The organism is Amycolatopsis sp. WAC 04169 (genome assembly GCF_003947535.1).
Classification (GTDB): Bacteria; Actinomycetota; Actinomycetes; order Mycobacteriales; family Pseudonocardiaceae; genus Amycolatopsis; species Amycolatopsis keratiniphila.
The window spans coordinates 57,672-114,364 of the sequence record NZ_QHJI01000011.1 but is presented as its reverse complement, the minus strand read 5'-3'; the positions used below and the strand labels follow the sequence as shown (position 1 = coordinate 114,364).

55 protein-coding genes (2 of these 55 cut by a window edge) are annotated in these 56,693 nt (G+C 68.5%); 24 read left to right on the top strand and 31 right to left on the bottom strand.

The features are described 5' to 3' along the window. From DMC61_RS30020 to DMC61_RS30000, 6 genes are all read left to right on the top strand, one after another. Nucleotides 1-1,029, top strand: partial view of a CdaR family transcriptional regulator gene (locus DMC61_RS30020; protein WP_125693318.1) — the 3' portion only. 507 nt of this gene lie to the left of the window's left edge; the window shows 1,029 of its 1,536 coding nt (coding positions 508-1,536); its start codon lies beyond the left edge, outside the window; its stop codon occupies nt 1,027-1,029. A gap of 107 nt (nt 1,030-1,136) precedes the next feature. Next, nucleotides 1,137-2,399, top strand: a complete 1,263-nt coding sequence (locus DMC61_RS30015) for an FAD-binding oxidoreductase (protein ID WP_125693317.1) — start codon at nt 1,137-1,139, stop codon at nt 2,397-2,399. Continuing rightward, entirely contained in the window at nt 2,399-2,569 is a 171-nt protein-coding gene (locus DMC61_RS41495; RefSeq protein ID WP_170064556.1) for a hypothetical protein, read from the top strand. Before DMC61_RS30015 ends, DMC61_RS41495 begins: the two co-directional genes overlap by 1 nt. A gap of 90 nt (nt 2,570-2,659) precedes the next feature. Next, on the top strand, nt 2,660-3,106 hold the full coding sequence (locus DMC61_RS30010) for a GreA/GreB family elongation factor (protein WP_016334353.1): 447 nt from the start codon (nt 2,660-2,662) through the stop codon (nt 3,104-3,106). 16 nt (nt 3,107-3,122) lie between these two features. After that, nucleotides 3,123-3,560, top strand: a complete 438-nt coding sequence (locus DMC61_RS30005) for a DUF6389 family protein (protein WP_125693315.1) — start codon at nt 3,123-3,125, stop codon at nt 3,558-3,560. Between the two features lie 12 nt (nt 3,561-3,572). After that, nucleotides 3,573-4,478, top strand: coding sequence for an ornithine cyclodeaminase family protein (locus DMC61_RS30000; protein WP_125693313.1), 906 nt, complete (start codon nt 3,573-3,575; stop codon nt 4,476-4,478). Nucleotides 4,479-4,491: 13 nt separating this feature from the next. Here the strand turns inward: DMC61_RS30000 and DMC61_RS29995 are convergent, their stop codons facing one another. The 7 genes from DMC61_RS29995 to DMC61_RS29965 form a co-directional block, all read right to left on the bottom strand. Next, the gene (locus tag DMC61_RS29995; RefSeq protein WP_233595010.1) at nt 4,492-4,866 is read right to left on the bottom strand and encodes a hypothetical protein; all 375 of its coding nucleotides are present in this window, start codon (nt 4,864-4,866) and stop codon (nt 4,492-4,494) included. A 10-nt stretch (nt 4,867-4,876) separates the two neighbouring features. Further along, entirely contained in the window at nt 4,877-5,491 is a 615-nt protein-coding gene (locus DMC61_RS29990; RefSeq protein WP_125693309.1) for a CHAT domain-containing protein, read from the bottom strand. Between the two features lie 51 nt (nt 5,492-5,542). After that, nucleotides 5,543-7,198 (bottom strand): hypothetical protein, encoded by a 1,656-nt coding sequence (locus DMC61_RS41245; protein WP_158634147.1) that lies wholly within the window; start codon nt 7,196-7,198, stop codon nt 5,543-5,545. Between the two features lie 196 nt (nt 7,199-7,394). Next, nucleotides 7,395-9,011: a carboxylesterase/lipase family protein gene (locus DMC61_RS29980; protein WP_125693307.1), complete on the bottom strand. Its 1,617-nt coding sequence runs from the start codon at nt 9,009-9,011 to the stop codon at nt 7,395-7,397. Nucleotides 9,012-9,733: 722 nt separating this feature from the next. Further along, nucleotides 9,734-11,908, bottom strand: coding sequence for a xanthine dehydrogenase family protein molybdopterin-binding subunit (locus tag DMC61_RS29975; protein WP_125693305.1), 2,175 nt, complete (start codon nt 11,906-11,908; stop codon nt 9,734-9,736). Beyond that, on the bottom strand, nt 11,905-12,867 hold the full coding sequence (locus DMC61_RS29970; protein WP_125693303.1) for a xanthine dehydrogenase family protein subunit M: 963 nt from the start codon (nt 12,865-12,867) through the stop codon (nt 11,905-11,907). Before DMC61_RS29970 ends, DMC61_RS29975 begins: the two co-directional genes overlap by 4 nt. Continuing rightward, complete coding sequence (locus tag DMC61_RS29965) at nt 12,854-13,306, bottom strand: (2Fe-2S)-binding protein (RefSeq protein WP_125693301.1); 453 nt, start codon at nt 13,304-13,306, stop codon at nt 12,854-12,856. The genes DMC61_RS29970 and DMC61_RS29965 overlap by 14 nt, the downstream gene beginning before the upstream one ends. A gap of 222 nt (nt 13,307-13,528) precedes the next feature. On the opposite strand from DMC61_RS29965, the gene DMC61_RS29960 reads away from it, so the two are divergent. Beyond that, nucleotides 13,529-14,104, top strand: coding sequence for a TetR/AcrR family transcriptional regulator (locus tag DMC61_RS29960; RefSeq protein ID WP_125693299.1), 576 nt, complete (start codon nt 13,529-13,531; stop codon nt 14,102-14,104). A gap of 19 nt (nt 14,105-14,123) precedes the next feature. On the opposite strand, the gene DMC61_RS29955 is transcribed toward DMC61_RS29960, so the two are convergent. Both DMC61_RS29955 and DMC61_RS29950 read right to left on the bottom strand, forming a co-directional pair. Beyond that, a complete protein-coding gene (locus tag DMC61_RS29955; protein ID WP_125693297.1) occupies nt 14,124-14,705 on the bottom strand; it encodes a TetR/AcrR family transcriptional regulator in 582 nt (193 codons plus the stop codon). A gap of 47 nt (nt 14,706-14,752) precedes the next feature. Then, nucleotides 14,753-15,715: a quinone oxidoreductase gene (locus DMC61_RS29950; RefSeq protein ID WP_125693295.1), complete on the bottom strand. Its 963-nt coding sequence runs from the start codon at nt 15,713-15,715 to the stop codon at nt 14,753-14,755. Nucleotides 15,716-15,842: 127 nt separating this feature from the next. Between DMC61_RS29950 and DMC61_RS29945 the strand changes: the two genes are divergently transcribed. Beyond that, complete coding sequence (locus DMC61_RS29945; RefSeq protein ID WP_125693293.1) at nt 15,843-16,295, top strand: nuclear transport factor 2 family protein; 453 nt, start codon at nt 15,843-15,845, stop codon at nt 16,293-16,295. Next, nucleotides 16,292-17,488, top strand: coding sequence for an epoxide hydrolase family protein (locus tag DMC61_RS29940; protein WP_125693291.1), 1,197 nt, complete (start codon nt 16,292-16,294; stop codon nt 17,486-17,488). The genes DMC61_RS29945 and DMC61_RS29940 overlap by 4 nt, the downstream gene beginning before the upstream one ends. Nucleotides 17,489-17,498: 10 nt before the next feature. Here DMC61_RS29940 and DMC61_RS29935 read toward each other — a convergent pair whose 3' ends face one another. Beyond that, the gene (locus DMC61_RS29935) at nt 17,499-19,238 is read right to left on the bottom strand and encodes a pyruvate dehydrogenase (protein WP_125693289.1); all 1,740 of its coding nucleotides are present in this window, start codon (nt 19,236-19,238) and stop codon (nt 17,499-17,501) included. 70 nt (nt 19,239-19,308) lie between these two features. Further along, nucleotides 19,309-19,899: an isochorismatase family protein gene (locus DMC61_RS29930; RefSeq protein WP_125693287.1), complete on the bottom strand. Its 591-nt coding sequence runs from the start codon at nt 19,897-19,899 to the stop codon at nt 19,309-19,311. 120 nt (nt 19,900-20,019) lie between these two features. Between DMC61_RS29930 and DMC61_RS29925 the strand changes: the two genes are divergently transcribed. Continuing rightward, entirely contained in the window at nt 20,020-20,976 is a 957-nt protein-coding gene (locus tag DMC61_RS29925; RefSeq protein WP_125693285.1) for a helix-turn-helix domain-containing protein, read from the top strand. 410 nt (nt 20,977-21,386) lie between these two features. On the opposite strand, the gene DMC61_RS29920 is transcribed toward DMC61_RS29925, so the two are convergent. Beyond that, nucleotides 21,387-21,731: a helix-turn-helix transcriptional regulator gene (locus tag DMC61_RS29920; protein ID WP_125693283.1), complete on the bottom strand. Its 345-nt coding sequence runs from the start codon at nt 21,729-21,731 to the stop codon at nt 21,387-21,389. A gap of 265 nt (nt 21,732-21,996) precedes the next feature. On the opposite strand from DMC61_RS29920, the gene DMC61_RS29915 reads away from it, so the two are divergent. Beyond that, entirely contained in the window at nt 21,997-22,617 is a 621-nt protein-coding gene (locus tag DMC61_RS29915) for a hypothetical protein (protein ID WP_125693281.1), read from the top strand. A 17-nt stretch (nt 22,618-22,634) separates the two neighbouring features. On the opposite strand, the gene DMC61_RS41490 is transcribed toward DMC61_RS29915, so the two are convergent. The 6 genes from DMC61_RS41490 to DMC61_RS29890 form a co-directional block, all read right to left on the bottom strand. Beyond that, entirely contained in the window at nt 22,635-22,784 is a 150-nt protein-coding gene (locus DMC61_RS41490) for a hypothetical protein (protein WP_170064555.1), read from the bottom strand. Nucleotides 22,785-23,026: 242 nt separating this feature from the next. Continuing rightward, nucleotides 23,027-24,397 carry a diaminobutyrate--2-oxoglutarate transaminase family protein gene (locus DMC61_RS29910; protein WP_125693279.1) on the bottom strand — a complete coding sequence of 457 codons (1,371 nt, stop codon included), beginning with the start codon at nt 24,395-24,397 and terminating at the stop codon, nt 23,027-23,029. Beyond that, a complete protein-coding gene (locus tag DMC61_RS29905; RefSeq protein WP_125693277.1) occupies nt 24,394-28,458 on the bottom strand; it encodes a Pls/PosA family non-ribosomal peptide synthetase in 4,065 nt (1,354 codons plus the stop codon). The genes DMC61_RS29910 and DMC61_RS29905 overlap by 4 nt, the downstream gene beginning before the upstream one ends. Then, nucleotides 28,455-29,723 (bottom strand): aspartate kinase, encoded by a 1,269-nt coding sequence (locus tag DMC61_RS29900; RefSeq protein WP_125693275.1) that lies wholly within the window; start codon nt 29,721-29,723, stop codon nt 28,455-28,457. The genes DMC61_RS29905 and DMC61_RS29900 overlap by 4 nt, the downstream gene beginning before the upstream one ends. A 560-nt stretch (nt 29,724-30,283) precedes the next feature. Next, nucleotides 30,284-30,967, bottom strand: coding sequence for an ABC transporter ATP-binding protein (locus DMC61_RS29895; protein WP_125693273.1), 684 nt, complete (start codon nt 30,965-30,967; stop codon nt 30,284-30,286). Then, a complete protein-coding gene (locus DMC61_RS29890; RefSeq protein WP_125693272.1) occupies nt 30,964-32,046 on the bottom strand; it encodes an ABC transporter permease in 1,083 nt (360 codons plus the stop codon). The genes DMC61_RS29895 and DMC61_RS29890 overlap by 4 nt, the downstream gene beginning before the upstream one ends. A gap of 171 nt (nt 32,047-32,217) precedes the next feature. Here DMC61_RS29890 and DMC61_RS29885 point away from each other — a divergent pair, with 171 nt between their 5' ends. Further along, the gene (locus DMC61_RS29885; protein WP_125693270.1) at nt 32,218-33,393 is read left to right on the top strand and encodes a sensor histidine kinase; all 1,176 of its coding nucleotides are present in this window, start codon (nt 32,218-32,220) and stop codon (nt 33,391-33,393) included. Then, a complete protein-coding gene (locus tag DMC61_RS29880) occupies nt 33,390-34,025 on the top strand; it encodes a response regulator transcription factor (protein WP_016334378.1) in 636 nt (211 codons plus the stop codon). Before DMC61_RS29885 ends, DMC61_RS29880 begins: the two co-directional genes overlap by 4 nt. Before the next feature lie 612 nt (nt 34,026-34,637). On the opposite strand, the gene aztD is transcribed toward DMC61_RS29880, so the two are convergent. The 4 genes from aztD to aztB are packed head-to-tail and all read right to left on the bottom strand — an operon-like array spanning nt 34,638 to nt 38,762. Then, the gene (aztD, locus tag DMC61_RS29875) at nt 34,638-35,810 is read right to left on the bottom strand and encodes a zinc metallochaperone AztD (protein WP_125693268.1); all 1,173 of its coding nucleotides are present in this window, start codon (nt 35,808-35,810) and stop codon (nt 34,638-34,640) included. 26 nt (nt 35,811-35,836) lie between these two features. Beyond that, nucleotides 35,837-36,736 (bottom strand): zinc ABC transporter substrate-binding protein AztC, encoded by a 900-nt coding sequence (aztC, locus tag DMC61_RS29870; RefSeq protein ID WP_125693266.1) that lies wholly within the window; start codon nt 36,734-36,736, stop codon nt 35,837-35,839. After that, nucleotides 36,733-37,914 (bottom strand): hypothetical protein, encoded by a 1,182-nt coding sequence (locus DMC61_RS29865; RefSeq protein WP_125693264.1) that lies wholly within the window; start codon nt 37,912-37,914, stop codon nt 36,733-36,735. The genes aztC and DMC61_RS29865 overlap by 4 nt, the downstream gene beginning before the upstream one ends. After that, a complete protein-coding gene (gene aztB, locus DMC61_RS29860; protein ID WP_125693262.1) occupies nt 37,911-38,762 on the bottom strand; it encodes a zinc ABC transporter permease AztB in 852 nt (283 codons plus the stop codon). Before aztB ends, DMC61_RS29865 begins: the two co-directional genes overlap by 4 nt. Before the next feature lie 48 nt (nt 38,763-38,810). On the opposite strand from aztB, the gene aztA reads away from it, so the two are divergent. Continuing rightward, the gene (gene aztA, locus DMC61_RS29855; protein ID WP_125693260.1) at nt 38,811-39,545 is read left to right on the top strand and encodes a zinc ABC transporter ATP-binding protein AztA; all 735 of its coding nucleotides are present in this window, start codon (nt 38,811-38,813) and stop codon (nt 39,543-39,545) included. Between the two features lie 9 nt (nt 39,546-39,554). Further along, nucleotides 39,555-40,028 (top strand): SMI1/KNR4 family protein, encoded by a 474-nt coding sequence (locus DMC61_RS29850; RefSeq protein WP_125693258.1) that lies wholly within the window; start codon nt 39,555-39,557, stop codon nt 40,026-40,028. A 3-nt stretch (nt 40,029-40,031) separates the two neighbouring features. Here the strand turns inward: DMC61_RS29850 and DMC61_RS29845 are convergent, their stop codons facing one another. Then, a complete protein-coding gene (locus tag DMC61_RS29845; protein WP_125693257.1) occupies nt 40,032-40,595 on the bottom strand; it encodes a TetR/AcrR family transcriptional regulator in 564 nt (187 codons plus the stop codon). An 89-nt stretch (nt 40,596-40,684) separates the two neighbouring features. Between DMC61_RS29845 and DMC61_RS29840 the strand changes: the two genes are divergently transcribed. Beyond that, nucleotides 40,685-41,119, top strand: coding sequence for a nuclear transport factor 2 family protein (locus DMC61_RS29840; protein ID WP_125693255.1), 435 nt, complete (start codon nt 40,685-40,687; stop codon nt 41,117-41,119). 23 nt (nt 41,120-41,142) lie between these two features. Here the strand turns inward: DMC61_RS29840 and DMC61_RS29835 are convergent, their stop codons facing one another. Further along, the gene (locus DMC61_RS29835; protein ID WP_125693253.1) at nt 41,143-41,826 is read right to left on the bottom strand and encodes a class I SAM-dependent methyltransferase; all 684 of its coding nucleotides are present in this window, start codon (nt 41,824-41,826) and stop codon (nt 41,143-41,145) included. 32 nt (nt 41,827-41,858) lie between these two features. On the opposite strand from DMC61_RS29835, the gene DMC61_RS29830 reads away from it, so the two are divergent. The 3 genes from DMC61_RS29830 (at nt 41,859) to DMC61_RS29820 (ending at nt 45,402) form a co-directional block, all read left to right on the top strand. Continuing rightward, the gene (locus tag DMC61_RS29830; RefSeq protein WP_125693251.1) at nt 41,859-42,899 is read left to right on the top strand and encodes a DUF2891 domain-containing protein; all 1,041 of its coding nucleotides are present in this window, start codon (nt 41,859-41,861) and stop codon (nt 42,897-42,899) included. 523 nt (nt 42,900-43,422) lie between these two features. Next, nucleotides 43,423-43,824: a hypothetical protein gene (locus DMC61_RS29825; RefSeq protein ID WP_233595008.1), complete on the top strand. Its 402-nt coding sequence runs from the start codon at nt 43,423-43,425 to the stop codon at nt 43,822-43,824. A 123-nt stretch (nt 43,825-43,947) separates the two neighbouring features. After that, a complete protein-coding gene (locus DMC61_RS29820) occupies nt 43,948-45,402 on the top strand; it encodes a trypsin-like serine protease (protein WP_233595007.1) in 1,455 nt (484 codons plus the stop codon). Between the two features lie 50 nt (nt 45,403-45,452). On the opposite strand, the gene DMC61_RS29815 is transcribed toward DMC61_RS29820, so the two are convergent. Beyond that, on the bottom strand, nt 45,453-45,977 hold the full coding sequence (locus DMC61_RS29815) for a hypothetical protein (protein WP_125693249.1): 525 nt from the start codon (nt 45,975-45,977) through the stop codon (nt 45,453-45,455). Between the two features lie 244 nt (nt 45,978-46,221). Between DMC61_RS29815 and DMC61_RS29810 the strand changes: the two genes are divergently transcribed. Next, nucleotides 46,222-46,473 (top strand): hypothetical protein, encoded by a 252-nt coding sequence (locus DMC61_RS29810; protein ID WP_072027095.1) that lies wholly within the window; start codon nt 46,222-46,224, stop codon nt 46,471-46,473. On the opposite strand, the gene DMC61_RS29805 is transcribed toward DMC61_RS29810, so the two are convergent. Beyond that, nucleotides 46,445-47,905, bottom strand: a complete 1,461-nt coding sequence (locus DMC61_RS29805; protein WP_125693247.1) for an aldehyde dehydrogenase — start codon at nt 47,903-47,905, stop codon at nt 46,445-46,447. The genes DMC61_RS29810 and DMC61_RS29805 overlap by 29 nt on opposite strands. A gap of 77 nt (nt 47,906-47,982) precedes the next feature. On the opposite strand from DMC61_RS29805, the gene DMC61_RS29800 reads away from it, so the two are divergent. The 3 genes from DMC61_RS29800 (at nt 47,983) to ligA (ending at nt 51,728) form a co-directional block, all read left to right on the top strand. Beyond that, nucleotides 47,983-48,519 (top strand): TetR/AcrR family transcriptional regulator, encoded by a 537-nt coding sequence (locus DMC61_RS29800; RefSeq protein ID WP_125693245.1) that lies wholly within the window; start codon nt 47,983-47,985, stop codon nt 48,517-48,519. Nucleotides 48,520-48,584: 65 nt separating this feature from the next. Further along, nucleotides 48,585-49,682 (top strand): calcium:proton antiporter, encoded by a 1,098-nt coding sequence (locus DMC61_RS29795; RefSeq protein ID WP_125693243.1) that lies wholly within the window; start codon nt 48,585-48,587, stop codon nt 49,680-49,682. A gap of 54 nt (nt 49,683-49,736) precedes the next feature. After that, nucleotides 49,737-51,728, top strand: coding sequence for an NAD-dependent DNA ligase LigA (ligA, locus tag DMC61_RS29790; RefSeq protein WP_125693241.1), 1,992 nt, complete (start codon nt 49,737-49,739; stop codon nt 51,726-51,728). Here the strand turns inward: ligA and DMC61_RS29785 are convergent. Then, nucleotides 51,725-52,165, bottom strand: coding sequence for a hypothetical protein (locus DMC61_RS29785; RefSeq protein WP_125693239.1), 441 nt, complete (start codon nt 52,163-52,165; stop codon nt 51,725-51,727). The genes ligA and DMC61_RS29785 overlap by 4 nt on opposite strands. 113 nt (nt 52,166-52,278) lie before the next feature. Between DMC61_RS29785 and DMC61_RS29780 the strand changes: the two genes are divergently transcribed. After that, nucleotides 52,279-52,836 carry an SLATT domain-containing protein gene (locus DMC61_RS29780; RefSeq protein ID WP_158634146.1) on the top strand — a complete coding sequence of 186 codons (558 nt, stop codon included), beginning with the start codon at nt 52,279-52,281 and terminating at the stop codon, nt 52,834-52,836. Nucleotides 52,837-52,840: 4 nt separating this feature from the next. Here DMC61_RS29780 and DMC61_RS29775 read toward each other — a convergent pair whose 3' ends face one another. The 4 genes in view from DMC61_RS29775 to DMC61_RS29760 are tightly spaced (at most 53 nt apart) and all read right to left on the bottom strand, a layout consistent with a single transcriptional unit that may run on beyond the window. Then, nucleotides 52,841-53,971 carry a family 2 encapsulin nanocompartment cargo protein terpene cyclase gene (locus DMC61_RS29775; protein WP_016334399.1) on the bottom strand — a complete coding sequence of 377 codons (1,131 nt, stop codon included), beginning with the start codon at nt 53,969-53,971 and terminating at the stop codon, nt 52,841-52,843. Between the two features lie 17 nt (nt 53,972-53,988). Beyond that, nucleotides 53,989-54,852 (bottom strand): geranyl diphosphate 2-C-methyltransferase, encoded by an 864-nt coding sequence (locus DMC61_RS29770; RefSeq protein WP_125693235.1) that lies wholly within the window; start codon nt 54,850-54,852, stop codon nt 53,989-53,991. Between the two features lie 53 nt (nt 54,853-54,905). After that, complete coding sequence (locus DMC61_RS29765) at nt 54,906-56,294, bottom strand: family 2B encapsulin nanocompartment shell protein (RefSeq protein WP_125693233.1); 1,389 nt, start codon at nt 56,292-56,294, stop codon at nt 54,906-54,908. Further along, nucleotides 56,291-56,693, bottom strand: the end of a protein-coding gene (locus DMC61_RS29760; protein ID WP_125693231.1) for a family 2B encapsulin nanocompartment shell protein. The gene runs 1,019 nt beyond the window's last position; the window shows 403 of its 1,422 coding nt (coding positions 1,020-1,422); the start codon falls outside the window, past its right edge — the gene reads right to left on this strand; it ends in the stop codon at nt 56,291-56,293. The genes DMC61_RS29765 and DMC61_RS29760 overlap by 4 nt, the downstream gene beginning before the upstream one ends.

The window sequence follows — 56,693 nt, the reverse complement described above, 5'->3', positions numbered from 1 at the left end:
ATCCTCGGCAGGCTCGTCCCGGAGCCGGTCCGCGAGCTGTTCGAACGGCGGGGCGTGTTCCGGCACCTCGCCGAATCCGACGAGCCGCTGTTCGTCGAGGCCGATCCCGAACACGGGCTCACCGGGCGCATGGTCGTCGCGGTCCGCGCGGGCCGCGAGCTGCTGGGCTCGATCTGGGTGGAATGCGACCGGCCGCTGTCCGACGCCCGGCGCGCGGTCCTGCGGGACAGCTCGCGCACGGTCGGCCTGCATCTGCTGCGCTCACGGGCGAGCGCGGATCTGGAGCGGCAGGTCGAATCCGATCTGGTGATCCGGCTGGTCGAAGGAACACCGGACGCGGCGGCCGTGCTCAGCAGGCTGGGGCTTCCGCCAGGGCGGTTCCGGGTGATCGCGCTGCAGGCCCATATCGGCGACGAGCGCCACGCCGCACTGCTGCTCGCGTTCGAGCGGGCGACCACCGGTTTCGGCTGGTCACGTCCGGGTCGCAGCACGCTGTTCAGCAACACCGTCTACACCGTCCTGCCCGGGGACGACGTCGAGGCGGCCAGGACGTGGGTCGCTTCGATCCGCGAGGCACTGCCCCGGCAGGTGACGATGCTGGCCGGCATCGGGGCCGGTGCGGGGTCGGCGGAGCTGCCCGCCAGCAGGCTGGAAGCCGATGAGTGTCTCGCGCTGCACGGCGTGCGTCCCGGCACGAAGTCCGCGATCGCCTACGACGAGGCCTGGGACGACATCCTGGTGCAACGGCTGCGGGCGGCCGCCGCGTCCGGCCGGGCGCCCGCCCGCGGCCCGATCACCGAGTTGCGGCGGCACGACAGCGCGAACGCCACCAGCTACGTCGCGACGCTGCGCGCCTGGCTCGAAGCGCAGGGGGATCTCGCGGAGGCGGCCGAGCGGTTGGACGTACACCCCAACACGATCCGCTACCGGCTCCGGAAGATGGCCGAAGTGACCGAACTGCGCCTCGACCAGCCCGCGAAACGGCTGGCGATGATCATCGAACTGGCCGTGTCCGAACCCGCCCCTTGACCGTTCCGGCCAAAACGATCCGCCCAGGTTGTCGGATCCGGACAATCGACACCGCCCGGATTCGAGCCATCCTGACCGCGACAGCACCACTCGTAGCGGAGGAATTCATGGGCGATCTCGACCGGATCGACGGCGGCCCGCGTTCGGCGATCGTGATCGGGGCCGGCGTGGTCGGCCTGTCGACCGCGTGGTTCCTGCAGGAACGCGGCGTCAGTGTCACGGTGGTCGACCGCGCGGGCATCGCGGCGGGCGCGTCGTGGGGCAACGCGGGCTGGCTCTCGCCCGGGCTCTCGATCCCGCTCAACGAACCCGGCGTACTGCGCTACGGGCTGCGGACGCTGCTGGACCGCCAGGCCCCGCTGCACGTTCCGCCGTCACCCGATCCGCGGCTGTGGTCGTTCCTCGCCCGGTTCGCCGCGAACTGCACCGGCCGCTCCTGGACCCGCGCGGTCGAGGCGAACGCACCACTCAACGACGAATGCCTGGAAGCCTTCGACGTCCTCACCGCGAACGGGGTGGACGCGCCGACCATCGAAGCGCCGATCACGGCGGCGTTCGAGACCGCCGACCAGGCCGCCGGGCTGATCGGCGAGCTGCGGCGGATCGAGGAAGCGGGCCAGGGCATCTCCTACACCCGCCTCACCGCGTCCGACCTCGCCGAACGATTCCCCCAGGCCACGGCCAGGCTCGGCGCCGGTGTCCGGATCGACGGGCAGCGCTACGTGGACCCGGGCCGGTTCGTCGAGTCGCTGGCGCGATCGGTGGTGAGCCGGGGCGGCACGATCCGCCACAAGTTCGAGGTCGCTTCCCTGCGCGCGTACCGTCACGCGCTGAGCGTGCGCTCGAAGTCCGGCCAGACCGTGAACGCCAACGCAGTCGTGCTGGCGACCGGCGCCTGGCTTGGAGGACTTGGCCGGAAGTGGGGCGTCAAGGTCCCGGTCCGGGCCGGACGCGGCTACTCCTTCACCGTGCCGACCGACCAACCGGTGCCCGGACCGCTCTACCTGCCGGACATCCGCGTGGCGTGCACGCCGTACCGCGAAGGGCTCCGCGTGGCCGGGACGATGGAGTTCCGGAAACCGGACGCGCGGCTGGATCCGGCCAGGATCGCCGCGATCATCGCCTCGGCGCGGCCGTTCCTCACCGGACTGGACTGGGAGCGGCGCACCGACGAATGGGTCGGTTCCCGCCCCGTCACCACCGACGGGCGGCACGTCATCGGCGCGACGGGCACACCCGGGCTCTACGTCGCGGGCGGGCACGGGATGTGGGGACTGACCCACGGCCCGATCACCGGACGCCTGCTGGCCGAGCACATCACCACCGGCAAACAGCCGGAGGCCCTGCGTCCCTTCGATCCCCTCCGCTGATGGCCCAGGACAACGGAACACCGGCCGACGAACAGTCCGAAGTGGACCGGCTCCGCGCCGAGAACGCGCTGCTGCGCGCAGAGAAGGACCTGCTACTGAAGGCCGCGATCGGATTCGCCACCGACGCGGGCGCCTTCCAGCGGCGGTCTCGTGAACCCGAGACCCGCTGACCGAAGCGGGACTCATCGAAGGTCTGTGGGGGCTGGGTCCTTTCCGCGCCCGGCCCCCACAGACGTACCCACCGAAAGGCGATCATCACCATGTCAGGCCCTTGGCTGACCAAGGAAGCGCACGCTCGGCTGGTGCGGGAGCTCGCGACGTTGCGGCGCCCCGGCACCGACGACCGGTACGGCGACGACGAAATCGCGCACAAAACCCATCGGCAGGCACGGATCCGGCAGATCGAGGACATGCTGCGCGGCGCCGTCGTCGGGCAGGATCCGCCCGACGACGGGATCGCCGAGCCCGGCATGGTGCTCACCGTCCGGTACGACGACGGCGACACCGAGACCTTCCTGCTCGGCACCCGCGACGAGGCCGGCCATGGCGAACTCGAGGTCTACTCCCCCGATTCCCCGCTCGGCCGCGCCCTGCACGGCGCGAAACCGGGTGACCGGCGGGAATATCGCGTGCCGAGCGGCGGGGCGGTCCACGTCACGTTGCTGGACGCCAAGCCGTACGGGCGGCATCGGGAGACCGCTCACTGACGCTAGATTGTCCTGTGTGGACCAAGATGAGTACCGCCGCCGACTCCGCCGCGTCCTCGACGCTCATTCCGACGACGTCACCGCACGGCTGAAAGTGATCGTCGAGGCGATCGGCGACAGGGTCGAGAGCGTGCAGATCGAGGTGTTCCCCGACCAGGACGGCGAGGGCACCTTCGACGTCTGGGCCCGATTCGAGGGCCCGGATTCCTACATCCTCAACAAACCGATCGACGAGCAACGCCATCTGTTCGGCGTCGTCCACCATGAAACGGGCTGGGAACCCGATGTGCCGCCGCTCCCGCGGGGGCTTTCGGCGGACCTGATCGTGGACACGGTCGTCGAGTGGCTCGACTCCGTCTGGATCCGGACGTTCGACCCGCGGCCACCGATTCCGGTCGAGGTGTCGTCACCGGACGGCTACGGTTCGGTAGTCCGGATACCGCGGACATACTGACAAGGAGGATTCGTGGACGTCCTGACCCTGGGCCCGGACGAGATCCGGGCCGCCGTGTCCATGCCCGCCGCGATCGCCGCGGTACGTAACGGTTTTCTCGCCCTGCACCGCGGCGAATTCGAAATGCCGACGCGAACCGTGCTGCGCGACGGCGGATTCCTCGTGATGTCGGCGCACCACCGCCCGACCGCGTCGGCGATGATCAAGACCCTGAGCCTCGACTTCGACCGCAACCCGGCCATCGTCGGCACGGTCGTCCGGAGCGGGCTCGGCCACGGCCGTCAGCTCGTCGCCGACGCCATCGAGGTGACCCGCATCCGCACCGGCGCTGCCACCGGAGTCGCGACCGACTTGCTGGCCCCGCCGGACGCGAAGACCTGCACCCTCATCGGCGCGGGCGGGCAGGCGGCCGACCAGGTCCGCGCCGTGCACACCGTCCGGCCGCTGACCGAACTCAGGATCGTCAGCCGCGGACTCGAACGCGCCGAAGCGCTCGGCAAGACACTCGGCGCGGAGTTGGGCATCGGCGCCGTCGTCCTCACCGATCCAGATGAGGCCGTTCGCGACGTGGACATCGTCTGTTGCGCGACGACGTCCACCACGCCCCTGTTCTCCCTCGAATCGCTGGCCGAACACGCCCACGTCAACGCCATCGGCGCGTACCGCCCCACCATGCGGGAACTCCCGGACGACCTGCTCGTCGACGCGACCGTCGTCATCGACGCACGAGAGGCGATCCTCGACGAATCCGGGGAGATCATCCACGCCCTCGCGTCGGGAGCCATCACCGAGGACGACCTCACCGAGTTGGGATCCGCGCTGGCCGAAGGAGTCGTGAAGTCAGGCGGCCGTACGGTCTTCAAGTCCGTCGGGGTGGCCGCCCAGGACTGGGCGATCGCCGATCTTCTCGCGCAGTAGACGGCATGGTCCGTCAACTCGGCAATCGGGTGTCCTCACGGGACATCGGCGCGCCGGAGGCACGGGTCTCGGCGGGGATGTGCTCCTCGCCCGCGGGTTTCCGGCGACGTCCGTCCAGGAACCACTCGACGCCGAAGTCGTCAGAGCGGGCCACCATGATCAGCAGCACCACCAGATAGGCGAAGAAACCCGCCGCGAGCCCGACACCGTAAGCACCGAACAGCCGGCTCCCGGCCGGGAACAAGGCGAGTACCGCCCCACCGCCGACGGCGCCGAGCAGCGCGGCGAGATCGGACAAGCCGATCTCGCCGGTCCGGTACCTGTTGACGAAGTACAGGTTCCAGCCGAGCACGAAGCCGAAAGCGCCGGCACCGATCAACTCCCACATCGCCACTTCCTCATTCCTTGAACGTCAGACGGAGATCCGGACGCGCCAGCGCGAGATAGCTCAGCCCCGCCACGCTGCGGGTCCGGAGGAGTTCGAGACGGCTCACCCGGATCGCGTCGCCGAGTTCCCGGTTCGCGCCGAGCACCAGCGGGACGAGATGATCGGCGAACCGGCACGCCGTCGTCTCACCCACGTCGATCTCGGTACCGACGATCCCGCCCGCGCCCGCCCACAACAGCCGCTGCGTCAACGGATTCGGCTGGTTGTCGCCCAGCGCGGCGGTACTGCACCCGTTGAGCAGGACCAGCGGCCGCGAGCGCCACAGCCGGTAGAGGTCGTCCGGCAGGCCACGCGCGGACAGCCGTTCGCCGTCGCCTATCTCCACCCAGCCGATGCCCTGTTCTTCGTCGACGCCGCCGTGGCAGTACAGGTAGATCAGGCTGGGCTGCACGGCTCGCAGCCGGGCGAGCAGCTCGGCACGCCGGTTCTCCTCGTACCACGTCACTCCCGGCAAAAGCTCCCGGAGCCGGCGCAAATGCTTGTCCCGCAGGACGAACGCGGGATCCATGGCCTTTCCCAGCACGAGGGCGGGCGGATCCGCGGCTTCCGCGGGCCGATCCGGCACCGGGCGATCCGTTCCCAGCGACGGTGGGCTGCCCAGGAGAAGCCGGAATCCCTAGAAACCGGCCGGGCACACCACCGTGTCCGAGTCCGAGAGACAACGCCCGTCGAAGCAGCGCGGCTCGACACTGGCGTTCAAGTCGTCGAAGAACGCGCGGCAGGCACGCAGTTCGGCCGAACCGACCTCGGCCAGAGGGAAGTCGTAGACGATCGCGGCGGGCAGGGGCTGCGCGCAGCCGTCCGGCCAGATCACCTGCACCCGGACCCGGTCCCGGAGCCGCTGCCACAGCGGCACGGGATCCAGCCCGGCCCGCACGAGCGCCGGGTCGATCCTCGGCCGGATCGCGGTGTAGACGTTCCGGCCGTGCAAAGCCAAAGCCCCGAGCGCGGAATCGATCGATCCCTGCGCCGCTTCGAGCCGCCGATACAGGTCACGGGCGCGGGCTTGCAGCCGGTCCAGATGCGCAGCGGGGATACCCGCGGCCATCGCCACCGCCCCGTCGGCGAAGAAGACATGGATCCCGTGCTCGTCGGCGGTGTTGTGATTGACCATGATGCTCAGGGCATGCGGTGCGACGGTGTCCAAAAGGGACGGATCGAGACCGTAACCGGCCGCATAGTCCCGCTCTGTTCGCCAGCCGCCACGGTCCTCCGGCCAACCGATGTCCGCATCGACGGCGAACGACTGCCAAAGGACGCCGCGGCAATACAGTCCGACCCGCAGCCGCCTCCGCGCCGGTCGCACCGGGGTGCGGAGGTCGAACACGATACGTCCGGCGTCCCCGCCGCCGAGCCTGACGCGCCGGGTCGGTGACCCCGTGACCATCGGCTGTAGCTTGGCCGGGGTGCTGTCGAAGGCCACTACGTCAAGAGGCACCTCTCTGCTCGTGTCCGCGCCGGGCAGCTCGCCGATGTCCACCCACAGCACGTATCCGGTGTCCGGAGTCAACGGAACGTCCGACGGCGCCGGGCCTCCGGTGAGATCCGAGATTCCGACACGAACCGGCCGGATTCCGGGTTCCGGCAGCCCGCGCGGTGACTGAGGGGGCGGCGGCTTGTCGCCGCGACGACGGACGAAACGCAGCCCGGCGAGGGCGGCCGCGGCGAGCAGCAGGCCGCCGAGGATCGCGAGCCACGTCTGCCGTGGAAGATCGAGGAGCGTGGTGTTCTCCGCGGACGGTGCCGGTATCGGCTGGGCCGTTCCGGAGGTGGCCAGCACGGTGACGGTCGCGAGGAGGATCCGCGTGCCCGCCGGGCGCCGCGCGTACCCGGTCGGCGACTTCGAGGTCGGCTCGGCGGAGGATTCTTCGACGATCGGGCTCGTGAACGTGGTGGGCGGGCTCGTGACCGGTGATTCGCTCGTGGTCACCGGCCCGGTCGTGGTGGTGGGTGGTTTCCGAGTCGACGTCGAGGAAGCACCAACGCGGTGGCACGGCTGGCAATGGAGTTCGGTGGGGCCCGGCGGCTGCCCGGAGGCGACCTCAAGCCTGCCCCGGAGTGGCCCCCGGCTCGCACTCGAACACGGGGCGCTGGGTTGCCCGCCGAAGTAGAGCATGCAGTTTTCGTCGGCGGCCACGCCGTACTTGACGATGTCGTGAGCGGAGCTTGGGTGAACCTGCGCGGGGAGGACGTCCTGCTGCGCCGACGCAGGCAGGGCGACGGCGAGCAGGATGACCGCCGTCGCGACGACGGCTGCCCGTGGGCGCGACATCCGATCCTCCCCACCGTCAGTGCACGCACAGGGGGACGATTGTGGTCCGCGACCGGGATGAAGACCAGCAGGTGCCGTCCGAATCCACCGTCCGGGGGCGCTGGATCGCCGTGGTGCCCCCGAATCGGCCCAGTCAGGGCCCGGATCCGGTGGCGGAGCGCGACCGGGGGCAACCCCTTCGATACCCGGGACCCGGTCAGCGCCCTTCGGCGAACGGGGTCAGCCTGTTCCAGAATCCGCAATGATGCTGACGCGTGATGTCGGTCGTGAGCCTGCTGTCGCCCGCCGCGTTGAGCGACATGACGACGGGATTCCGATCGGTGTAGCGATCCCACCGAGGAGTGCCGTCCACGGTCGGGTCACCGGTGCGCGCGAACCCGGTCCACTGGGCGACGAGCTGGCCGGAAAGGACCTGCTGATTGGGATCGAGCTCGACGCCGTCCGGGAACAGCAGGAGCCATTCGGCGATGTGATAGGCGCCGTTCGGTTTGGCGGGATCGAGGAAGAATTGCGGCGGGACGTCCGTGTCGTCCATCTGATAGGCGAAGACCGGGATGTGCCGGGCCAGCCGCTGGTTGTTGAGCATGGAAGGGCAGACCGAGTTGGAGTCGGCCACGATGGTCCGGAAGGCGAGGAACGGGGCGGGCGCGGGGAACCGGACCAGCGGATACGTGCGTTGGACCGCCGCGGCGTGCTTCCCGTACTGCTGGCGCACCAGCGTCTCGTAGTCGGCCGGAGTCGAGGCGGAAGGCAGCTGGGTCTCGTCGCGGGCGACCCCGTGCATCAGCGCGACGTCGTTGACGCGCCCGGTGGCGAAGGCCTCCCCCGGCGACATCGGCAAGGTCTTCCCGTCCACGATCGGCGCGACCGTCCCGTTGTCGGGATTCCTTCCGTGATCCGCCTGCTTGAGCAACACCGCGGCAGGCGCCCTGCGCAGGCAGGCGGCCGCTTCGGCGATGTCGCCGCAGCCGACAGCGGCGGCGAACCGGGCTCCAGCGCGCTGAGCCTGCGCCTCGGTGGGCAGCTTCGCCTTGCAGTCCTGCGCCTGCCACACGGTGTCGACGCCGAGCAGCGAGTTGTACTCACCGCTTTCGCTGATACCGCGCTGGAACAATCCCGCCGACGCGGGCGAGATCGTATGGGCGCAGACGCTGGATCCGCCGGCGGAGGCACCGTAGATCGTGACGTTGTGCGGGTCGCCGCCGAACCGCGAGATGTTGCGCTGCACCCAGCGCAACGCGGCCTGCTGATCCTGCAACCCGTAGTTGCCGGCCTGCGCGCCGAACGCCTCGTGGGCCAGGAAACCGAAGATCCCCAGCCGGTAATTGACCTCCACGCTGATCACGTTGCCCGCCGTCACCAGACGACTCGCGTCCTGCGGTTTCCACAGCAGGAATCCGCCACCGTGAAGCTGCACCATCACCGCCAGCGGGCCGGGACCGCGCTTGGCGGGCACACGGACGGTCAGGTTGAGGCAGTCCTCGTCGTCCGATCCACGCCCCGCGCCGGCCGGTTGCGCGCACTGAGTGCCCTCGGTGGTGGCGACGAACGGCTCGGTCCACGGGGTCGGCCGCCGCGGCGGCTTCCACCGCAGTTCCCCCGTCGGCGGTGCGGCATAACGGATCCCTTGCCACGACGTGACCGAGGCGCCCGCGACACCGCACACCGGGCCGTCATCGGTCGTGACCGTGGTACCCGGTGAACAGGGTGGGTTCGCTTCGCGTAGATCACCGGCAATGGACGCCGACCCTGCCAACGGCGTCATCAGCACGACGGCGGCCACGACGGCGGCCATCTTTCGGTCGAGTCTCATCCGTCCTCCTTCACTCCCGCCCGGCACGAGGGGGACGACCACGGAACGGCCTACCGGTGTGGGCACGACGGCGACAGCGCTCGTCTCCCGATCTTTCCAGTCTGGCCACGCCGAAGACCGGCGCAACCACCGTTCGGTCGCGCCGGAATTGTCAAGTCGAGGGAGGAAATGGTCTTTCGTCGAGAGGAGGGAATCGTCGACGGTTGGTGAGTCGGTCGAGTGGGGAGGATTTGGGACGTTGAACGTCCCTAATCCTCCCCACTCGAATCAACTGACCGGTATAAGGGCGCCGCTCGTTGCGCCGGATACCGACGGCTATCAGCGCTTGATCAACGCAGTATCGGGGACACTCAACGTCCCAAATCCTCCGATGATCAACCCACGATCCCCAGGCTTGCAGCCGAGTGGGGAGGATTTGGGACGTTGAACGTCCCTAATCCTCCCCACTCAAATCGACTCACCTGTACGAGAGCCCGCTACTTGGTGCGCCGGATGCCGACGATGTGGGATTTGGGACGTTGAGTGTCCCGGTTCCCACATCGTCAAGGGACCGATCAGGCATCAGCACTTGATCAACGGAGCATCGGGGACACTCAACGTCCCAAATCCTCCGTTGACCAACCCACGATCCCCAGGCTCGCAGCCCGCCACTCGGTGCGCCAGATACCGACGATGGGGCATCAGAGCACAATCAACCGCCCAGTAACTCCGCCACCGCGCCCCTACGACTCGTCGAGCAGATCCTCGATCAGAATCGGGATGTGCCGCACCCGGATGCCGGTGGCGTTGTGGACGGCGTTCGCCACCGCCGCCGCCATCCCGACGATGCCGATCTCGCCGAGTCCCTTCGCACCGACCGAGTTGTGCAGCGTGTCCGGGTATTCGACGAACTGGACGTCGACCTCGGGGATATCCGCATTGACCGGGATCAGGTAGCCGGCGAAGTCCCCATTGGCGAGCCGCCCGTTTTCCTCGATCTCCAACCCCTCGTGCAGCGCGGCCGAGACGCCCCAGATCATGCCGCCCATGATCTGGCTCCGCGCCGCCTTCGGGTTGATGATCCGGCCGGCGTCGAATACCCCGAGCATGCGGGACACCCGGATCTCGCGCGTCCACTTGTGCACGCGGACTTCGCAGAACTGGGCGCCGAACGAGCTGAACGAATGTTTCGTCAGCTCCTCACCGGGTGCCGAAGAACCGGTGACGGAAAGCGACGGCCGGTCCAGGGCCCGCAACAGCTCGCCGAAGGTCATCGTCCGTTCCCCGGTCTGCACGCGACCGTCCGCGTAGGCGACCTCCATGCCTTCGAACGGCGCGCCCGGAGCCGACGCCAGGGCCAGCAGCTCGTCGATCGCCTTGGCGGCGGCGACCATGATGGCCGTCCCGGCGCTCGCGGTCGCCGTCGAACCACCGGACATGCCTCCGGACGGCAGGCGCGAGTCACCGAGCCGCGGCTTGACCCGATCCGGCGAGATGTCGAGCGATTCCCCGCCGACCAGGGAAAGCACGGTCAGCAGACCGGTTCCCGGGTCGGCCCCGCTCGTCGCGACGGCGGCCGTGTCGTCGGGGAGCAGGGTGATCTCGACGGTGGCCGGGAACCGCAGCGCGGGGAACATGGCGGTGGCCGTGCCCATGCCGACGAGCCAGTCGCCGTCGGTCCGTCCTTCGGGTGAGCGATCGGCCCAGCCGAATCGTTCCGCGCCGATCCGGAAGCATTCGTCGAGGTGCTTGCTCGACCACTGCAGATCCTTGCCGGGCGGAGCGGTCGAATTGTTCCGCTGCCGCAGTTCGATCGGGTCCATGCGCAGCGCGATCGCGAGTTCGTCGATCGCGCTTTCCAGCGCGAAGGAGCCGGGTGCCTCCCCCGGCGCCCGCATGAACGTCGTCGGCGGGATGTTCAGCGGCACCATCTTCTGGCTGATGGCCAGGTTGCGGGTGGCGTACCACTCGCGCGAAGTGCCGTGCGAGGTCGGCTCGACGAACGACCGGTCCATGGGCGTGCTGCACCACGAGTCGTGCTGGAGCGCGTTGAGCGTGCCGTCGTGTTCCGCGCCGAGGGAGATCTTCTGCACCGTCGCGGCACGGCCCGCGGTCGCGGTGAAGACCTGCTCCCGGCTGAGCACGGCCTTCACCGGCCTGTCCAGTGCCCTCGCCGCGGCCGCGGCGAGGAACGCCGGGGTGGACGTGTGCCCCTTGCCGCCGAACGCACCGCCCACGAACGGGTTCACCGCGTGCACCTCGGACGGTTCCACGCCCAGCGCCATCGCCAGCTCCGCCGCCTGCAGATCGGAGCCCTGGTTGCCGCTGTGGATCGTGAGGCCGTCAGCCCCCCAGACCGCGACCGCGGAATGCGGTTCCATCGCGGCATGGTGCTGCGTCGCGGTGGTGTACGTGGCCTCGACGACCACCGGACTTTCCGCGAGCGCGTCTTCGATCGACTCGACACCGTCGGCGAGGATCGCGAGGGACGACGGGCCGCCCCTCCCCTTAGGCGCCTCTTCGGCCGAGGCGAGGCCGTCCTGCAGCGAAGTCAGGGCAGGCCGGGGCAGATAGGACACTTCGACCAGCATCGCCGCGTCACGCGCCTGCTCGTACGTCTCGGCGACCACGAAGCCGATCGGCTGGCCGTAGTAGGTGACTTCCTTGTCCTGCAAAGGAACCCAGGTCTCGCCCATGACCGGCGTCGCGGGCGTGTGCAACTCCAGCGGATCGAACGGCGTGTACACACCGACCACGCCCGGAGCGCCCTTCGCCGCCGTGACGTCCATCGTGTCGATCTCGCCGTGGGCGATCGTGCTCAGGACGACGTAGCCGTGGACCAGCCCGGGAAAGGCGTGGTCCGCCCCGTACTCGGCCCGGCCCGTGACCTTCAGCGGCCCGTCCACCCTGCTGGTCATGAGCGGTTCCCTTCGGTCAGTTCGAGCAGCGCGCGGACGATGGTCCGCCGCAGCAACGACGGCTTGAACGCGTTCGCCGCCAGCGGGCGCGCGCCCTCGGCGGCAAGCGACGCGGCCTCTTCGAAAGCGGTCACGGTCGCGGGCGCACCCCGCAGGGCCTCCTCGACGGCGGGCAGCCGCCACGGCACGGTCGCCACACCGCCGGCCGCGACCCGGGCGTCGACGATGCGCGAGTCCTCGACCCGCAGCGCGACCGCCGCGGAACACAGCGCGAATTCGTAGGACTGCCTGTCGCGAACCTTCACATACGTGGAGTTCGACGCCCAATCCAGCCGAGGAACCACGACCTCGGCGATCAGTTCACCGGGCCGCAGATCGGTCTCGACCTCGGGAGTGTCGCCGGGCCGCCGATAGAACGAGGCCAGCTCGACGGTGCGAGTCCCGGTGTCACTGACCAGCCGAAGCTGCGCGTCGAGGGCGACCAGGGCGACGGCGACGTCGCTGGCGTGGGTCGCCACGCACGAATCGCTCGTACCCAGCACGGCGTGCATCCGGTTGGCGCCCGAGATGGCCGGGCAACCGCTACCGGGGTCTCGCCGATTGCACGGCATGGCGACGTCCCGGAAGTACGAGCAGCGGGTGCGCTGCATGAGGTTGCCGCCGATGCTGGCCATGTTCCGGATCTGCTGGGAGGCGCTGAGCAGCAGCGCCCGGGAGATCGCCGGGTACACCCCGGCGTGCCCGGCGATGTCGCTCATCCGTTCCAGCGCGCCGAACCGCATCCCGTCGCTGGTGTCGATGCCGCGCAGCGGTACCGCGTTGATGTCCAGGACCTGTCGCGGGGTCAGGACGTTCAGCTTCATCAGGTCGACGAGCGTGGTGCCGCCCGCGAGGAAGGTGCCGGGCGAAGCGACCGCGTCTTCGACGGTCTCGGGTGCGAGCAGCTCAAAGGGACGCATCGGCCCTCCTCGCCTGCTCGACCGCCGCGACGATGTTCGGGTACGCCGCGCACCGGCAGAGGTTGCCGGACATGAACTCGCGGACGTCCTCGACGCCCTGCTCGACGGCGGCGACCGCCGACATGATCTGCCCGGAGGTGCAGAACCCGCACTGGAGGGCGTCCTGGTCGACGAACGCCTGCTGAACCTGATGCAGACCGTCCTCAGTGGACAGTGCTTCGACGGTGGTCACCGGCTGTTTCACGGTGGCGGCCAAGGTGAGACACGACAGCACCGGCCGTCCGCCGACGTGCACCGTGCAGGCGCCGCACTGCCCCCTGTCGCAGCCCTTCTTCGGCCCCGTGACGGCGAGCCGCTCCCGCAGCGTGTCCAGCAGGGTCACCCCGGGATCGACGCTCAGGTGTTCCGTCCTGCCATTGACTTCGAGTGAGATGTCCACTGAAACTCTTTCCGCAGATCGCCCTGGCCGCGGCCCGGACGGCGTAGGTTGAGGTGGTGGGAGTCCGTTCGTGAATCGAAACGGATATTCATCCGCTTCGATTCAAGTTAGCGGAACACGATCCACCCGGCAAGGTCGTGCCCACTCCTGGAGTCGCTCCAGGTTTTCCGGTTCCCTCGGCTACATTCAGCGGAGAACGGGATCGGCGGACAGGAGGGGCGGATGACGACGGGTTCGGTCAATCCCCGGCGCGCGGACACCCGGCGCAACCACGAGCGCATCCTCGCCACCGCCGCGAAGTCATTGGCCTGCTCCGGTGACGTCTCGTTCAACGCCATCGCGAAGCAGGCCGAGGTCGGCGTCGGCACGGTGTACCGGCACTTCCCCACCCCGGAAGCCCTCATCCTGGCGGTGTACCGGCGCGAGGTGCGCCAGCTCGTCGAAATCGCGCCCACCCTGCTCGAGAAGTACCCGCCGGAACAGGCGTTCCGAGTGTGGACGACCGACCACCTGGCGCACTACATGATGACCAAACGCGGTCTGGCCGACGCCTTGCGCGCCGCGGGAGCCTCACGCGGAGAGCTGCCGGCGGGGGCCTATCAGGACATGGTCCGCGCGGTCTCCACTTTGCTGCAGGCCAACGTCGACGCGGGCACCGTCCGCGCGGACCTGAAGCCCGAGACCGTTCTGCGCGGACTCGGCGGCCTGCTCTACCTCGACCCGAAAGGCGAATGGCGGCACGACGTCGCGAGCCTTCTCGACCTGCTTTGGCGCGGGATGGGCACCGGCCGGGCCTGATCGTCCACAGTGGACGGCGTCAGCCGCGCAAGTAGTCCAGGTACAGGTCGAGCGCCGCTTCGAGATGGTCCGCGGAGCCGGTGGACATCAGGATCGTCACCCCGCCCTGGATCGCGGCGATCAACGCGGCCGCGGCACGGACCGGGTCGACGTCACGGCCGATGTCCCCGCTCTCCCGCATTTCCTCGATACCGGCCTGGACCTGACGTTGCCATTGCTCCAGCAGTTGCTTCGTGACCGCCTGCGCGGCGGGAGTGTGCCTGCCGATCTCGGTGATCAGCACCCCGAGCGGGCAGTGCACCCCCTGCCGCCGGTAGCGCCGGACCACCACGTCACGCCATTTCCCCCACGCCTCCCACGAGGTCAACCGCCCGAGGTAGGGCTGCTGATCCTCGATCACCTGCCCGGCTTCCCATTCGGCCACGGCGAGGAGCAGTTGTTCCTTGCCCTCGGGGAAGTAGTGGAACAGCTGGCTCTTGCCCGTTCCGCTACGGCGGCCGATGTCGTCGAGGGTCGCCGTGGCGACGCCGTGCTCACGGATCTCGTCCGCCGCGGCTTCGATGATCCGCTGCCGCGTCGCGGCGCCCTTCTTCGTGAGCACGAAAGCCTCCCGGAATGTACTCGGCGGTCCATTGTCCCTCGCCGGCATCACGGCATCAGCAGCAGCTTCCCCGAGGTGCGACGGGACTCGATGTCGCGGTGCGCCTGTGCCGCGTCGGCGAGGGCGTAGCGACCCCCGATATACGGCGTCACCTGCCCCTTCCGGATGAACTCGAACAGCTCGTTCGCCCGCCGCACCAGTGCCTCACGAGTGGGCACGTGGTCGACGACGGACGGATAGGACAGCAGGATGCTGTTCGGCAGATCCGCCGGCCGGAACGGGGGATTGCCGTTCACCACGCCGTAGTAGGCGTGCACGCCGTGGCGGCGCAACGCCAGCTGGGACGAGTGGAACGTCGCCGTGCCGCCGCCGTCGTACACGACCTTCGCGCCTTCGCCGCCGGTCAGCTCTCGAACCTGCCGCTCGAAGCCACTTCCGGCGGACACCAGCACATGGTCCGCGCCGGCCTTCTTCGCCACCGGGATCTTCTCGTCGCGTGACACCAGCCCGATCACGGTGCCGCCGCGAGCCTTGATCAGCTGGGTCAGGATGACCCCGACCCCACCCGCGGCCGAGTGCACGACGGCCGTGTCGCCCGGCTGGATCGCGTACGTCTCCGTCGTGAAATGGTTCGCGGTCAAGCCCTGCATCAGGATGGCGGCCGCGGTCTCGTCGTCGATGTCGCCGGGCACCCGCACCAGTGACCGCGCCGGGATGGCGAGCCGTTCGGCGTAGCTGCCCTTGTGGTAGCGCCAAGCGACGCGGTCGCCGACGGCGAAGTCTTCGACTCCCGGCCCCAGCGCCGTGACGATGCCCATACCTTCGACACCCAGCACGGTCGGGACCGACCAGGTGGGCAGCGGCATCTTGCGGGCGCCGGTGTCCATGAAGTTCACCCCGGCCACACCCAGCCGCACGGCGACCTCGCCCTCGTGCGGCACCGGGTCCGGGAACTCCGTCCAGGTCATGACTTCCGGGCCGCCGTATTCGCTGATGTGGATCGCGTGCATGAGGGCAACGTAAGTCCGAAAAAATGGACCGGCAAGTACAGAAGCGTCGCCGCGAGACTGTACTTGCCGGTCCATTTTTTCGTCGGCATCCTCGGCCGGGTCAACCTCCCCGAACGAAGGAAAGCCGATGGACGACCTCACCCGGCTGGTGGCGGTGGAGGACGTGCGACGCGTGATGGCTCGCTACGTCTACAGCGCCGACCACCATCGATGGGACGACCTCGCGGCCCTGTTCACGCCCGACGCGCCGTTCGTCGCCTCCACAGTGGACGGATCGATCCAGGCGCGGATGACCGGCCGCGCCGAGATCGCCGACCGGCTCAAAGCCCGCAATCAAGCCGACTCCGTGCTGATACACCACCTGTTCTCCAGCGAGATCGACATCGAGTCGCCGGATTCGGCGGCCGGTGTCTGGGCCATGGAGGACATCGTCACCACGCCGCACGACGGCGAAATGCACGGCTACGGCCATTACCGGGTGCGCTTCACCCGCGCGGGCGGCCGATGGCTCATCACCGAACTTCACATCACCAGGCTCCGCCTGGACTGGACCCACCCGGACAAGGAGAACCGCTCATGACCCTCGACCCGTTCGTCATCGACGTCGAACAGGACGTCCTCGACGACCTCCGGAGACGACTCAAGGCCACCAGGTTCGCACCCGATCAGGACAACGAAGACGAGGTATTCGGGCTGAGTACCGCCTATCTCAAGCCGATCGTCGAGTACTGGGCAGACGGTTTCGACTGGCGAGCCGTCGAAGCCCGGCTGAACGAGTACTCGCACCATCGCGTCGACGTCGACGGCACTCCGGTGCACTTCATCCGCGAGCCGGGGAAAGGTCCCGCGCCGATCCCGTTGCTGCTCATGCACGGCTGGCCATGGACCTTCTGGGACTGGAGCAAGGTCATCCGCCCGCTCGCCGACCCGGCGTCGCACGGCGGCGACCCCGCGGACGCCTTCGACGTCATCGTCCCTTCGTTGCCCGGTTTCGCGTTCTCCACTCCGCTGACGAACGGCAAGGAGAATTTCGTCAGCATGGCCGATCGGTTCCACACGCTGATGACCGATGTGCTCGGTTACCGGCGCTTCGGGGTCGGCGCGGCCGATTACGGCGCACTGGTCGGAGCGCAGCTCGGCCACAAATACGCCGGCTCGCTCCACGGCATCCACCTCGGCAACGAGATGCCGCTGACGATCTTCCAGGGCGAGCGCCACTGGGATCTCACCGGCGGTGCGCCGATCGACGGCCTGCCCGACATGGTCAACTTCGTCGACACCTACGTTTCCCATGTCGCGACGCATATGCTCGACGCGCAGACGATCACGCACGGCCTGAACGACTCCCCGATCGGGATGCTCGCGTGGATCCTCAAGCGGTGGAAGAAGTGGAGCGACCAGAACGGGGTCTTCGAGGACTCCTATCCGGTCGACCACATCCTCACCAACGCGACAATCTACTGGGTCAACCAAGCCATCGGCTCGTCGATCCGCGCCTACAAGAACGTCAACCGGCATCCGTGGCGGCCCTCGCACGACCGCACGCCGGCGGTCGAGGCGCCGGCCGGGTTCACCTTCCACCTCGGCGACGCCGCGCCGCCGGGAGCCCACGACCGCGAACGCCGCGTCGCCGCGTTCAAGGAAGCGGCCGGCCCCGTCTACGCGGACGTGCGGCAGGTGAACGTCCACGAGAAGGGCGGCCACTTCGGACCGTGGGAAAACCCGGAAGCGTGGATCGAAGACCTCCGCGCCACGTTCCGCCCGCTGCGCTGAGCGGGCGGTCTCACGGCCGCGGGATGTTGCGGAGGTTCGCCCGGGCGAGATCGATCATCCGGCCGACCCCGCCTTCGAGCACGACCTTGCTCGCGGCCAAGGCGAATCCGCCGAGCTGACCGGCGGTGATGTGCGGCGGGACGGACAGGGCGTTCGCGTCCGTCACGACATCCACCAGCGCGGGGCCGTCGTGGCTCAGTGCCTCCTTCAGCGCCGCGCGCAGGCGGGTCGGGTCGGTCACCCGCTCGGCACGCAGTCCCGCGCCACTGGCGATCGCGGCGAAGTCCACCGGACGATGGTCGGTCTGGTAGTCGGGAAGGCCGTCCACCAGCATCTCCAGCTTCACCATGCCGAGCGAGGAGTTGTTGAACGTCACGATCTTGACCGGAAGGTCGTGCAAAGCCACGGTGAGCAGTTCGCCGAGCAGCATGCCCAGTCCCCCGTCGCCGGACATCGAGACGACCTGGCGCCCCGGGTAGGCGAACTGCGCACCGATCGCGTGCGGCAGGGCGTTCGCCATCGTGCCGTGCAGGAACGATCCGATCACCCGGCGGCGCCCGTTGGGCGTGAGATACCGGGCCGCCCACACGTTGCACATGCCGGTGTCGACGGTGAAGATCGCGTCGTCCGCGGCGAGTTCGTCGAGGAGGTCCGCGGCGAACTCCGGATGGATGGGCACATGCCGTTCGACGTTGCGGGTGTAGGCGTCGACGACCTGCTCCAGCGTCTTGCAGTGATCACGCAACATCCGGTCAAGGAAGGTGCGGTCGGTCTTGCGCCGCAGGAGCGGCAGCACGGCCCGCAGGGTCTCCCGCACGTCGCCGTGCACCGCCAGCTCCAGCGGGGTACGGCGACCCAGGCGGGTCGCGTCGTGGTCGACCTGCACGGTCCGCGCCTGGGGAAGGAAGGAGTCATAAGGGAAATCGGTGCCGAGCAGGACCAGCAGATCCGCGTCGTGCATGGCCCGGTAGCAGGCGCCATAGCCGAGCAGGCCGCTCATCCCGACGTCGAACGGATTGTCGTACTGGATCCACTCCTTGCCGCGCAGGCTGTGGCCGACCGGCGCCTGCACGGTCTCGGCCAGCTCCATCACCTCGGCATGCGCGCCGCGCACCCCGGCACCGGCGAACAAGGTGACGGTTTCGGCGTCGTTGATCAGCTGGGCGAGCCGTGCCACCTGCGGTTCGGGTGGCACGACCGTCCCGTGCTCGGTGACCGGCACGCCGTTCCCGGTGGGCGCCACGGCGTCGAGGTGCGCGACGTCGCCGGGCAACACCAGCACCGACACCTCGCCGCGGGACAACGCGTGCTGCATGGCGATCCGGAGCACCCTGGGCATCTGAGCCGGCCTGCTGATCTGCTCGCAATAGCCACTGCAGTCGACGAACAGCCGCTCGGGATGGGTCTCCTGGAAGAACCCGGTCCCGATCTGGCCGGACGGGATATGCGAGGCGAGCGCGAGAACCGGGGCTCCCGTGCGGTGCGCGTCGTAAAGTCCTTGCACCAGATGGGTGTTGCCGGGACCGCAGCTGCCGGCGCACACCGCGAGCCGTCCGGTCAGCTGGGCCTCGGCCGCCGCCGCGAACGCGCCGGCCTCCTCGTTGCGGACGTGCACCCATTCGATGCCCGGAGTACGGCGGATGGCGTCGACGATGGGGTTGAGGCTGTCTCCGACCACGCCGTAGATCCGCTCCACCCCGGCCTGAACCAGGACTTGGACGAACTGCTCGGCGACGTTGGGCTTGGCCATCAGGACCCCTTCGATACTTCGGCGGCGGGAACACCTTCATGATCCACGCGCGAGCGCGGCCGCGCAGGTCCTAACCGAGCTCGGCCGCCGTGCCGACCACCACCGCGTAGAGATCACCGATCGTGGCGAGCGCCGCGCGGTGCTGTTCCGCGGCGGTCACCGGGCCGTCGACCGACGGCAGCGGGCGCGTGGCACAGGCGGCGGCGACCACGGTCGGGCTGTTCCCGCGCAGGAACGCGCCTTCCGCGGTGAACGTGACACACATATGGGTCATGAACCCGGCCACGACGACGTCCCGGTGCCCGGCGGCGTCGACCAGTTCCCCCAGCCGGGTTCCGACGAACGAGTTCGGCGCGGTCTTCACCACGACCTCCTCGCCAGGGGCGGGGGCGACTCGCTCGTGAATCCGGCCGATGTCCTGCTGGAGGTCGTACGGGCTGCCCTCGCCCCCGTCGTGCATGACGTGAATGACCGTCGCGCCCGCCGCCCGGGCGCGCGCCAGCAACGTGGCCGCCTCGTCGAGCGCCGCTTCCCAGCTGTCGAGTTCCATCACGCCGCGCGTGTAGGTGTTCTGGTAGTCGACGAGGATCACCGTCGCGTCCGAGAGTGCCGCGGGCGTCGTCGGCAGGGTGCTGATTTCGCGGAGAGTGGTGCTGGTCATCGTGTTTCCTTCGCTTTCCGTCGGTACGGCTACCATCCTGGCTGACCCGATTCGATATCGAGATACGGAATCAGGTCAGCCATCGTCGAGATCGGCCGACATCCGCGGGAAGAGGGATCGATGCGTGCTCCGAGAGTGGCCGTCCTGGCGTTCGAGGGGATCAGCCCGTTCCACCTCGCCGTGCCGTCGCTCGTATGGGGCCCGGAATCCCCGGCGGGCGACATGGAGCCGTGGCCGCTCACGGTCGTCGCCGTCGAACCCGGCGCCCTCGCCACGAGCGCCGGATACACCATCGACGTCTCAGCGGGGCTCGATGCCCTCGTGGACGCCGACATCGTCGTCGTGCCGTGGTGGTCCGACCCGGAAACCCCGACGCCCGCGCCGGTCTCCGCCGCGCTGCGGGCCGCGCACGAACGCGGAGCCCTCGTCGTCGGGCTCTGCCTGGGGGTCTTCGCCCTCGCGGACGCCGGTGTCCTCGACGGCCGCGCCGCGACGACCCACTGGAAATGGGTCGAAACGTTCCGGCGACGCTTCCCCTCGGTCGAACTGCGCCCCCAGGAGCTGTACGTCGACGAAGGCGACGTGGTGACCGGAGCCGGTGCGACCGCCGGGATCGACACCTGCCTTCATCTGCTCGCCCGCACGGCGGGCCAGGTCGTCGCCAACCGTGTCGCCCGCCGGATCGTCGCGGCACCACACCGTCCCGGCGGGCAGGCCCAGTTCATCGAGCTTCCGGTCCCCGCCGTGGACGAGGATCCGCTCACCGAGGTGATGAACTGGGCGCGATCCCATCTGGGCACCCAGCACAGCATCGACGGCCTCGCCGCCCGAGCGCATATGAGCCGCAGCACGTTCACCCGCTCATTTCGCGCCCGCACCGGGACCACCGTCCACCAGTGGCTTGTCGCCCAACGGCTCGCGCGGGCGCGGCACCTGCTCGAGACGACCGCTCTCGGCGTCGACGCCGTGGCCGCGCAGTCCGGCTTCGGCACGCCCGCCCGGCTTCGCGAGCACTTCGCCACCGCACTGGGCACGACACCGACCCGCTATCGGACCGAGTTCTCCGTCCCGCGCTGACCAGCCACGAGACGGGCGAGCAATCCTTTTCCCGCCCGCAAAGGACAAGCGGAATCATTATTTCCGCAAAACCCGGCGACACCGCCGAAAGGGCCGTGTCCTACACTTCATTTTTCACATCGCTGAATAGCTCACCCCCGAGGGTGAGCTCAATCGAGTGCATTGCGCGGCGGAACTGGATCGAAGAAGCCGTTCCGGGGCAAGATGACCGGGCACGAGGACCGGCGCGACGGAGGACCATGTGGAGCTGTGCGGAACCCCCATCTTCGACTCTCTCGTCGAGGAGACACGGCGGACCCGGGACGGCGAGGACCATTCCGAATCGAATGGGAAGCACGCCGATTCCGACCAGGAAAACAAATGACGGCCGCCGCGAGTTCATGAATATCCGAAATGGCTTTTCATCTTGATCAAGGCGAATCCCCGCCGGTGGAATTCTGTAAATCGTCGAGCAGCTCCAACTGGCCGGTTATGACCCCGGTCAGAATCCCGCGCGCGACGGTGAGCAGTTCGGCGACCGACGGGCTGGTCAGAGAGTAGGAGACGGTCGTCCCCTCCTTGCTCGGCACCACCAGGTTGGCCCGGCGCAGGACGGCGAGCTGCTGGGACAGATTGGCCGGCTCGATACCCAGGTCGGCCAGCAGCTCCGAGACGTGATGGTCCCGCTCACTGAGCAGTTCGAGCACGCGGATCCGGACGGGGTGCCCCAGCGTTTTGAAGAGCTCCGCCGTCGCCTGATACAGGGGGCTGTTCATCGGCATCCCTTCCCCGCAGAGCCGGCCGTCCGCACCTCCCTGATCGTGCCCGACGACAAGGGCGGCCGAACGTCACCTCACACAGAACGGTCGCGACCACACCCGATCAGGGCACAAAATCCCGGTTTTCCGCGTCGTCGCACATCCATAAATTGCATATTTATGCAAGTTTGCATATCAGGAAGGTGAGAACACCTGTGAGTCACGGCATGCGGGAATCCGCGAGCCTCTTGCCGACCCCCCGGCCTGCCACGAGGAGTGGACGGTGACCACACGCCACTCCATCCCCGCCGCGGCGACCCGGGCCCATCTGGCCCTCGCCGCGCATGCGGCGGAACTGGCCGATCTCGCGGCGAACGCCGCCAGGGAGGACGAGGGCTCCCCGCCGGACCACGCCGGCCTGATCGGGATGGCGCAGCAGATCGTCGAAGCGGCGGTGGTCGCCGCACGGCTCGACGGAAAGACCTGGCAGGAGATCGCGTGCGGGCTCGACGGGGAGACACCGAAGTCCGCGCGCACCCGGTATTGGCCCTCGGTCGCGCGGTTCCGGGCGGATCCCTTCCCCGCGCAGGGCTCTCGTCACGAGGGTGCGCCGCTTCGTCTTCGGCGGCTGCCCACCCCGGAGCAGCGATCGGACACGCCCGCCGAGTCCGCGACTCCCTCGCCGACCGGGCACCTCGCCCTGGTCACGATCTCGGCCGAGCAGAGCGACCCCGAACCGGCGGCCGTGGACGCCCGGCTGAAGATCGCGGAGCGGCTCGTCGCAGCCTACGAGCGGATCGCGACCAACGACCGGCAGCCGCCGCAATGGATCCTCGACGGCCTGGCCCACGCGCGCCGAACGGCCGCGGATCTCCGCGGTCACGCCGGTGCACCGCCTGAATGATCTACCGCGGCAGGAAGCTACACCGAGGTCGCGAGATCGGCTTCGCGGTCGAAGTCGTGCTCGTCCTCGCTCCGCGTCCGCGACACCATCTTCGCGACCAGGTCGAAGATCGGCGTAGCTTCCTGCGGGAAGGTCACGCTCTGCTGGTTCGCGCTCTCGGCGATCATGAACAGCTACTCCTCAAGGGTGACAACTACAGCGACTGTTCACTCTAACGGCCGGATGTCGATCACGGGCCGTATTCGGCGTTTTGGTCGCGCGCGGCGTGAGGGAAGGCGTGACTCGCGTGATCAGGCACGTAACTCGCGTGACTGGAGGCGGAACTCGTGTGTTCCGCCCCTGATCACGCGAGTTCCGTCTTCAATCACGCGAGTCACGCCTTCGCTCACGTGACGGGACGTGGGGATTCCTACCGTGGCGGACCACAGTGCTCGATCGCGTCGAGCAGGATCGCGCAGGCGACGTCGATCTCCTCGGCGGTCACGGTGAGCGGCGGCATCAGGCGGATCACGCTGTCGTCGCGGCCGCCGAGTTCGACGATCAGCCCGTGCTGCAACGCGTACGCCTGCACGGCACGGGCGTATCCGCCTGCCGGGCGGCCATCGCGTGGATCGGCCAGCTCGATCCCCCACATCAGGCCGAGGCCGCGCACCTCACGGACCCAGACGTCGCCGTGCAGCGTGGCGAGCCGTTGGGCGAGTTGCCGCCCGCGCTGCCGGACATTGCCCAGCACGTCGTCACGCCGCACGACGCGGACCGCCGCCACGCCGGCCGCGAACGCGGCCTGGTTGCCTCGGAACGTTCCGGTGTGCGCGCCGGGAGCCCAGCCGTCCAGCCGCCGGTCGTAGAAGATCACCGCCACCGGAAGTCCCATCCCGCTCAAGGCCTTCGAGGCGATGATCACGTCGGGCTCGATGTCGTAGTGCTCGAACGCGAACCAGGTCCCGGTGCGGCCGCAACCGGTCTGCACCTCGTCGACGACGAGCGGGACGTCCAGCTCCGCGGTCAGCGCGCGGACCCGGCGTACGAAGTCGCGGTCCGCCGGGATGATCCCGCCTTCGCCCTGCACCATTTCCAGGATCACCGCGGCGGGAAGGGGGATGCCGCCATTGGGATCGCGCAGCGACCGTTCCAGCAGACCGACGCAGTTGGTCGTACATGTGTCCGGCGAAAGCCCCACCGGGCAACGGGCGCAGTAGGAGTACGGGAAGAAGTGCACGCCGGGCACCCCGTTGGCGATCGGCCGTTTCTGCGCGACGAGCCCGGTCAGCGCCATCGCGGCGTGACTCGAGCCGTGGAACCCGCCTTGGAAGGACACCAGGTCACCGCGCCCGGTCGCGGTTTTGCACAGTTTGATCGCGGCGTCCACGGCGTTGGCGCCGCCCGGGCCACAGAAGTGCATCCGCATCCGCGAGCGGAGGGCCGGTGGCAGCATGGACAGCTGGGCGTCGACGAACTCGCGTTTCGCCGCGGTCGGGAAGTCCAGCCCGTGGGTGAGTACGTGCATCTGTTCGGTGGCCGCGTGCACCAGTTCGGGATGGTTGTGGCCGAGGGAGAGCACGCCCGCGCCCGCCAGGAAGTCGACGAAGACGTTCCCGTCCATGTCCCACAGGTAGCTGCCCTCCGCGCCCGCGATGGCGATCGGCAGGTGGCGCGGATACGCCCGCGCACTGGATTCCCACTGTCGCTGGTGTTCGAGGAACTCGGCCGAGCGCGGACCGGGCAGCGCACCTTCGACGCGAGGGGCCAGTGCCGGTCTCGCTGTGGATGTCCTCGTCATGGCAGCCTCCTTGCCGCGGTGATGGTTTCCGCCGTGTCGAGTTCGACCGCCGGGTTGGCGTGCCAGTGGGTCCTGGCCGGGGCCGTGGTGCCCTTCATCAAGAACGCGTCCGCTTCGGCGATCGCCCCGTCCGCCATCGTCACTCCATAGTGGACGAAGGAGCCGGTGCTGAGAGTGCACCCCGCGCCGATGTCGATGTGGTCGGATTTGAACGTGCCGTCTTCGAGCGAATGTCCCTGCACGACGGTGTGCAGGTTGAGCACGCAGTCGTCGCCGATGCTCACCAACGACCGTTCCGGGATCGCGCACCCGTCGTCGAAGACACGGCGGCCGATCCGGACGCCGAGACGACGCAGCAGGAAAGGCTTGAACGCCGTCCCGTTGAACAGCGCGAGGTAGCGGGCGGGGCTGAGTTTCCAGAACCGCTCGTGCCGCCAGAAGATCGGATCGTAGATCGAGCAGTACCTCGGCCGCAGCGCCCGGAAGCCCTGTACGGCGAGTTCCGCCAGCATGAGGAACGCGACCGAGAACACCAATGTCGCCACGATGCCGCCACCGACGGCGAGCGGGCCGACCCTCTCGTGCAGGGCGCCGGCCGCCGTGCCGATGAGCAGGATTCCGAACAGATGCAGCCAGTGCACGAGCAGATAGACGAGGATGGTGACGGTGTTGTGGCGGTTTTTCGCCCGCAGGCCCCGGCTCAGCGCGTCGCCGGTGTGGAGGTGCTCGAATCCGGTGTCGCGGCGGACGGTCCGGGGGATCTCGAACGCGGGCGACCCGAGCAGCCCGACGTTCTCCCGGACCGGCCCCTCCAACGGAACGAGCACCTTGGTGGCGAGCAGGCAGTTCGGGCCGACCCGCGCGCCCGGCGGGAAGGCGATCTCGTTGCCCAGGAACGCCTCCGGCGCGACGGACGTCCTGCGCAGGCGGAACGAGGAGGCGGAGAAGTCGGCGTTGAGCATCGAAAGGCCGTCCGAGACCATCGTCCCGGTGCCGACCGTGCTGAGGAACGGCGTCTCGTGTTTGACCTCGACCCCGAAGTTGGATCCGGTCTGCCGGACCTTCGACAGGTCGTACCCCAGCGCGCGCAGGTAGTACACGATGTAGCTGCTGTCCCCGAACAGGTAGGTGTACGCACGCATGTTCGTCAGCCGCGCGATCAGCCGCTGGATGGCGAAATGCGCGCCGTAGAGCGGATAAACGCGGTCCGGCCGGAGGAAGAAGCCGAGCAGGCGCGGGATCGTGAGAACGACCGCGAGCCCGGCGAGCAACGCCCCGAAGTACAGCACTGCCGAGTCGGCGATCCGGCCGCGATAGAAGGCCAAGCTCGTGAAGTCCGTCGTCGGGGTGAGCCAGCGATCGACGAACACGTCGGCCCCGCCCAACGTCACGGGAAGCGTCACCGAGAGCAGGAGCAGCAGGCTGGAAGCGCAGAAGACGATCGGCCTGAGCCTCCCGCGCGGGACCGTCCCCAGCGCCCGGTAGTCCACAGTGGAACGACGGGCGGGCGATCCGTGCCAGCTCTCGCCATCGGGCACGGACTGCCCGGCGTTCAGCGACGACGAATGGCCGAGCTGCGCGTCGTGGCCGAGTGCCGTGCCGATGTCGAGCACGGTCATTTCGCCGACGAAGGCATTGTCGCCGAGCGTGACCGGCCCTGTCTGGATCCGGCCCGCCCTGGCGCGGTAGCACGAGAAGTACGCGTCCTTCCGGATGACCACCCCGGCACCGACGCTGAACAGATCGGTGCAGACCGGCGGGTTCCGCGACAGGATCACGGCGCCTTTGCCGATGTCCGCGCCGAGGGCTCGCAGGTACCACGAGTACAGCGGCGTCCCGATGAACAGCATCAGCGGGCTGAACCGCACCAAGGTCTTGACCGTCCAGAAGCGCAGGTAGCCGACGCTCCACAGCGGGATCTCCCCCGGCTTCCACCGGCCGACGATCGCCCACTTCGCCAGAATCGGCACCACGGACAGGACGACGAAGACGATCAGCCCGAGCCCGGCGGCGCGCGCGTAGCCCTCGGCGAAACCCGTCGCGGCGGAGATCCAGGCGAATCCCGTGTCCAGGATCCAGCCCGAACCAGCGGCATAGGCCAGAAAGGCCAAGAGCTGGAACACTCCACAAAGGACGTATGACACGGTCGACGCACGGCGCGGCTCTTCGGCACGTACGACCGTGACCTCGGCAGCGGCGACGGTCGACTCGGCGAGGCCGCGAACGGTGGGATTGAGGTACACGTCCTTGGCCGACACCGATGCGAGGTCGCCGCGTTCACGGACCACGGCGCAGAACTTGGCGAGCAGCAGGGAGTCGGCACCGTAGTCGTCGAAGAAGTGCCCCGTCGCCGAGATCCGCTCGATCCCGAGGACACCGCCCAATGCCTCCGCCAAGTGGAGTTCGGTCTCGGTCGCCGGTGCGACGTAGCCGGCTTCGTTCACCGCTCGTCGTGGACCGGTGGGAGCCGGAAGATGTCGGCGATCGGCCTTGCCCGCCGGCGTCAGCGGGATGTGATCGAGCCTTTCGAGGTAGGCGGGCACCATGTAGCCCGGCAGGAGTTCCGCCAGGCGACGACGTAGCTCTCCGGGGTCGACATCGGGCTGGTCGCGTCGCAGGCTGTAGTAGGCGACCAGCTCGACGGTGCCGGGTTCCGGATGATGGGTTTCGACCACCGCCTGGGCGATTCCAGGGATCTGCAGGAGAACCGATTCGATCTCGGTGAGCTCGACTCGATAGCCACGGATCTTCACCTGGGTATCGGCGCGGCCGTGGTATTCGATCTCCCCGTCCGGCGTGATCCGGCCCAGGTCACCGGTGCGATAGATGCGCCGGGACGGGTTGTGCCCGATGCCGAGGAAGTCCGGGACGAACGCGCGCTCGGTCAGGTCGGGCCGGTTGAGATAGCCGCCCGCGAGCCCGATCCCGGCGATGCCGATCTCGCCGAGTTCGCCCGCGGCCAGTGCCCTCGGCTCGTCCGGGTCCAGGATGACGACCGAATAGGTGGGCAGGGGCACGCCGATGGTCACCGGACGATCCGGCCGCAGCACCGACCACGTCGCGGTGACAGTGGCTTCGGTCGGGCCGTAGACGTTGAGGAACCGTCGGTCCGGGCGATGCCAGCGGCGCACGAGGTCTTCGGGACACGCCTCACCGGACACGAGGAGGAACCTCAGCAGTGGCAGGTCCTCGTCGAGGCTGGCCAGCAGGGTCGGGACACAGCACAACGCGGTGACCTTGTTCTCCTGCAGGAACTCGAGGAGGTCGTGGCCGACGAGCGCGGCGCCGCCGGGTTTCGGCACGAGCGTCGCGCCGCTCAGCAACGGCACCCAGATCTCCTCGACCGAGAAATCGAACGCGATCGTCATGCCCTGATAGACCCGGTCGGTGGGCTGGATGCCGTAGACCTCGGTGGCGACCTGGACGAAGTTGCAGATCGAGGCGTGATCGATCGTCACGCCTTTCGGCCGCCCTGTCGAGCCGGACGTGTAGACGACGTAGCAGAGTTCGTCGGCCGGAGCGCCCTTCTCGGCCGCGGTGAGCCGCTCGCCCGGCTGCGCGGCGATGCGATCCGAGTCCTCGTCGAGACAGATCAGCTCGACGCTGCCCGGCTCGAACCGGTCACGCAGGGCGGCGGTCGACACGACGAGCCGGACGCCTGCGTCCTGGACGATGTAGGCCAAGCGGTCGTCGGGAAAGCCCGCGTCCAGTGGCACATACGCCGCGTTGACCTTGAGCACGGCGAGCATCGCGACGTAGGGATGAACCGGTTCGCCGAACAACAACCCGATGCGGTCGCCGGGCCGCACCCCGTGTGCTCGCAGGTGCCGCGCGAGCCGATTGGCCCGCTCGTCCAAGCCGTCGAACGTGAGCTTGTCGCCCTCGGCGTCCACCGCGAGGCGGTCGCCGAGGCCATCGGCCCGCAACCGGTCGCAGAGCCGCTCGTACAACTCTTCCAACCGGTCGCCGACCTGCCATCGAACCCGCTGGTCGTGGCCGTCGCAGGTCAGCACGAGGCCATCGGCGGTGAACTGGCCCGACGGCTGTCCGTAGGGGCTCATGGCCGGTCCACCGCCAAGCCGAACGAGTCGTGCAAGGCGCGGACGGTCGTATCGACGGCGTCGGCGGGGATCACGGCGGTGAGGCGCGATGGCGACGTCGTCATCGCGGGCACCGTGACCCGGTGATCGGCGAGGATCCGCAGCAACCCGGGCAGGAACCCGGGCGGATCGAGCAGCGCGGTGCCGACCACGGACACCGAGCCGAGGTCCTCGAAGACCGTGGAACGCGCGTCCAGTTCCATCGCGAGCCGGGCGATCGGCAGGCCGAGCGGCTCCGTCCCACGGACGGTGAACCGCAGTTCGCCGGGATCGGGCCAGCTCAGGTTGTCCGGCCGCACCCCGCAGGCCGCCAGCGTCGCGAGGACGCGCCCGTAATGGTCCGGGCCGGAGGCGGACACCTCGACGCGGACCAGCCGCACGTCGCGTTCGTGTGCGATGCCGATGACGCGGGGAACGTCTTCCATCGACGCTTCTCCCGCCGTCACGACGGTCGACGGGCCGGGATCCGACGCGTGCGTCACCCGCACCGCCACTCCGTGACGGCGCGCGAGCTCGACGGATCTGGGGTGCAGCACCCGGGCGCCGAGCCCGGCGAGCTCGACCATGGCGTCGTACGAGATCGTCCGGACCACCCGGGTGTCCCGCACGATGCGGGGATCGGCCGTGCGGACACCGTGCACGTCGGTCCGGATCTCGCATTCGGAACCGCCGAGCGCGGCGCGGAGCGCCACCGCGGTGGTGTCGGAACCACCTCGGCCCAACGTCAGCAGTTCGCCGTCGGCGTCCCGCCCCTGGAACCCGGCGACCACGACGACCCGCGCGTCACGCAGCCGGGCGGCGATCTTGCCGGGATCGACCCGCACGATGGTCGCCGCGCCCGGTTCGCCCGCGACCTCGATCCCCGCCTGGTCACCGGACAACGAGACGGCCTCGATCCCGCGCTCGGCCAAGGCCATGGCGAGTACCGCCGCGGACACCTGTTCACCGGTCGCCATCAGCTGATCGAGTTCCCGGGGCGCGGGCGGTTCGGCGAACTTCCCGGCCAGGGCGATCAACCGATCGGTGCTGTCCCCCATCGCCGACACGACCAGGACCACCCGGTCTCCCGCTTCGGCGAGCGCGGCCACCTCGGCGGCCACCTCGTTCACCATTTCCGGCGTGGCCAGCGACGAACCACCGTATTTTCGTATGACAAGCCCTTCGTTTCGCGTTTTCGGTGAGGGTGGATCCAGGCTGACATCTAGTTTCGGGGAGAAATTCACCATTTTCCTTAATAGGTCGCCACGATGGCCGTGTTCGCGTTCGGAGAACAGACCCGCTGCGAATGGCCGCATTCGCGGTGGGGTATACGGCAGAGTTCGGAAGTGCCTGCCGGACAAGATGCCCTGGCGGAGGTGACAGCTTTGAAAAGTAGTGCGGGGCACTTTCCACGGGTACCTCCGTAAGTACGAAAGATCGATCACCCGTTTCTCCCAGGCCATAACCCGGCGACAGCGTGCGAGGTTATGACGGCGAACAGCCGAGTTCGATGGAATTAGGGCAGAAGAATGACGTATTCGCAGTGGCTTCGAAATTCGGGAGAACGACTACGTGACAAAACGGAACGAATTTCCCCACTCGACGGAAGTTACGAGATCCTTTTACCCGCCGAAGCCGGGGAGGAACCCGTCAAAGTGACCATGCCGCGCGCGGCGGCCGAAACCCAGCATTTCTCCCACTATGCGGAAAGAGGACACGACGACGGCTCGGTCCCATATCGTGGACCGAGTCGTCGTCATGTCCTTTGTGGAGTTTCGACGCGAAAGCATCTATGCCCGGAGGCGGCTCAGCCGACCGGCGAGGGGCTGCCCAACCGTCCATCGTGGACCTCGACGACCCTGTCGACCCCGGTGAGGTGGGCGCGGTCGTGCGTGACCAGGACGGTGGCGGTGGCCCGCTGGCGGGTCAGACGCGTGATCAGGTCGATGACCGCGGCGCCGCGGTCGTGGTCGAGGGCGCTCGTCGGTTCGTCGATCAGCAGCACGGTGGGCTCGTTCATCAGCGCGCGAGCGATGTTCACCCGTTGCCGTTGGCCGCCGGAGAGCTGGTGCGGGCGCCGCCCCACCTGCGGTCCGAGCCCGACGGCGTCGAGCAGGTCCATGGCCACACCGCGTGCTCCGGCCGGAGAGCGACCGTCGATCCGGGCCATGACCTGGAGTTGCTCGGCGGCGGTGAGGGAGGGCAGCAGATTGGGTTGCTGGAAGACGATCCCGATCTTGCGACGCCGTAGCCCGGCGAGCTCGCCGCGGGTCAGTCCGGTGGTCTCGGTGCCGTCGATGGTGACGGTCCCGTGGTCCGGAGAGATGAGGGTGGCGGCGACGGCGAGCAGGCTGGACTTGCCCGAGCCGGAAGGCCCGGCGACAGCGGTGATCGTGCCTGGCGGGACGTCCAGCGTGACATCGTCGAGGGCGGTGAGGCGGGAGTCGCCATCGGGATAGGTGAGGGTGACCCCGGTCAGGTTCAGGCTCATCGGGCACTCCCCAGTGCGGTCAGCGGGTCGACGGAAGTGATGCGGCGGACGGAGAGCGCGGCCCCGAGAGCGCCGAGCAGGATCATCACCGCGGCGGGGACCAGCACGGTGGCCGGCGTCAGCAGGAAGGGCACGGCGGATCCGGCGACGACCGCGCCGAGGCCGACGGCCAGTCCGGTACCGATGGCGGTACCGCCGACGAGAAGGACGACGGCCTGGCCGAGCGCGTCTTTCAGCAGGAAGGGGGTGCTCGCTCCCAACGCCTTGAGAACGGCGATGTCACCGCTGCGCTGGATCGTCCAGACGGTGAAGAAGGCGCCGATCACGAGCGCGGAGATGGCGAACAGGAAGCCTCGCATCAGTTGCAGCGAACCGTTCTCCGAGGTGTAGGAGCCGATGGCGGGCAGCGAGTCGCTCTTCGAAACCGTCTTCGTGCCGGCGGCCAGGTCAGCGGCCGCGAGATCGGCCCCGGCCGTCGTGGTCAGCGCGAGCACGGTCGCGTTCGGCTCGCCGCCCGTGGGCGGCACGGTCTTCGCCCAGACATCCAGGCCGGCCCACACCACCGGTGTGTGGCTGAACCAGGCGTCCCCCGTCACGGCGGCGACGGTCAGCGGGCGGCCGGCCACGGCGATGGTGTCCCTGCTTCGGACACCCAGATCGTCGGCGGCGGACGTCGACAGCACCACCGAGCCGTCGGCGATGTGCCCGCCGTCCGGTGCGAGTGCCGAACCGGGCCGGACTCCGAAGACGGAGATCCCGGCACTGCGGCCTCCCGCCGTGGCCTTGGTGGTGGCGATGCCCAGCGGCTCGACACCGGTGACACCCGGGGTTTCGGCCCACTGCCGCCGCTGTGTCTCGGTGATCGCGGAGTTGGCGTAGGAGAGGCTCTGCCCGTCACCGGGAGCGGCGAAGACGATCTTGTCGGCGGGCAGGCCGGTGATCGCGGAGATGTTCTGCTCCCCCAGCCCCGCGGTGAGCCCGGACAACAGGCCGACCAGCAGGGTGATCAGCACGACCACGGCCCCCATCAGGGCGAACCGCCCTTTGGCGAATCTCAGATCTCTCCAGGCGACGAACACGGTTCCGCTCTGTCCTCTCCGGCGGGTGGGCTGGTGACCTCTCCACGATCGCCTCCTGGGACCGCGACGACATCTGGCCGGAGATGGCACTTCGCGCGCCGGAAGACGGCACGCCGCTTCTACCTTTGGATAGAGGCGCCCACTGGTTCCGCTCCGTAATCTGGACGCACTGTGACCACCTCGCCGACCTTGACCCCGACCGGCCGGGTGCTGACCTGGTGTCTGCACCTGCTGCTCGTCGCCCTGCTCGCCCTCGCGGCCATCCGAGCCGTCGCGGGCGGCTCGTCGCATGCGGGAGCGATCGTCGCGACGGCGCTGCTGTGCGCCGTCGTGTACGCGGTCGGCCCGCTGCTGCCGCGCGTCAGGACGTCTCGGCGGGCCGCCCTGTGGTGGTTGATCGCGGTGGGTCTCGTGTGGCTGGCCCTGCTGGTGCTCACGGCCGACGGCGTCTGGGTCGCCTTCCCGTTGTACTTTCTGCAGTTGCATCTGTTGCCGCGCCGCCATGGCCTGATAGCGGTGATCGCGACCGCGCTCGCGGCGATCACCGCCTTCGCCGCCCACCAGGGCACGTTCGTCCCGGCGGCGGCGATCGGCCCGGCGTTGGGCGCCGCGGTCGCGGTCGCCGTCGTCTGGGGCTACCAGGCGCTGTACCGCGAAAGCGAACGACGGCGGAACCTGATCGACGAACTCACCGTCACCCGCGCCGATCTGGCCGAAGCCCAGCACACCGCGGGAGCGCTCGCCGAGCGGGAACGGCTGGCCCGCGAGATCCACGACACCCTGGCCCAAGGGCTGTCGAGCATTCAACTCCTGTTGCGCGCCGCGGAAAGAACCCTGCCCGACACCGCGGGAAACGCCGCCCGCTACGTCGAGCAGGCCCGTCAAGCGGCAGCCGACAACCTGGCCGAAGCCCGCCGCTTCGTCGTCGCCCTGTCACCGCCGGCACTCGACGACACCACGCTCGCCGACGCGCTGGAACGGCTGTGCGCCACCACCAGTGCCCGGCACCGCATCGCCGCGCGGTTCCGGTTCACCGGCACCCCGACTCCCCTGCCGACCGCGCACGAGGTCGCTCTGCTGCGCATCGGCCAGGCGGCACTCGCGAACACCGTCCGCCACGCGGGCGCGTCCACCGCCGAGGTCACCTTGTGCTACCTCGACGAGCACGTCACCCTCGAGGTCGTCGACAACGGTGTCGGTTTCCATCCGGAGCACAGCGGCTTCGGTCTGAGCGCGATGCGCACCCGCGCCGAAGCCCTGGACGGCACCCTCGACGTCGAGTCCTCCCCCGGCCACGGCACCGGGTTGTCCGTACGGCTGCCCGTCGAACCCAAGGAACGTCTGTGACCGAACCGCCGATCCGGCTCCTCGTGGCCGACGATCACCCGATCGTCCGGGCGGGCCTCCGCGCCCTGCTGGAAACCGAACCCGGTCTCGTCGTCACGGCCGAAGCCGCGACCGCGGAGGAAGCGGTGACCCGCGCCGCGGAAGGCGGCATCGACGTCGTGCTGATGGATCTGCGGTTCGGCCCCGGCATGACCGGCGCCGAAGCCACCGCGGTGATCACGGCGCGGCCGGGCGCTCCGCGCGTCCTGATCGTCACCACCTATGACACGGACGCCGACACGCTGCCCGCCATCGAAGCGGGCGCCACCGGCTATCTCCTCAAAGACGCTCCACCCGAAGAACTCGTGGCCGCCGTGCGGACCGCCGCCGCCGGACGCACCACACTCGCCCCGACCGTCGCCGACCGGCTGATGAACCGGATGCGAATGCCCACCGCCGCGCTGACGCTGCGCGAGATCGAAGTCCTGGTCCTGGTCGCCGACGGCCTCTCCAACCGGGCCATCGCGGAACGGCTCCACCTGACCGAAGGCACCGTGAAATCCCACCTCGCCCGCAGCTACACCAAACTCGGCGTCGACTCGCGCACGTCCGCCGTCGCCACCGCGACCGATCTGGGACTCATCCGCCGCTGACCGCCTGCTGCGGCAGGGGTTCCGGCTTCACGTCATGTACCGCAGGGCGAGCAGGGGCGCGGCACGTCTCGTGAGTGGCGATTCGGCTAGAGCGAAGGGGCCTTAAGTACCTACTGGATTTGGCTGTGGCTGACCACGGTTCAGGTCCGTGAAAGCCTCCTTGCCTACCCTGAAGGTAGTGAAGGAGGCCTTCACTACCTTCAGAGATCGCCACCTGCACCAGCAATCACCGCGGCGGCGCGTGCAGGCCCCCTTCCCCCGGCTCAGCCGAGGAAACTCGACCTTCACACCTTCCCCAAGTACATGAAGGCCCCCTTCCTTGCGCTAGGCGCAAGGAAGGGGGCCTTCATGTACTTGGGGTGCCCAACCCGGTGGTCGTGAGTGGCGTTTCGGGCTAGGGCTAACCGTGTCCTGAGTATCTACTGGCGGTCTTGCGTGACTGGACGGACGACTCACGGCGAAGGCTCCGCCGCGAGCGTGTCGTCCACCTGGTCACGTGTGTCGTCCGTCTGATCACACGTGCCGTCCGTCTAATCACGCGAAGCCACCGGCCCGGGACAGTGGTCGTGTGGCGATTCGGATAGCGAACCCGAATCACCACTCACGAGTTGATCAGCCTCCCAGCACGCCGCTGACCTCGTTCGGCGTTCCCGGGATCGTGCCGGTCGCGGTCTTCGTGCCGGAGGCGAGGTCGACCGAGTGGATCTCCTTCTTGCCGGGATCGGTGACGTAGGCGGTCCCGCCCCGGACGAAGATCGCCGGACGCGGCTGCTGCCACTCGATCGGCTCCTGCCAGGTTCCGATGACGGCGATCTTCTTCGTCACCGCGCCGGTCACCGGGTCGATCACGTGGATCTGACCGTCGGTGCCCAGCACCAGCGCCTCGCCCTGCGGGCCGCGGGCCAGCGAACGGAAGGTGTAGCTGGTCCCGATGTCGACGTGCTTGAGCGTCGCCTTCTCGGTGTCGATCAGCGAAATCCGGGTCGGACGTTCGAGCTCGGCCGCTTCGTCGACCTTGTAGTCGCCCAAGGTGATCGGCGAGACGTCGGAACCCGCCTGGTTGCCGATGCGCCCGTAGGCATCCGGGCTGGTCACCTTCGTGATCACACCGTTCCGGTAGATCAGCACGCCGGTCTGGCAGCCGACCACGATCGCTTCCCCGCGTGCGGCGGCTTCACCGTGCACGCCGGGGCACTGCTCGTTGCGCGCGATCTCCTTCTTGTCCTTGTCCAGCACCACGATCCCGGACCGCTTGTCCTTGTTCCCGACGGTGGTCACCAGTTCGCCGTTCTCGAGTTCGACGGCCACGCCGTGGTGTGCTTCCGGCGTCTTGTGCTTCGGTGCGGGGAAGGCCGCGGTGCCGATCGTCTTCGGATCGAAGACGGTCACTTCGCCGGTCCCGTCGGCGAACAGCACCGTCTTGCCGGCGTGGCGGACGACGTGCCCGGGCTTGGCCGCCTTCACCTCGTTGTCCGTCAGCACGGCGCCGACGGCGTCGAGGACCCGGAACCCGGTGGAGGTCGAGACCATGAGGTGCCGGTCGTTCCCGGCCGGGTTGAGCCGGTTGAAGCCTTCCAGCGGGAGGTTCTTCGCCACCTGCAGGGTCTTCCCGTCGAGGAGGACGATTCCGCCGTCATAGGTGACGGCCACCGGATTCGCGACGACCGGAGCCGGAGCGGCGTTCTTCCCCGGCTCCGCCGCCGGCTGTCCGGTCCCGCAGGCGGCGAGTGCGAGGGTGCTCGCCGTCGTCGCCATCAGCGCGAGATATCGGGTCTTCCGTGCCATTTCACTGTGCCTTTCGTCTGTTCCGATCAGGAACGGGTCAAACCGGTGGTGATCGATTCGGTGTTGGCGCGCATCATTTCCAGGTAGGTGGCCGCACCCTGGCCTGGTTCGCTGAGCGACTCGGAGAACAACGGGGCCACCTGGACGTGCAGCCCCGCCTGCTCGGCCAGTACCCGCGCGAGCCGGTCCGGCTGGGAGGAGTCCGCGAAGATCACCGGCACTCCCGCCGCGCGGACGGTGTCGGCGAGCGCTTTGAGATCCGAGGAACTGGGCGACGCGAGCGTCGTTCCACCGGGGATCACCGCGCCGACGACCTCGAAGCCGAACCGCTGGGCCAGGTAGCCGAACACGTGGTGATTCGTCACGAGCTTCCGGCGCTCGCGAGGGATCCCGCCGAACTTCTCGGTCATCATCCGGTCGAGTGCTTCGATCTCCCCGCGATAGCGTTCTGCGTTCGCACGGATGACCGACTCGTCGACGCCGCCGACATGGGCGACGACCTCGTCCGCGATCGTCTTCACCGCGTCGCGTACCCGTGCCGGATCCGTCCAGAAATGCGGGTCCGGCTTGTTGTCGGCGTAACTGATCGGGTTCACCCGCTCCCCGGCGGGCAGCGCCGGTACGCCGTTTTCCTCGGCGGTGCGGACGGTGCGCAGCATCCCCTCTTCCAGCCCGAGTCCGTTGTAGACGATCAGGCCGGCCCGCTCGACCTGCGCGGCTTGCTGTGCGGAGATACCGAACGAGTGCGGGTCGGCGTTCGGCTTCATCAACACGGTCACTTCGGCCTGATCGCCGACGACGGCGCGGGTGATGTCGCCGAGGATGTTCGTGGTGACGACGACCGACTTGCCGCCCCCGCCGCTTCCGGAACACCCCGCCACCGCCAGCAACGCCACCGCGAGCAGGGCGAGTACGCGGCGCCTCATCGGCCGGTCTCCACGATGTGGCCCGCATTGCCGCCGACCTTCAAGGTCCTGGCACGCCGGAGGTTGTCGTTGTAGTCGATTTCGTACACCTCCGCGGACAGCGGGTTGTTGAGGTAGGCGCGCGTCGAATCGACCTGGATCGTGGCGGCGGCGGTCCCTTCCGGGGTCAGGAGCGGGATCGCCGTCTGTTCCTTTCCGGTGCTGTCGAAGGAGCGCAGCTTCCCGTCCCGGGTGAGGACCAGTAGCGGGCCGCCCTCACCGACGGCGTTCACCGCGGCGACCGGTCCGGTCTCGACGTGTTGCCAGCTCCGGCGCCCGACGTCCAGCGACCACACAGCGGAGTCACCCGCACGGGCGGCCAGCGTGGCACCACCCGGACGATGGAAGAAGGCCGTGGCGCGTTCCTGCGCGGTGACGCTGCGCGGATACGGGATCTTCGCCCCGGCGAACGCACCGTCCTTTTCGGTCACCAGCAGGGCGCCGTCCGCGCATCCGAAGACGACACCACGCCTGGTCACCGCCTGGCCGCGCAGCTCCGGACACGGCTGGTCGATCTCGGCCACGGCCTTGCCCTGGCGGTCGTGGACACGCACTCCGCGGGCGAACGGCTTTCCGTCGTCCGTCACCGTGGCGATGATGTGTTCGCCGTACGGGATGGCGACGCCGGTATGCGTGATCTTCCCCAGTTCGGTGACGGTCCCCTTGTCCAGCGCGGCCCGGTCGAGCAGTGTCGTCGTTCCGTCCGAATAGGACAGTGCGGAGACCGCGGTATCGCTGTATGCCGCCGACAGCTGCTTGCCCGGCGCCACTCCGACATCGCGGACCTTCGCCCGGTAGTAGTGGACGTGGTCGCCGTGGTCGACCATCCAGGATCCGCTGTCGATCACCCGGATCGTGCCGTCGCCCGCGGTCAGGTAGCCGAAGCGGCCGTCTCCGGTCACGGCGCGCACGCCGTCGACGCGTCCGACTTCGTGGACCTCCTCGGTGATGAGGTCCACGACCCGCACCGCACCTGTGTCCGAGTCGGCGACGATCAGCCGTGACTGTGCCTCGGCCGCTTCCTCGGCACCTTCGACATAGCCATGAGGGACTTCCGGGGGCACCTCCTTCGGCTGCTCCCCGCCGCACGCCGCCAAGGTCAGCGCCGCGACGACGGCCGTCACTGCTTTCAGTTTCATCGTGAGCACTCGATCTCCGGTGTCAGGGAACGGAATCGCTGTCGTACGAAGGACAGGAACGCGGAAAGGAAGAACAGGAGGACCGCGCCGGCGGCGATGGTCGCGCCCGCCGCGGTGCCCCAATGCCAGGACACGAGCAGGCCGCCGACCGTGGCGGCGATGCCGAGCAGCGCCGCGATGAGCATGATCGTGGTGATCCGCCGCGACCAGAAGAGCGCCGCCGCGGCGGGGGCGATGAGCAGGCCGAACACCAGCAGCGTCCCCACCACACGGAACGACGCGACGATCGTCAGCGTGACCAGCCCGAGCAGCACGGCGTTCGCGAGCCGTGGCCGCAGCCCCAGGGTGTGCGCTTTGCGGACGTCGAAGGTGAGTGCGGTGAACGAGCGATGTCCCACCAGCGCCACCACCCCCACGACGAGCAGGGTGATCGCGAGCCCCACCAGGTCCCCGGATCCGACGGCGAGTACGTCACCGAACAGGAATCCGGTGAGATCGACGGCGAACGACCGCGAGTGCGACACGATGATCACGCCGCTCGCGAGCATGCCAACGAACAGCAGCCCGATCGTGGTGTCCTCCGACAGCCGCCGTGAACGCCCGAGCGCCGTCACCCCGAGGGCCATCACCCCGGCGCTGATCGCCGCACCGACCAGCAGGTTCACGCCGGTCAGCGAGGCGATCGCCACGCCGGGCAACATGCCGTGCGACATCGCGTCGCCGATGAACGCCATACCGCGCAACACCACCCAGGTACCCACGACCGCGCACACCGCCGAAACGAGCACTCCCGCCACCAGCGCACGCTGCACGAACGAGACCTCGAAGGGGATCAGCAACCACTCCACCCGTCACACTATAGTGGTAATGATTGTCATTATCTGAAAGAGGGTGGGATGACTCCGGACACAACGGCGCTCACGATCGACCGGGCGCACGCCCATTACGGCTCCCGCGAGGTACTCCGCGGGATCACCGCCCAGATCCCGTCGGCGCGACTAACCGCGGTCGCAGGAGCGAACGGCGCGGGCAAGTCGTCGCTGCTCAACCTCGTCGCGGGAGTGCTCCCGCCGACCAGCGGTTCGGTGACCCGCCGGGATCCGGGTCGCGTCGCCTACGTGACCCAGCAGAGCGAGGTGTCGCGATCGCTGCCGATCACCGTGCGTGCCACCGTCACGATGGGCCGTTGGGCACACCGAGGCCACTGGCGGCGATTGTCCAAATTGGACCGAAAGATCGTCGGAGAATGCCTGGAACTGCTGGAGATCACGTCGATCGCGGACCGGCCGATCGGCATGTTGTCCGGCGGGCAGCGGCAACGGGCGCTGGTCGCGCAGGGGCTCGCCCAGCGAGCCGCGCTGCTCCTGCTCGACGAGCCGTCGGCAGGTCTCGACCTGCACGCCCGCCGCCTGATCGACGAGGCCCTGCGCGTCACACTCGCCGAGGGCACGACGGTTCTGCGGGTCACGCACGACCTCGAAGTCGCGGGCCGGGCCGATCACTGCCTGCTGCTACAGGACGGCCGCCTCGTCGGCGAGGGCGCGCCCGCATCGGTACTGACGCCTGAACGGGTCGCGGAAGCCTGGGGGCTTCCGGCCGACATCCGGTCAGGAGCCGCCGATGCCCGCTAGGGTGTACCCGTGGAAGCGACGTGGCCCCCGGCGCTGGCCGAGCATCTCGAACGCCTGCAAACCCGCGTCGGCCTCGAACTCCCACCCGAACTGCTCACCTGGTGGGCCCTCATGGACGGCTTCGACGACCACGGAGCAGGGAACCGATCCGTAGAGCTGATCCCGAAGGGCTACTCGCCCCTGTCGGTGGCGCACGCCGAGGAGGAGTACGCCAGACAATCGCAGTACCCCGACCCAAACTGTTGCACCCCTGAAGGAACGCACCGCAAGCAGGCGGGCGCAAACGGATTCCCTTACTGCACAGCGGTTCTTCCTATTGGCCGAGCGATCGACGGCGGCCTGCTTTGCGTCGATCTCCGGCAGGGCGAGCGCCACGGTGTGGTCATGGAGTGGTACGCCAGCGAAGGGATCTACGACTCCGACTGGGCAAGCGTCACCGAGATCCTCGACGAGATCGCCGAGCGGCTCGACAGCGAACGGTGACCTTCATTCGCCGAGCAGTGTCTTAACTGCCTCGCGCGCCTGACGCGCCGGCGCGGGGTCGCCGCTGATGCCCGCCGTCACGATCGCCCCTTCGGCGAGCAGGTAGACCGGTTCCGCGACCGGCCGTCCGGTGGCCCGCACCCAGTTCTCGATCTGCCGGTGGAACGCCCGCTTGTGAGCCCGCACTTCGGCCAGTACCGCCCCGGACGACGGGCCGAATTCGCCGTGGGCGTTGATCCAGGCGCAGCCGCGGAAGCCGGGTTCGGCGAACCACTCGGCGAGCCAATCGAAGATCGCGAGCACCCGCTCCCTGGGGTCCTCGACCTGTTCCACCTGGGCGGCCAGGCTGCCCCGCCAACGCTCATCACGGCGTTTGAGCATCGCCACCACGAGGTCTTCCTTGGCTTCGAAGAACCGGTAGATCCGCTTGAGTGAGAGGCCGGACGCCGCGCGGACCTGATCCATGCCGACCGCCTGGATGCCGTGCTCGTAGAAGAGTTTCTCGGCGGCATCGAGCAGGGCTTCGCGGTCCACGCGGTTCTGCTCGTCGGTGACGGCGGCCGGCATCGGTACTCCCTTGACGTCGAGAACGGTCGTTCCCTACTGTAGGCGCCAGACGTAGAGAACGTACGTTCTCCACCCAAGGAGGTTCGACCATGACGGAAGATCGCCCGCCCTACCCGCCGTTCACCCGGGAGACGGCGCTGCGGAAGGTGCAAGCGGCGGAGGACGCCTGGAACACCCGCGATCCCCGGAAGGTGTCATCGGCGTACACGCCCGACTCCGTTTGGCGGAATCGCGACACCTTCGTCCGGGGCCGCGAGGAGATCGTCACGTTCCTGACCGCGAAGTGGGAACGAGAGCTGGATTACGCGCTGCGCAAGAATCTCTGGACATTCACCGAGAACCGGATCGCCGTCCGCTTCCAGTACGAATGGCACGACCGGGCCGGGCAGTGGTGGCGCAGCTACGGCAACGAACTCTGGGAGTTCGACGAGCGCGGCCTGATGAGCCGTCGCGAGGCGAGCATCAACGACGTCGCGATCCCCGAGACCGAGCGACGCATCTTCGGCCCGCGCCCGCAGGAGTAGCACGGCGACGCATTCCCGCTCCGTTAGTCCACGATCGCGGAGATCTCCCACAGCCCCAGGGACTTGTCGGCGTACGCACCACCCTCTTCGGTGCACCCCTCGACCAGTACCGCCAGCGGCTCGGGGAATCCGAACGGTTCCCGGCACAGGTTCAGCGGCCGCCAGTCACCGGTCACGATGTCGGCGTTGGTGCCCAAGTCGGTGAAAGTCGTGGTCAGCAGGTACCGGGAACCGCTCCGCCGGAGGTTGTGCAACGCCCGCTCGATGTCGGCGAAACTCAGATGGACCAGACAATCCCGGCACAGCACGAGATCGGCCTGCGGCAGCGGATCGGCGGTCAGATCGAGCACCCGGAACTCGTGGACCGGATCGTCCCGGAACCGCTCGGCGTTCAGCTCGACCAGATCGGGCACGATGTCCGCACCGATGTACCGGTCCAGATCGATATCCACCTCGCTGAGCCAGCCGTAGTCGCCGCATGGAAGATCCAGCAACGTCCGGACCCCGAAGCGATCGAGGAGCAGCGGCAACTGATCGCTCAGCTCTCGCGTCTGGACGGCCTCGGAGCCGGGCCCGGAGGCCGACGATGAACTCCACAACCGGGAGCGGAAGATGTAGGTGAAACGATCCTGGGTCCCCATGCTTTCCAGCTCTTCGGCGACCCGCCGGAAGTTACGCTGCGCCGTGGTGATCGGTCGTTCGTCCACTTCCGCATCGTAATCGACCTTGGGGCAGGCGCATGACCGATTGGGATTCCGAACGAAACGGGTTGCTCGCCGCGAGCGCGGATGCCTTGGCCAGGACGGCATTGACGAACGTCGTGCGCGAGTATCCACACCACGAAAGCCACTGGCACCTCGAAGGCGTGCCCATCCTCTCCCCTCGGCTCGCGCACCCGTGTTTCTACGGCAGTTTCGATTGGCATTCGTGCGTCGAGATGTTCTGGGTGCTCGTACGCCTGCTCCGCCATCACAGCGACGTCGTACCCGCCGAGGAGATACGCGGCGTTCTCGACGAACACCTGACCGCCGAGGCGCTCGCGGGCGAGGTCGCTTTCTTCTCCCCCGAGGAGCACCGCACCACCCAGCGCCCATACGGCTGGTCGGCGTTGCTGGAGCTGACCTTCGAAGTCGCCACCTGGGATGACCCGGACGCCTCGCGTTGGTCGACGGGGCTGCGAGAGTTGAGCGCGATCTTCGTGAACCGCTACCTCGACTGGCTGCCCAAGGCCACTTACCCGATCCGGTACGGGGTCCATGACAACGGCGCGTTCGGACTGTCCCGTGCCCTGCCCTACGCGCGCCATCTCGCCGACCACGGCGACCCGCGGCTGCACCAACTCCTCACCGAGACGGCCTGGCGCTGGTTCGGATTTGACCGCGACTACCCCGGCTCCTGGGAACCCTCCGGAGCCGACTTCCTGTCCCCCGCCCTCGCCGAAGCCGAACTCATGTCCCGGCTGCTGCCCGCGGCCGAGTTCGCTGCGTGGCTGGACGGCTTCCTGCCCGGCGTCGCGGAACGGAAACCCGCGGCACTCTTCACGCCGGTGACCGTGACCGACACCTCGGACGGACTGCTCGCCCACCTGCACGGGCTCAACCTGCACCGGGCCTGGTGCTGGCACCGGCTCGCACGCGCCCTTCCGGCCGATGACGAACGAATCCCGGCCGTACTCGAAGCCACGCGCACGCACACCCACGCCTCATTGACACAGGCGACCGGCGGCGCCTACATGGTCGAGCACTTCCTCGCCTACTACGCGCTCCTTCTGCTCGACTGAGTCCACCCGTTCAGACCAGTCACTCGCTGTTGGTAAGCCGAGCGGGTCGACAATGGGCGACCAAACACCTGAACGAGTGAACCGAACGTGAGCATGGCTGCTCGAATCGCGCCGAGGCTGCCCGAAGTTCGACCGTACCCGGCAGTTGCGATCAGCATTTCGCATTTGGCGAAAGCGACACGCTCGAAGCGGAAGATCTTAGTCTCCACCAGGGAAGTGGACGACAACTGCACGTTTCCCGCCGACGCCGGAATGGCAACTTGCCAAGCCTTCGACGGCACTGGTCCATTCGGCCTCACCCGCTACTTTTAGTAGTTTTCGGGGTCACCCAGACCGTTGAGCGACGCGTGTATACCGTTCAGCGCGACACACGCTGTACGACTGAACGGTCACAGTCCGCTTTCGCCAAGATGTCCTCAGCCGCACCGGTCAAGAACCGGTAACGCACGCGTGGCCCCCTGCTGTCACAGGAGGCCACGCGGATGTCCGTACGCAAGCTCGCAAGAACAAGGACAGGACGGTCGTGACCATACAGCCTGATAACACGAAGACACCAGACAACGGACCGCCCCAACGGGTCAAAGTCGTCATCGAACACGTCGAAAAGCCGGCCCGGCGAGTCGCGACGTCCGCGGAGATGATCCGCGCGGCGCGGCCGCTGCTGAGGACGCCGGGCCGCCATCGCAAGGTACAGAGCCGCGACAGCTGGCTCTGCCTGGCGATGGCGGTCCTCGCCGGCTGGGCGCCGACACTGCGGATGTGCCTCCTGCTGACGGTCGGCGGCGCGATCGTCGTCGGCGTCGTCGAGATCAGCACGCCGGAGGTCGGAGTGTCGGCGGGGACCAGCGTCGGTCTCCTGACTCTCTTCTGTGCCTGGATTGTCAAGGCCCGGCAAGGTAAACAGCGGCGAGAGCCGAGTCTGTAGCCGAATTCCGCCCCGTGTCCGCCGTATCGCGGGCACGGGGCGCGGCAATGTCGGAAAATCTCCACGCCCGTTCGGTGTCTTCCGGTTGAATGATCGCGAAGTCCCGACATGTGAGGAGATCTCGTGCGGAGAGCTAGAAGACTGGGGGCCCTGGCCGTTTCGGTGCTGGCAGCGGCCACGACACTGGGCGGCTCGGCGTCGGCCGAAACCGTGCAGTCGTTCCACACCTCGCTCGACCCCGCTTCGGTGCGGGAGTCGGTGCGCTATCTCGTCGAGAACTACCGAGTGAGCGAACAGGAGGCGTTGCGCCGCCTGGAATTGCAGACCGACGGCGGCAAGCTGGACGAGCTGCTGCGCCGCGATCGCGGCGCCGAGTACGGCGGCATGTGGCTCGACCAGGACAAGGGGCAGCTGGTCGTGGCGATGACCAGGCCCGCCGCGGCCGAGCCGTATCTGCGCGCGATGCCCGCCCGTTCCTCCGTTCGCACGCAACAGGTCCGGCATTCGCTGCAGCAGCTGACGGCGGCGAAGGAACGCGTTGCCGCCAAGGTCGGCGCGGGACCGGACGCGGTCTACCTGCCGTCGGTGAGCGAGTCGGAAAACCGTGTCGTGCTTTGGGAACGCGACTGGGTGGCGCGGGAAAAGATCGCCGCGTCGACCGAGACGAACACCGCGCAACGGGCCGCGTCGGAGGAATCCGGCATGGTCGTCTCCCGGGTACTGAAGAATCCGAACGCGCTGGCCACGCCGAACGTGGATCTCGGCTTCTGTCACCCGCTCTACTGCACGAACTACGGTCCGATGCGGGGCGGCCTCCGACTGGACATGAAGCGGGACGACGGCACCTGGGGCGGCTGCACCAGCGGTTTCAACCTGCGGTCCACCGGGGGCGGTTTCCCCGGCAAGGGCTGGGTGCTCACCGCCGGCCACTGCATGCGGACGAAGACCAACAACACGCCGACCCAGCACAACGGCAATGACGTCCTGCAGCAGCACGGCATCGAGAAGAGCTCGTATCCGTACGACTACGCGGCCCTGCCGTACGTCAACGACGCGACGTCGACGAAGTGGCTCGAAGGCCAGACCGGCCGCAACCGGGTGCTGAAGTACTGCCGCAACGGCGGCATGGACAGCAACGGCGACACCCCGTGCGGCGCACAGGCCACCTCGGTCGACGAGTACATCACCGGCGCGCGCAAGCTCGCCGAGATCAAGGCCGGGTATGTCGTCTGCGCGTCCGGAACGGCGTCGAGCAAGGTGAACTACCCCGATTCCGTCGACAGCGGTGCGGGTGCGGGCTACCTCGTCGGGACCCGCTGCGGGCGGGTCCTCTCCACGGACGTCGGCATCAACACCGACCTGTGCGCTCGTCCCGGCGACAGCGGCGGACCGCTGTTCAGCCAGGCCGACCACGCGGCGCTGGGCATCCTGGTCGGCAACCAGCAGTCCCGGTCGGGCCCCTGCCAGGCCGGTGAGCTGAACAACTACGCGCCGATCGAGACGATCACCACCGATCTCAGCGAGCGGATCGCGAGCCAGGGATCCACCTTCGCGGTGATCACGACTCCGAACGGCTGATCGCCCGGAAGGCCCCCTTCATCGCGGACGCGGTGAAGGGGGCCTTCACGTCACCTGGTCAGCAAGGGACCTTCGTAGCGCAACGCGTCATCCTCGCCGTACACCCGGACCGTCAGCTCCGGCGGCTCCCAGGGCGCGAACACTTCGTCGATCGTCCGGGGCGCCGGCCCCAGGTCCACGTCGACGGCGAAGGTGAGCGCCACGATCTCGGCCTGGACGACGGCGCCGTCCGCGTCGGCCACCTCCAGCCGGGTCACCCCGGGGTCGATCGCGCCCAGCGCGCCCGGCCGCGCGCTCCACACCGCGAACCCTCGCTCTGTGGTGTCACTCCCGTATCCGGTGCTCATGATGTTGAACAGCGTGCTTTCTCCCGCCCGGAAGATGCACTCCGCCTCGACACCCGAATCCTTGTAGGCCAGCATCCGCCCCTCTCCGGTGCTGGTCCCGATCCGGGCTCCGGTGTGCCACCCCTCGTAGGACACCTGCTCCGCCGATCCCGAGGACGGGTAAAGCTCGGTGAGGGCCGTCAGTTCGGCGATCCACTGGTCGGTTTGTTCATCACTTGCCGGGGCCACTACGCGTGTGCCCTCCTCTCCGACTGTCCACAATGGTCACCATCGAGGCTGGCACACCCCGATGTCGATCACATCGGGGTTTCCCCGGAGATCGCTCCACCGACTGCACGGTTCGGTGCAACCGGCGCCGACGGCTAGGCCGAGCAGAGCAATCTCGCGGGATCCCCGTCATGGGTGATCCGGTCGCCCGTCGGAGTGTCGCCGGGACAAACCGGCGACACTCCGACGCAGAGGGGTACGGCTGATGACCGCGCAGCGCACGATCACGGACGAGATCGGCGAAATCGGTGTCTGGCTGATGGGCGAGTTCGGCGGCCGCCTGCCCGCGAACGTGATCAGCCGGGTGCTCAACGCGAGCAAGCGCGACCTCGAAGGCCGTATCGATCCCGAAGAGCTGGGCGAGATGTTCCATACCCTCTGCCGTTTCCGGCTTCAGCGGATCCTTGCCGCGGACGAGCGGATCACGATCAAGATCCCCGGCGCTCGCCTGTCGTGATGGTCTTCAACTCGACGTACTGAGCGAGGCCCGCCGCACCGTATTCACGGCCGATGCCGCTGGCCTTGTAGCCGCCGAAGGGCCCGTCGAAGCCGATCGGCGCCCCGTTGACGGTGACCGTCCCGGTGCGCATCCGCCGCGCGACGGCGAGCGCCCGGTCTTCGTCTGCCGACCAGACACCGCCGGAGAGCCCGTACTCGGAGTCGTTGGCGATGCGGACCGCGTCGTCCTCGTCCGTATAGGGGATGACGACCAGCACCGGCCCGAAGATCTCCTCTTGGGCGATGCGCATCGTGCTGTCGACGTCGGCGAACAACGTCGGCGTGACGTAGTTGCCCTTCTCCAGCCCTTCGGGGATCTCGGAGCCGCCGGTGACCAGCCGCGCGCCCTCGGCGACCCCGATCTCGATGTAATCGCGTACCCGTTGTTGCTGGCCCGGCCGCACCATCGGGCCGATGAAGGTCTTCTCGTCGGCCGGGTCGCCGACCACGAGCGACTCCATCATCTGCTTGAGCCCGCTCACGATCTCCTCGTACCGGCTGCGCGGCGCGAGGATCCGTGTCTGCGCGATGCAGGCTTCGCCGTTATTGAGCAGCGATCCGAACTTCAGCCCGGCGATCACGTCTTCGAGGACGGCATCGGGCAGGATCACCGCCGCGGACTTCCCGCCCAGCTCCAGGCTGACCCGCTTCAGCCGCTCCCCCGCCAGCGACGCGATCCGGCGGCCGGCGGCGGTCGAGCCGGTGAACGCGATCTTGTCGACACCGGGGTGCTTGACCAAGTACTCGCTGGTCTCCCGGTCCGCGGGCAGGACGCTGATCACCCCGGACGGCAGCCCGGCCTCCGCGAGGAGGTCCGCGAGCAGGCTCATGCTGAGCGAATTCTCCGGCGAGACCTTGAGGACGACGGTGTTCCCCGCGAGCAGCGCCGGGACGATCTTGGCCATCGACGCCGAAAACGGCGAGTTCCACGGGATGATCGCGGCGACCACGCCGATCGGCTCCCGGCGCACGATCGAACGGAACGGCGCGGACGGGTCCGAGGGCGTGAGCGTCTCCTCCCAGCCGAATTCCTCCGCCGCCTTCAGATACGAGACGGCGAGCCGCCCCACTCCGGGCTGTCCGGCCTTGGTGAACCAGAGCGCGGAGCCGTTCTCGGCCGAGATGAGCTCGGCGATCTCGTCCGCGCGGGACTCTCGCAGCGCGTTCAGCCGCCGAAGCACCGCGATGCGTTCCTCCGGCGGGGTGTGCGGCCACGGACCTTCGTCGAACGCGGCCCTCGCCACGGCGACGGCACGGTCGATGTCGGCCGGAAGCGCTTGGACGACACGTCCGAGAACCGACTGGTCGTGCGGGGACACGATGTCCAGCCGTGTCGGATCGCTCGGCGCCGTCCACTCGCCTCCGATGAAGAGCCTGTCGTTCGTGATCATCGTTCCGCCTCCATATCTGACACAAGTATGTAGCACTTATGACGGCTAACGACACAGGCGCGTGATACATTCCCGGAATGAGAGCCGACGCGACGCGCAATCTCGAAGCCGTCCTGACCACCGGCGCGCGCATGCTCGCTCACGATCCCTCGGCCAGCATCAGCGCGATCGCCGCCGAAGCGGGTGTCGACAGGCGCACGGTCTATCGCCGCTTCGCCTCCCGCGAAGAGCTCTTGGCCGCCATCTACGACTCACGGCTGAACGCGGTCGAGCAGGTCGTCCGTGCCGCCCGGTTCACCGAGACGGCGGTCCCCGTGGCCTTGCACCGTTACGTCGAGGGCATCATCGAGGTCAACCGGGCCTGGCCGGTCGAATTGACCCGGATGCGCGCCGAACCCGCCATCCAGGACCGCCGGAACCGGCTCTCCGCCGAGGTGGACACGTTCCTCCAACGGGCCACCGACGAAGGTTTCCTCCGCGCGGACGTCCCGGACGGCTGGGCGGGCAGGCTGCTGATCCAGCTCCTCCACCTCGCATCACAGGAGGACATGGACGCCCCGCGTGCCGCCGATCTGCTCGTCGAGACCTTCCTGAGCGGGATCGGCGTTCGCTAAGAACTTCGTCACCCCGCGCCCCTCATGGAGCGGCGACGTCACGCAGAGTGTGCGAAGGTGGCGGCATGGCCGCTTCCCCAAGGCGATTCCCGCTGTCCTGGACCACCGTCATGCCGGTCGTCGCCATCGTCGTGCTGGCGCTGAGCTGGGGCCGCGACCTGGGCGCGGTGCCGGTGATCATCGTCGCGCTCGCGCTCGGCGGGACGGTGCTGGCCGCGGTGCACCACGCCGAAGTGGTGGCGCATCGCGTCGGGGAACCGTTCGGCTCGCTGGTGCTGGCGATCGCCGTCACCGTCATCGAAGTCGCGCTGATCGTGACGATGATGTCCTCCGGCGGCCCCGAGGCCGGGACGCTGGCCCGTGACACGGTGTTCGCCGCGGTGATGATCACCATGAACGGCATCGCCGGGATCTCGCTCATGGTCGGCGCCCGTCGTTACGGCGAAACGCACTTCAACCCCGAGGGCAGCGGCGGTGCGCTCGCCACCGTGGCGACGCTCGCCACGGTCAGCCTCGTGTTGCCGACCTTCACCACCAGCACCCCGGGGCCGGCCTTCAACGGCACGCAGCTCACCTTCGCCGCCGTCGCCTCGTTGCTGCTCTACGGCCTTTTCGTGCTCACGCAGACCGTGCGCCATCGGGACTTCTTCCTGCCGGTCGACAGCGAGGGCTCGGTCAAGGAAGAGGAACACGCCGAGCCGCCGACCAACAGAGCCGCGCTCACCAGTCTTGGGCTGCTGCTCGTGGCGCTGGTCGCCGTCGTCGGCCTGGCGAAGGTCGAATCCCCCGCCATCGAAGCGGGGGTCAGCGCGGCGGGCTTCCCGCAGTCGTTCGTCGGCGTCGTGATCGCCATGCTGGTGCTGCTGCCGGAAACGCTGGCCGCGACCAGGGCCGCGCGGCGCGATCGGATGCAGACCAGCATCAACCTCGCCTACGGTTCGGCGATCGCCAGCATCGGGCTCACCATCCCGACCATCGCGCTGGCGTCGATCTGGCTGGACGGGCCCCTGCTGCTGGGGCTCGGCGCGACCCATATCGTGCTGCTGGCGCTGACGATCGCGGTCAGCGTGCTCACCGTCGTCCCCGGCCGTGCGACCCGGCTGCAGGGCGGGGTGCATCTGGTCCTGCTGGCCTCGTTCCTGGTGCTCGCCATCAACCCGTGACACGAGTCCTCTTCGGACCGGGTTCTGTCGGGGGTCCCGGGTAATCTCAGCCCCGTGAACGCTCGGGACCGCATCCAAGAACTCGCCGATCAGATCGTCGTCCTTCGCGACGCCTACTACCGGGGCTCGCCGAAGGTGGCCGACGCCGACTACGACGCGATCGAAGACGAATTGCGCGGGCTCATCGCGGCGAATCCCGAGCTGACCCCGGAGCCGAACCCGCTCGACCAGGTGGGCGCGCCCGCCGTGCTGCACGCGCCCATCCGGCACTCGCGGCCGATGTTGTCGCTGGAGAAGGCGACCAAACCCGAGCAGGTCGAGGCGTTCTTCGCCCGGTTCCCCGGGCAGCCGGTGGTCGTCATGCCGAAGCTCGACGGTCTGTCGCTCGCCCTCGTCTACGAAAACGGGCGGCTTGCCAGGGCGGTCACCCGCGGCGACGGGACCACGGGCGACGACGTGACGATGCTGGTCCGGGCGCTGACCGACGGCGTCCCGGACAAGGTCGACGCGCCCGGCCGGGTCGAGGTCCGCGGTGAGGCCGTCATGCTGCGGTCCACTTTCGCCGCCTACAACAAGGTCCACCCGGACAAGCCGCTGATCAACCCGCGCAACGCCGCCGCCGGCACCCTGCGAGCGAAGGATCCGGCCACCGTCGCCGAGCGGCGTCTCCAGTTCTTCGCGTTCGACCTCTCCACGGAGCCCGACAGCGCGGAAACCGATCTCGACGGTGCGCTGCGGACGCTCGGTTTCGCCGCCGCCGACATGCGGCACTGCGAAGACGCCGCGTCGGCGCAGGCCGTCATCACGACCATCGAGCAGCAGCGCAACGACCTCGACTACGACCTCGACGGCGCGGTGCTGCGCCTGGCGGATCGCGACGCGTACGCCGCCGCGGGAACCCGGTCCAGCTCACCGCGCGGGGCGCTGGCCTTCAAATTCGCCGCCGAAGAGAAGACCACCGTGCTCGCCGACGTCGTCTGGGATGTCGGCAAGACCGGCAAGATCGCACCCGTCGCGTGGCTGGAGCCGGTGTTCGTCGGCGGGACCACGGTCACACGGGCGACGTTGGCCAACCAGGAGGTCATCAAGGCCCGCGGCATCAAGATCGGCGACACCGTGCTCGTGCGCCGCGCCGGCGACGTGATCCCGTTCGTGGCCGGCGTCCTCGACGCCACCAAGCGCACCGGCGAGGAGCGGGAGATCGTGCCGCCGTCGGTGTGCCCGTCGTGCGAAGAGCCGTTGACCGAACAGGGCAACAGCCGGGAACTGTTCTGCACCAACGTCGCCTGTCCCGCCCAGACCGTCCGGCGGCTGATCCACTGGGCGTCGCGCGCGGCCGCGGACATCGACGCGATCGGCGGCGTCTGGATCGAGCGGCTCGCCGAGGCCGGGATTCTCGAACACCCGTCGGATTTCTACCGTCTCACCAAGGAAAAGCTGCTGGAGTTCGATCGCATCGGCGACATCTCCGCCACCCGCATGATCGAGTCGATCGACGCGAGCCGGGCCGTCGGCCTGCGCCGGGCGCTGATCGGCCTCGCGATCCCGATGGCCTCCGAAGGCACCGCCGCGCGGCTGTGCCGGGCCGGATTCGGTTCGCTGGAAGCCGTCGCCGACGCGGGCGAAGAGGGGCTCGTCGCCGTGGAGGACATCGGCCCGAAGGTCGCCGCGTCCCTGATCGAGCACCTCACCCGGCTCCGCCCCGAGCTCGAGCGGCTGCGCGAGGCCGGCGTCTCGCTGGACGTACGTGACGAAGACCTCCCGCCGGTCGTCGCGGCCGGCGCTCCGCTGGAAGGCAAGACGGTCGTGGTCACCGGGTCGATCAGCGATCCGCGTTCCGGCGAGAAGGTGCCGCGCCCGACTTTCCAGCGGCTGTGCGAAAAGGCGGGCGCGACCATCGCGTCGTCCGTCTCGGCGAACACGGACCTGCTCATCACCGGCGCCGACGTCGGCGCGAGCAAACTCACCAAGGCCGAAAAACTCGAAGTCGAGGTCGTCGACCAGGGCGTGATCTGGGGTCAGCTGATCGAAGCCGGCGTCGTCTAGCTGACGGGCGGGTCCAAGGCCTGAAGCTCGGCGTGCGCGGCTTCGCGAAACCGAGCCCATTGCTCGTGCAGGTAGTCCCAGACGAGCTGCCCATCGGGTGTCCCGTCCCAGTAGGCTCGGTTGAGCCGGTCGGCCAGTTCACCGAGCGGACCGGCGAGACCGGTCGGCGCAATCAACGCCAGCCGGTTGTGCAGGAACCACATGCGATGTGAGAGCTCTGTCGACCGCTCGTCACCGTCTGCGGTCGCGCGCTCCATCTCCTGGTAGACCTCGAGATATCCCTCCACCGCGAGACGCAATTCCGTTCGGCGGTCCGCCGCACGCACCAGGCGTTCCCGGCGCTCGGCGGACCGCCCCGCCACGTGCTGGCTCACGATCGTGCCCGCGGCGCCGATCGCCGTTCCCAGCAAGGTCCCCACCACCAGAAGCCAGTTCATGACTGCTAGTCGTGGGCGCGTCCTGGCTCGTTAACGCGGTTTCGGTTGTAAGACCTACCGTCCCGCCAGCGATATCCGGGGGAGCGTCGGCCGCATCGGACAGGAGACGGACGTTGGGCGATCAGGGACAAGCCACGGGGATCGAAGACGAGCGCTACGAACCTCTTGTTCGCGAACTCGTCTTGATCCAACAGCAGACCCACCAGATAGCCAGGACCCAGTTCGTGCAGTCACGGATCTGGTGGACCATCAATCTGCTCGTCGGCCTACCCGCCGCTGGGGTGGCCGCCGCAGCAGGCGGGCTCGCGCTGTCGGGCGCGAGCCGCGCCGGCCTGGTCGGTGTGCTCGCGTTGGTCTCCGCGACACTGGGATCGTTCCAAACGGTGCTCGGCGCGCAACGACGCCAGTCGAACGCCGAGCGCTGCGGGAATTCCTACCTGGAAGTCCGCAACGCGGCTAGGCGGCTCGCGCGGATCGATCTGGAGACGATGGAGTATTCCGACGCACGGCGCACCCTCGAAGAACTGACCAGGCGACAGGAGGAGGTCAATCGTTCGGCGGACCCGCCATCGTTTCTCGCCATGCGCGTCGGCAGGAAGCTTGCCTACGGAAGCGACCTCCATCCAGATCTCCAGCCCAAAGACGCGTTCGCGATCCCGGCCCAGCCGTGAGCCGTCAATCCGCGGGCTTCGTCCGGTAGCGCGGGCTCGTCGAGTGCCATTCGAAACCGCCGCCCATCCAGCCCCGCAATCCGCGTAGGAACCGTTGCAGCTCAACGGAGGGAACGCCGCTCAATTTCTCGTGGGCGGCCTGGAAGTCCCGGACGACGTCGTTGTGCAGCTCGACGGTGATCGCCGTGGCCTCTTCGATCGTGCATTTCCGGTCGTCGGCGATCAGCAGTACCGCGTTGCAGGGCGGCGACTCGTCCTCCAGATCCTTGGTGACGGAATGCACGTCGTTGACGAGCACGGCCGCCGTACCCGCTTGGATCGCCGCCTCGCGGACCCGAGGGTCGTAGTAGAGGTTCGCGGTCAGTTCGTAGCCGCCGAGGACGTCGATCAACGTCATCGAGGTGTAGAAGCTGTCGTGCTGCCGGGCGGCCAGATACTCCCACGCGGGCGGGTATTTCCCGCTGTGCCGCCACGCCGCGTACGCCGTCCAGCTCACGAACATCGCGAAGGTCGAGTAGCAGACACGCTGGACCTGCGCGGCCGTCCCGGATCGCCGCAGGAAGTCCGTCGCCGAGCCCAGCGCCACCAGGACCCGGTCGTTCCGCAGCGTTTCGTCGAGGTCTCGGCTGAATTCGCCCAGCGACGGCACCGGGTCCATGGCGGCCATCGCCAGCGCGAGCTTCGGCGGCAGCTCGGCGGGCACCGCGCCGAGCGACGTGTCGTCGGCGTAGAGATCGTCGGCCGCCCACCAGGCCGCGTTGAGCTTCGCCGAGATCAACAGCCGCTCGGGATCTTCACAGTCCGGGTGGGCGAGCATGACGAGCCTGCCGAAGCCCGCCTTGCCGATCTGCTCGCACTCCTCCTCGTCGAATCCGCACTCCCCCGCCCACAGCGTCAGCCGCCGGTCGACCTCCACGGCGAGCGGGTCGTTGATCCGTTCGGTCACGGGGCAGTACAGCGGCGGCGCCGACCCGTCGCCCCACGGCCGGTACGCGTAAGCCGGGTCGAGACCGGGTTCCTCAGGTGACGGAGCCTCCTGAGGAACCGCGGTCAGCCGGGACGCCAGCCGGGCGGCCGACGTGCCCAGCCCCCTCGGACCGGCCAGTAGCGTGGCGAGCGCACCCTGTTCGGTCATCGCTTCGCTCTCCAGGTTCAGACGCGGTCCGCGGCGATGAGCAGATAGTGGAAGCTGCCTTCGCGGTAGGCGTCGAGGAACGGCCCTTCGATCCCGGTCGCCACCGAAGACTTCGCCCGCAGCTCCCAGTACGGGATCGTGTCCGGCGTCAGATCCACCACCGAGATCGGCACCAGGGAGTTGGCCGTCATGGCCTTGAAGTACTCGCTGCGCGGATGGATGTTGCACGTGTAGTGCTGGTCGATCTGCGCGACGGCCTTCGACCGGCCGCCGGTCACGTCGTTGTAGCACCCGGTGATGGTGACGTAGCGGCCGCCGAACTCCAGCTGCCGCGCGTGCTCGGCGAACAGCTCGTGGAGGTCCACGTACATGGTGCTTTCGTTGTTCCAGATCGCCTTGCGCGAGCCGGTTTCGAAGCCGGTGTCGAGCATGTTGCGGAAGTGGTAGCGCACCCGGTCGGCGACGCCGCGGATGTCCGCCTGGTGATTGGCGAACTCGACCTGCTTCTCCGAGATCGAGATCCCGTCGACGTGGCAGCCGAACCTCGCGTTGGCCATGATGCTGGTCCCGCCGCGCCCGCAGCCGGCGTCGAGGAGCCGGTCGTCCGGTTTGACGTCGCCGAGGTGATCGAGCAGGACGTCGGCCTGCGCCGTCTCCAGGCGGTGCATTTCGGCGATGATCCGCTCGTCGCGGGTCTCTTCGGGGCCTTCCAGCACGGACCAGTCGACCTCGCCGACCCCGTAGTGGTGGTGGTAGAGCCCGTCCACATCGCCCAGCCGCAGGTTGACCGGGTCCTTCTCCTTGTTCCAGTACGACGCCACCGACTTCTGGTACTCGGTGCGCAGAACCTTTGCGGGAGCGGGAGTGCGGGCGATGGTCACGTGGGTGGTCCTTTCTGGAGCGTTGTTGTTCGTTGTCGTCGCGGGGCGAGGGGTCACCGCGCGACCTCGACGTTCTCCAGGACGCCGAGCGCGTCGGGCACGAGAACGGCGGCGGAGTAGTAGGTGCTGACCAGGTAGCTGGCGACCGCCTGATCGGAGATGCCGTCGAAGCGCACGTTCAGGCCCGGCTCGTACTCGTCGGGCAGGCCGGTCTGGTGCAGCCCGATCACGCCGTTGTCCTCGACGCCGGTCCGCATGGCGAGGATCGAGGACGTGCCGCTGTCGGTGATCGGGATCTTGTCGCAGGGCAGCAGCGGCACCCCGCGCCACGCGGCGACCACCTTGCCGTCGACGGTGGTGCCTTCCGGATACAGGGCGCGGCGCGTGCATTCCCTGCCGAACGCGGCGATCGCGCGCGGGTGGGCGAGGAAGAACTTCGTCTTGCGGCGGCGGCTGACGAGTTCGTCCATGTCGTCGGGAGTCGGCGGACCGGACCGGGTCTGGAACCGCGACTTGAGGTCGGCGTTGTGCAGCAGGCCGAACTCGCGGTTGTTGATCAGGTCGTACTCCTGCCGCTCACGCAGCGCCGAAATGGTCAGCCTGAGTTGCTCCTCGAACTGGTCCATCGGGCCGTTGTAGAGATCGGTCACCCGCGTGTGCACCCGGAGCGCCGTCTGCGCGACGGCCAGGTCGTACTCGCGCGGCGAGATCTCGTAGTCGACGAACGTGCCCGGCAGCAGCGGCTCACCGTCGTGTCCGGACGACATCCCGATCTCGGCCTCGCCCTTGGCGTTCTGCGGCTTTCCCTTGTGCGACAGCATGTCCTGCACGTGGCGGCGCATCGCCTCCGACCGGCCGTTGAGGTCGGCGAAGTCTTCGGCGCGCAGGGTCAGCACGATCACCGGGGTGACGGCCTTGGCGGTGAACGGCCAGTTCCGGTCGATGCCGGCGAGCATCTCGTCTCCGAAGTGGTCGCCGTCGGCCATGCTGCCGACGGAGGCTTCCGCGCCGTACTCGCCCGGCACCACCTTGGCGATCTTGCCGTGCGCGACCAGCACGACCTCTTCGAGCGGAGCGCCGTGGCTGACGATCGTCTCGCCGGGCTGGTACTCGTGCTGCACGAACCGGTCGGCGAGCGCGGTGAGCGTGTCCTCGTCGTCGAAACCACGCAGCAGAGCCAATTCCGAGAGTTCCTGCGGGACGACCCGGACCTCCGTGCCGACGTTGGTGAAGCTCACCCGTCCGTCGCCGATCGCGTAGGTCAGCCGCCGGTTGACCCGGAAGGTGCCACCGGTCGCCTCGACCCAGGGCAGCATCTTCAGCAGCCAGCGCGGCGTGATGCTCTGCATCTGCGGCCGCGTCTTGGTGGTCGTCGCCAGGTTCCGCGCGGCGGCGGGGCCGAGACTGAGCCGCCGGTCGGACTCCGGCGTCGCGGCGGTCATCCTTCGCGGCCGAGTTCGGCGGCTTCGAGGACGGCCAGCGCGTCCGGTACGAGCACGGCGGCGGAGTAGTAGGTGCTGACCAGGTAGGAGATGATCGCCTGCTCCGAGATGCCCATGAACCGGACGTTCAGCCCGGGCTCGTATTCGTCCGGCAGGCCGATCTGCCGCAGGCCGACGACGCCCTGGTTCTTCTCCCCGGTGCGGATCAGCAGCACGGAACTGGTGCTGGTCTGGCTCACCGGGATCTTGTTGCACGGCAGGATCGGGACACCGCGCCACGACGGCACCTTGTGCCCGCCGAGATCGGTGCCGGTCGGGTAGATGCCGCGTTTGCTGCACTCGCGGCTGAACGCGGCGATCGTGCGCGGATGCGCGAGGAAGAAGCCGGGTTCCTTCCAC

Coding starts and splice junctions, on each gene's coding strand:
- DMC61_RS30015 (WP_125693317.1), top strand. CDS start 1,137: ATGGGCGATCTCGACCGGATCGACGGCGGCCCGCGTTCGGCGATCGTG.
- DMC61_RS41495 (WP_170064556.1), top strand. CDS start 2,399: ATGGCCCAGGACAACGGAACACCGGCCGACGAACAGTCCGAAGTGGAC.
- DMC61_RS30010 (WP_016334353.1), top strand. CDS start 2,660: ATGTCAGGCCCTTGGCTGACCAAGGAAGCGCACGCTCGGCTGGTGCGG.
- DMC61_RS29995 (WP_233595010.1), bottom strand. CDS start 4,866: ATGTGGGAGTTGATCGGTGCCGGCGCTTTCGGCTTCGTGCTCGGCTGG.
- DMC61_RS41245 (WP_158634147.1), bottom strand. CDS start 7,198: ATGTCGCGCCCACGGGCAGCCGTCGTCGCGACGGCGGTCATCCTGCTC.
- DMC61_RS29980 (WP_125693307.1), bottom strand. CDS start 9,011: ATGAGACTCGACCGAAAGATGGCCGCCGTCGTGGCCGCCGTCGTGCTG.
- DMC61_RS29975 (WP_125693305.1), bottom strand. CDS start 11,908: ATGACCAGCAGGGTGGACGGGCCGCTGAAGGTCACGGGCCGGGCCGAG.
- DMC61_RS29970 (WP_125693303.1), bottom strand. CDS start 12,867: ATGCGTCCCTTTGAGCTGCTCGCACCCGAGACCGTCGAAGACGCGGTC.
- DMC61_RS29960 (WP_125693299.1), top strand. CDS start 13,529: ATGACGACGGGTTCGGTCAATCCCCGGCGCGCGGACACCCGGCGCAAC.
- DMC61_RS29950 (WP_125693295.1), bottom strand. CDS start 15,715: ATGCACGCGATCCACATCAGCGAATACGGCGGCCCGGAAGTCATGACC.
- DMC61_RS29945 (WP_125693293.1), top strand. CDS start 15,843: ATGGACGACCTCACCCGGCTGGTGGCGGTGGAGGACGTGCGACGCGTG.
- DMC61_RS29940 (WP_125693291.1), top strand. CDS start 16,292: ATGACCCTCGACCCGTTCGTCATCGACGTCGAACAGGACGTCCTCGAC.
- DMC61_RS29935 (WP_125693289.1), bottom strand. CDS start 19,238: ATGGCCAAGCCCAACGTCGCCGAGCAGTTCGTCCAAGTCCTGGTTCAG.
- DMC61_RS29930 (WP_125693287.1), bottom strand. CDS start 19,899: ATGACCAGCACCACTCTCCGCGAAATCAGCACCCTGCCGACGACGCCC.
- DMC61_RS29925 (WP_125693285.1), top strand. CDS start 20,020: ATGCGTGCTCCGAGAGTGGCCGTCCTGGCGTTCGAGGGGATCAGCCCG.
- DMC61_RS29920 (WP_125693283.1), bottom strand. CDS start 21,731: ATGAACAGCCCCCTGTATCAGGCGACGGCGGAGCTCTTCAAAACGCTG.
- DMC61_RS41490 (WP_170064555.1), bottom strand. CDS start 22,784: ATGATCGCCGAGAGCGCGAACCAGCAGAGCGTGACCTTCCCGCAGGAA.
- DMC61_RS29910 (WP_125693279.1), bottom strand. CDS start 24,397: ATGACGAGGACATCCACAGCGAGACCGGCACTGGCCCCTCGCGTCGAA.
- DMC61_RS29905 (WP_125693277.1), bottom strand. CDS start 28,458: ATGAGCCCCTACGGACAGCCGTCGGGCCAGTTCACCGCCGATGGCCTC.
- DMC61_RS29900 (WP_125693275.1), bottom strand. CDS start 29,723: ATGGTGAATTTCTCCCCGAAACTAGATGTCAGCCTGGATCCACCCTCA.
- DMC61_RS29895 (WP_125693273.1), bottom strand. CDS start 30,967: ATGAGCCTGAACCTGACCGGGGTCACCCTCACCTATCCCGATGGCGAC.
- aztD (WP_125693268.1), bottom strand. CDS start 35,810: ATGGCACGGAAGACCCGATATCTCGCGCTGATGGCGACGACGGCGAGC.
- aztC (WP_125693266.1), bottom strand. CDS start 36,736: ATGAGGCGCCGCGTACTCGCCCTGCTCGCGGTGGCGTTGCTGGCGGTG.
- DMC61_RS29865 (WP_125693264.1), bottom strand. CDS start 37,914: ATGAAACTGAAAGCAGTGACGGCCGTCGTCGCGGCGCTGACCTTGGCG.
- aztA (WP_125693260.1), top strand. CDS start 38,811: ATGACTCCGGACACAACGGCGCTCACGATCGACCGGGCGCACGCCCAT.
- DMC61_RS29845 (WP_125693257.1), bottom strand. CDS start 40,595: ATGCCGGCCGCCGTCACCGACGAGCAGAACCGCGTGGACCGCGAAGCC.
- DMC61_RS29840 (WP_125693255.1), top strand. CDS start 40,685: ATGACGGAAGATCGCCCGCCCTACCCGCCGTTCACCCGGGAGACGGCG.
- DMC61_RS29830 (WP_125693251.1), top strand. CDS start 41,859: ATGACCGATTGGGATTCCGAACGAAACGGGTTGCTCGCCGCGAGCGCG.
- DMC61_RS29810 (WP_072027095.1), top strand. CDS start 46,222: ATGACCGCGCAGCGCACGATCACGGACGAGATCGGCGAAATCGGTGTC.
- DMC61_RS29805 (WP_125693247.1), bottom strand. CDS start 47,905: ATGATCACGAACGACAGGCTCTTCATCGGAGGCGAGTGGACGGCGCCG.
- DMC61_RS29800 (WP_125693245.1), top strand. CDS start 47,983: ATGAGAGCCGACGCGACGCGCAATCTCGAAGCCGTCCTGACCACCGGC.
- DMC61_RS29795 (WP_125693243.1), top strand. CDS start 48,585: ATGGCCGCTTCCCCAAGGCGATTCCCGCTGTCCTGGACCACCGTCATG.
- DMC61_RS29785 (WP_125693239.1), bottom strand. CDS start 52,165: ATGAACTGGCTTCTGGTGGTGGGGACCTTGCTGGGAACGGCGATCGGC.
- DMC61_RS29775 (WP_016334399.1), bottom strand. CDS start 53,971: ATGACCGAACAGGGTGCGCTCGCCACGCTACTGGCCGGTCCGAGGGGG.
- DMC61_RS29765 (WP_125693233.1), bottom strand. CDS start 56,294: ATGACCGCCGCGACGCCGGAGTCCGACCGGCGGCTCAGTCTCGGCCCC.